Source organism: Ideonella paludis (assembly GCF_018069865.1).
GTDB lineage: Bacteria > Pseudomonadota > Gammaproteobacteria > Burkholderiales > Burkholderiaceae_C > Ideonella > Ideonella paludis.
The window spans coordinates 172,047-226,291 of record NZ_JAGQDG010000008.1 but is presented as its reverse complement, the minus strand read 5'-3'; the positions used below and the strand labels follow the sequence as shown (position 1 = coordinate 226,291).

Here is a 54,245-nt window from a genome sequence, read left to right as displayed (position 1 = left end):
TCACGCGGGCGCCCAAGCCCACGGCCATCTGGGTGGCATGGGTGCCCACCACACCGGCGCCAATGATCAGCACCTGGGCAGACTCCACCCCCGGCACGCCGCCCAAGAGCACCCCCATGCCGCCCTTGCTCTTTTCGAGGTGGGCCGCACCGGCCTGGATGCTCATGCGGCCCGCCACTTCACTCATCGGGGCCAGCAGGGGCAAACCGCCGCCGGGGCCGGTGATGGTTTCATAAGCGATGCAGATGGCACCCGACTTCACCAAGGCGGCCGTTTGCTCGGGGTCCGGGGCCAAGTGCAAGTAGGTGTAGAGGAGTTGCCCCGGCCGCAGCATGGCGCACTCTTGGGGCTGCGGCTCTTTGACCTTGACAATCATGTCGGCCCGCGCGAACACCTCTGCCGCATCGGCGACCATCTGGGCGCCTGCTGCTTGGTACTGCGCATCTTCCAGGCCAATCGCCGCACCGGCCCCAGCCTGTACCAGCACTTGGTGACCGTGGGCGCAAAACTCGCGCACGCTGGTGGGCGTCAAGCCCACCCGATATTCGTGATTCTTGATCTCTTTGGGGCAACCGATCAGCATGGTGTGTCTCCGGGTTGAGGTGCGTCATCGAGGGGTGAGCGCTGGGGTCGGATGTTCTGCTGGTGCTTCGTCGGCCGGCAAGGTGCATCGCAAAGTCTCCAGCTACATTAGCGGCACTGATGAATTGAGAAATTCCATCGAATGAATGCCTTAGATACCGCAGGCCTGGACTGCCTGGCTGCACTGGCTGAAGCGGGCAGCTTTGAGCGCGCGGCACAGTTGTTGTCCATCACCCAATCGGCGGTCTCGCAGCGCCTGCGCGCCCTGGAAACCCATGTGGGCCATTTGCTGGTGGTGCGCTCTCGCCCCTTGCGGCTGACCGAGCCCGGCAAGGTGCTGCTGCGCTATGCCCGCCAGATGCAGGCCCTGCGGGCGGACGCCGCGCGCGAGCTGGGCGCCACGCTGGCGCGAGATGAGCGGCTGCCGATTGCGGTGAATGCCGACAGCCTGGCCACCTGGGTGCTGCCAGCGCTGGACGAGCTGGTGCGGGCGGGGCAGCGCCACGGCTACGGCCTGGAGTTGATCGTGGATGACCAAGACTTCACCCACGATTGGCTGCGCCAGGGCGAGGTGCTGGGCTGCGTCAGCTCTGTCGCCCAAGCCCTGCGCGGCTGCCACTGCCAAGCTTTGGGGCAGATGCGCTACATCGCGGTGGCCGCCCCCCACTTCATGGAGCGCCACTTGCCGCAGGGCCTGAACCCGGCCAACTTTGCGCAAGTGCCCTTCATCGTCTTTAACCGCAAGGACGATATGCAAGCGCAGTGGGTCTCCAAGGCCTTTGGGGTGCGCGAGCCCCGCTTGAAAGAGCGATTCGTCCCCAGCAGCGAGGCCGGTGCCCGCGCCGCTGCCATGGGCTGGGGCGTGGCCGTGCTGCCCGAACTGCTGGCTGAAGGCCTGATCGCCAGCGGCGCGGTGCGGCCCGTGCGGCCCGACATCACCCTGGATGTGGCGCTCTACTGGCACCAATGGAGGCTCAGTGCAGATGAGCCCTCCGCCGCCCCCGCGCCCGGTGGGCGCATCGGCCTGATGGAGCAGATCGGCCAGGCGGTGATTGCCGGCGCACGCGCCACCTTGCGCCCGATGCCCGCAGCCTGAGGCCCCTGGCGGGCCGACCGATAATCGCCCCATGATTCGACTGATTGTGGGTCTGGGCAATCCTGGGCCGGAATACGAAGCGACGCGCCACAACGCCGGTTTCTGGTGGGTGGACGGCGCTGCGCGGCAGCTCAACACCTCGCTGCAGCCCGACAAGGCTTACTGGGGCTTGGTCGCCCGCTGCAACCCCGCCGGGGCTCCTGGGCCAGTGTGGCTCTTGCAGCCCATGACCTATATGAATGTGTCGGGCAAGTCAGTGAGCGCCTTGGCGCGCTTCTTCAAGATTGCACCGGCCGAGATCCTGGTGGTGCATGATGAGTTGGACTTGCCGCCGGGGCAGATGAAGCTCAAGCAAGGCGGCGGCAACGGCGGCCACAACGGGCTCAAAGACATCCAAGCGCAATTGGGCGACGGCAACTTCTGGCGCCTGCGCCTGGGCATTGGCCACCCCGGCGTCAAGGCCGAGGTCGCCGCCTATGTCTTGCGCAAGCCCCCGGCCGATGAGCGCGACGCGATAGAGCGCAATATCGAGGACTCGCTGAAAGTCTTGGGCACGTTTCTGAGCGGCCCCATGGACAAAGCGCTGACCCAGATCCGCGCCAAGCCGCCCCGGCCCAAGCCTCCGAAGCCCGCCGCGCTGCCACCCCCCCCTCCCCCGCCTTCCGCACCTTTGGGGGGCTGAGTTGGGCAGGAGCGGCGGGTAAGCTCAAGGCCGCTTGCTGGCCGCGTGTGGCAGCAGCTTCTCTTGCTGGAGGTGCGATGCTCACTCTTGCCCGATGCTCGGGCAGCCTCGTGCTGTGCTGCGGTCTGATGGCGGCAGCTATGCCAGTGCAGGCCAGCGACCAGGTCTATCGCTGCGGCCAGAGCTATCAGACCGAGCCTTGCCCCGGCGGCAAAGCCGTGGCGGTGGGCGATGCTCGCGACGACGCCGCACGTCGGGAAGCGCAGCGAGTCGCGCAGCGCGAGGCGCAGGCCGCCCAGCAGCTCCAAGCCGAGCGCCTGCAGCGTGAGCGTCTGGTGCCCCACAGCGCAACGCAGCCTGCCGTGGTGCGGCACCGGGCCGCAGAGGCGGCTGCCCAGGCGCCTGCTGAGGACGCGTCGCAGCTGCCACTGTGCACCCGGAAATCAGGCCTGCGCACCCAGGGCGTGGGCGGATGCCGAGACGAGATGGTCTACACGGCGCCGGGCACAGGCCGCAAGCCCAAGGCCGAGCCGAACACTCGACGGCGCCAAACCCTTTAAGCGGCGCTGGCCTTGGCCTTCATCAGGCCGGCGTATTTGAGCTGCAATTGATCGCGGCTCTCAATGTGGTCTGGGTTGACCGGAATGCACTCCACCGGGCAGACCTGCACGCACTGCGGCTCGTGGAAGTGGCCCACGCACTCCGTGCAGCGCCGAGGGTCGATGACGTAGAACTCCTCCCCCATCGAAATCGCATCGTTGGGGCATTCGGGCTCGCAGACATCACAGTTGATGCACTGGTCGGTGATCATCAAGGCCATGGTGGGTTCAGGCTTTCGAGGCGGCGGCCAATTTGGCCTGGAGACGCGAAAGCACCGAGGGTGCCACGAAGCGGGAAACATCACCGCCCAAAGTGGCAATCTCGCGCACAAAGGTGCCGCTCACATATTGGTGGGCGTCGCCCGGCAGCAAGAACAAGGTCTCGACCTCCGGCATCAGTTGGCGGTTCATGCCGGCCATCTGCACCTCGTAGTCAAAATCGGTCACACCGCGCACCCCGCGCACAATCACCCGGGCGCCTTGGGCCAGCGCAAAGTCGCGCAGCAAACCGGTGAAGGGCGTGGCCTGCACGTTGCCCAGCGGGGCGGCGAGCTCGCTGACCATCTCCAAGCGCTCCTCCACGGTGAACATCGTGCGCTTGTGGTGGCCTGCAGCCACACCCACGATGACGCGGTCAAAGAGGCCACTGGCCCGACACATCAGGTCTTGATGGCCGGCGGTCATGGGGTCGAAGGTGCCGGGGTAGACGGCAGTGATGGCGGGGCGTTGGCTCATGGCGCGCAGTGTACTGACTCACGCTGGAACAGCGCCGAATGAACCGCCCCTGCCCGCCCGCTGCGGTAGAGGCGCAGGCCTTCTGGCACAGCACCCGCAAAGGGCTCGCCCGTCTCCAGATACACAAAGCCACCGGGCACCACCAGACGAGCTGCGGCCGCCAACGCAGCCGCCCCCACACCCGCGGCAAAGGGCGGGTCCAAGAGCACCAACTCCAGCGCCTGGGCGGGCGCGGAGGCCATCCAAGCCAGGGCATCGGCCCGCTGCACGCGCAAGCTTTCGGCCTTCAGCCGGGTGCGTGAGGCCTGCAAGGACGAGACCAAGCCCGCGTCTTGTTCCAGCAGCAGCACCTGGGCCGCGCCGCGCGAGGCGGCCTCAAAGCCCAGAGCGCCGGAGCCCGCAAAGGCGTCCAGCACGCGCCAGCCTTGCAGGTCTTGGCCCAGCCAGTTGAAGAGGGTTTCGCGCACGCGGTCGGGCGTGGGGCGCAGGCCCGGTTTGTCAGCCACCGGCAGCACGCTCTTGCGCCACTGGCCACCGATGATGCGCACTTGGCGCGGTGCTTGCCGGGGCGCACCGGGCCCTCGCGCAGGCTTAGTGCTGGGCGAGGCGGCTTTGCCGCTCACAGGCTTTGCACTCACACGCGCACGGGCACACCGGCCTGGGCCATCAAGGCCTTGGCCTGGCCCACGGTGTATTCGCCGTAGTGGAAGATGCTGGCGGCGAGCACCGCATCGGCACCGCCTTGCTGGACGCCGTCCACCAAGTGCTGCAAGTTGCCCACGCCGCCGGAGGCGATCACCGGCACCGGGATGGCATCGCTCACAGCCCGAGTCAGGGCTAGATCAAAGCCCGACTTGGTGCCGTCACGGTCCATGCTGGTCAGCAAGATTTCGCCAGCGCCAAACTCGGCCATCTGCCGCGCCCATGCCACGGCATCCAAGCCGGTGTTTTTGCGCCCACCGTGGGTGTAAACATCCCAGCCTTCACCGCGTGCGGCCAGGTCCTCGCCCTGGCGGCGCTTGGCGTCGATGGCCACGACAATGCATTGCGCGCCGTACTTGTCAGAGGCGTCGCGGATGACCTGAGGGTTGGCGACCGCGGCCGAGTTGAAGCTGACCTTGTCGGCCCCGGCATTCAGCAAGCGACGCACATCGTCAACCACGCGCACACCACCGCCGACGGTGAGGGGAATGAAGACCTGCGAAGCCACGGCCTCAATGATGTGCAGGATCACATCGCGCCCATCGCTGGTGGCGGTGATGTCCAAAAAGGTGAGCTCATCGGCGCCTTGGTCGTTGTAGCGCGCGGCAATTTCCACCGGGTCGCCGGCATCGCGCAGCTCGACAAAGTTAACGCCTTTGACGACGCGACCACCGGTCACGTCCAGGCAGGGAATGATGCGTTTGGCAAGCATGGGCGGCACAGCGGCCGCTGCGATGCAGCCGTTCACTTCAAGGTCAAAAGATCAACAGGTCGACAAGCCCGCAGCAGCGCTGTGGGCTCAGTCACCCATCAGCTCGTCGGCACGCGCCTGGGCAGCCGCGAAATCCAGAGCGCCGGTGTAGATGGAGCGCCCGCAGATCACACCTTCAACGCCCTCGCCTTCGACGGCGCACAGGGCTTCGATGTCGGCCATATTGGAGAGGCCGCCCGAGGCGATGACCGGAATGCTCAAGGCCTGGGCCAGCTTGACCGTGGCCTCGATGTTGATGCCAGTGAGCATGCCGTCGCGGCCGATGTCGGTGTAGATGATGCCTTCGACACCATAGTCTTCGAACTTCTTGGCCAAGTCGACCACCTCGTGGCCGGTCAGCTTGCTCCAGCCATCCGTCGCCACTTTGCCGTCTTTGGCATCGAGGCCCACGATGATGTGGCCGCCGAAGGCCGTGCAGGCGTCACGCAAAAAGCCGGGGTTCTTCACCGCGGCGGTGCCGATGATGACGTAGGACAGGCCGTCATCGAGATAGCGCTCGATGGTGTCCAAGTCGCGAATACCGCCGCCCAACTGCACGGGGATCTCGTCGCCCACCTCACGCAAGATGGCCTTGATCGCGCCCTCATTCACCGGCTTGCCTGCAAAGGCCCCGTTCAGGTCGACCAAGTGCAAGCGGCGTGCGCCTGCCTCCAGCCAACGGCGGGCCATGGCGGCCGGGTCTTCACCAAAGGTGGTGGAGGCATTCATGTCACCTTGTTCAAGGCGGACACATTGACCATCTTTCAGGTCGATCGCAGGGATCAGCAGCATGGCTCAGGCAGAGCGAGTGGGGAAATGAGGAGACGGGACAGGACCGCATTGTGATGCAGTCGGCGAGTCTGTGGGCTCACGGTGTCCAGTGCAAAAAGTTGCGGTAGAGCGCCAAGCCCTGCTCGGCACTCTTTTCCGGGTGAAATTGGGTGGCGAAAATATTATCCCGGGCCACGGCGCAGGTAAAGCGCTGGCCATATTCAGTTTGGCCTGCGGTGTGGTTTACGTCCGACGGATCAGCAAAATAACTGTGCACGAAATAGAACCAAGCCCCGTCGGGCACGCCGGCCCACATCGGATGCACACCGCGGGCGCCAGCGCTTTGCCAGACTTGGTTCCAGCCCATTTGCGGCACTTTGTAGCGGCTGCCGTCGGGCTGGGTTTGCCCCTCCAGCGCAAAGCGCTTGACCCGCCCAGGGATCAACCCCAAGCCCGGCGTGTCTTGCTCTTCAGAGTGGTCGAGCAGCATTTGCATGCCCACACACACGCCCATCAAGGGCTTGCTGGCCGCGGCTTCGAGCACAGCTGCTTTCAGACCCGAATCGGCCAATTCGCGCATGCAATCCCGCATCGCGCCTTGGCCGGGCAGCACCACGCGCTCGGCGGCGCGCACATCCTCAGGGCGCTGGGTGACGATGACCTCCACGCCCTCACCGGCAGCGACATGCATCACCGCCTGCGAGACCGAGCGCAGATTGCCCATGCCGTAGTCCACCACGGCCACTGTCCGCTGAGCCATCAGAGTGAACCTTTAGTGGAGGGGATGACGCCGGCCGAGCGCGGGTCCAGGGTCAGCGCCATGCGCAAGGCCCGGCCAAAGGCCTTGAAGATGGTCTCGCACTGGTGGTGGGCGTTGTGGCCCTTGAGGTTGTCCACATGCAGGCTGACCAGGGCATGGTTCACAAAGCCTTGAAAGAATTCAAAAGCCAGTTGGGTGTCGAACGCACCGATGCTGCCTGCGGTGAACTTCACGTCCATGGCCAAGCCAGGGCGGCCGGAAAAGTCGACCACCACGCGCGACAAGGCTTCATCGAGCGGCACATAGCTGTGGCCGTAGCGGGTCAGGCCTTTCTTGTCACCCACAGCCTGGGCCACCGCCTGGCCCAGGGTGATGCCCACGTCCTCGACGGTGTGGTGGCCGTCGATGTGCAGGTCGCCTTGGGCCTCGATCTCCAGGTCGATCAGGCCGTGGCGGGCGATCTGGTCAAGCATGTGGTCAAAAAAGCCAATGCCGGTGGCCAACTTGGCCTGGCCCGTGCCGTCCAGATTCACGCGGACGCGGATCTTGGTTTCGTTGGTGTTGCGCTGCACTTCAGCAATGCGAGCGGTGGAGATAGAGCTCATGGGGCCAGGGCTTTCAGAGGTCTTGCAAGGCTGCCCGCAGCGCGGCCAGCATCTGGGTATTTTCTTCCGGGGTGCCCACGGTGATGCGCAGGCAGCGGGCCAGCAGCGGGTGCAGGCCCGAGACGTTTTTGATCAGCACGCCACGCGCCTTCATGCCGGCAAACACTTTGGCGGCATCGGGCACCCGCGCCAAGATCATATTGGCTTCGCTGGGGAAGGGCTCCACCCCGTCCAGCGCTTGCAGCTCGGCCATCAGGCGGGCGCGCTCGCTGCGAATCACCGCTGCCTGGGCTTCGTATTCCTCGACATGCTCCAGCGCAAACAGAGCGGCTTCGGCGTTCAGCACGCTGATGTTGAAGGGCGGGCGAAGTTTGTCCACCTCGGCAATCACCGCCTGGCGGCCGATCAGATAGCCAATGCGCACGCCGGCCAAGCCAAACTTGCTCATGGTGCGCATCAAGAGCACATGCTCATGGCGCTGCAGCCGAGCCAGCGAGTCGCGCGAGGCAAAGGGCTGATAGGCCTCGTCCATCACCACTAGGCCGGGGGCGGCCTCGATGATGGCGTCGATGATGTCGTCGTCCCACAGGTTGGCGGTGGGGTTGTTCGGGTAGGCGAGCCACACCAAAGCCGGTTGGTGCTCGCGCACCGCCGCCAACATGGCGGGGCCGTCCAGCTCAAAGCGGGGCGTGGTGGGCACGCCCACAAACTTCAGGCCCTGCAGGCGGGCGGAGAGTTCATACATCACAAAGCCCGGCAGCGGCGCCAGCACCACATTGCCAGGCACGTCACAGGCCAGGGTCAGCAGGCTGATCAACTCATCCGAGCCATTGCCCAGCATGATGTCGCAGCCCTCAGGCATTTGCGCATGACGGGCCAGCTCGGCCTTGAGCACATCGCCGCGCTCGGCCGGGTAGCGGTTCAGGGCCACTCGTCCCAAGCGCTCACCCAGGGCCTGCTGCAGTGCCGGGGGCAAGGAAAACGGGTTCTCCATGGTGTCCACCTTGACCATGCCGGCACTGGGCTGCACGGCATAGCCATGCAAGCCCATCACGTCGGCACGCAGGACTTTGGCAAGGCGTTGGGCGAGGGAGGCAGTCATGTCAAAGGCTCAGTTCACACGGCCGTGGCGGCGCTGTCAGGGGACAAGGACGGGCTCTCCAGCAGAGCAGGCCCCATCAGAAACGGGTTGATGATTTGCACGCTGTCGATCTGCTGGCCATGCGGCAGGCTGTCGCTCAACAGCCAGCGGCAGCCCTGGTGCTGGGCAGCGGCCACCACCAGTGCGTTCCACCACGTCAGGCCGAAGCGGCTCTCCACCGCCCAGGCGGTCTCCACCATCTGCTGGTCGGTGTGGAGCGGCTTCCAGTGCTGGTAGCGGCGCACCTCGGCGCGCGCGTCACCGGCCGGCATGGGCGGCTGAAGCTGCCGCGTGGCCTGCCCGTAAAACTCATTGAGCACTTGCGTGCAGGTGCGGCCACAACGGCGGCGCCACAACTGCCCCAGCCATTCGCGCGCTTGCTGCTGCTTGGCGGTATCTGCACTGTCTTCGGCGCACAAGAAGACGGCGGTATCGACGAACACCGTGAGGGTGCTCATGCCGCGTCCCGATCACGCTTTGGGTAGGGCGCACCGTTGGAGCGATAGCTGGGCTGGCGCTGAAACCAATCGTTCATGGCGCGCTCATAGGCATCGTCATGCCGCATTTTCTCGGCCAGCATTTCACCGATCAGGCGCGACACACTGGTGTTCAGGCGCGCGGCTTCCATACGGGCCCAATCGGCCACGCTGTCTTCCATGGTGACGGTGACGTTTTTCATCGCTTGACTCAGGGTTCAGCATAACACGAAGTTCGTGTAGCACGAACTTCGTGTGATTCATCCCTCCCGGCGCTCACCCCGAATGCGCAGCACCGCCCGCACGAAACCGTGGTCCGAGCGGGTGCGGTCGCGCCCCTCAAAGAGGTGGTCGTTGAAATAGTCCACCCGCCGCACATCGCCCAGGCCAAAGCGGCTCTCGGGGTGGAACTCTTCGCTCACCAGGATCTGGTCCAGCACTTCGGGGCTGCCTTGGTGGATGTGGCTGAAGGCCACATCCTTCTTCAAAGCGGCCTCGCCTTGGATCTCATAGGCATTGAACAAGGCCACATCGCGGGCCTGGCGGTCATAGGCCACTTCCGAAGTGGCCGCCACCAACTGCGTGGTGACGCTGTGCGGAGCGTCGTTGAAGTCCCCCATCACGATCAAGGGCTCGCGGCTGCGGTGCAGCACATCCACCACCCGATGCCGCAGCGCAGCGCACTCGGCGCCGCGCAAGATCAGCGAGCGCAGCGTGGCCAGTGCCGCCACCTTGGGATCGTCCCGGTCCTCGGTGGGGCGGCCTTGCTCGTCTTGCAAGAACTTGGGCCGCTTGGACTTGAGGTGCACCACCATCACCTGCACCCGCAAGCCCGCCTTGGTGCTCAGCACCACATGCAGCGGTGGGCGCTCAAAGCGCTGGTGCAGCCCCAGTCCCGGCACCTCGACCGCCAGTCCTTCGGGAAAAGCCGCCTCAGCCTGTGCGCTCTCCAGCTTCAGCCGCGTGGCCAGCCCTAAGCGCGGCGTGCCTTGAGCGCCGCCCTGCCCGGGGGGCGGGCCGGCGTTCTCGGCGCCCAGCGCCAGCACCGTGGGGTAGCGCAAGCCACTGGCCGCCACGGCCGTGCGCAGCGCCGCCTCGTCCCACACCTCCTGAAAGCCGATCACATCCGCATTCAAAGCCCGCAGCCGCTCGCCAATCCACTGCGTTTTGCGCTGGTACTCGGCGGCAGAGAACGGGTCTTGGTTGGCGTAGAACACCCGCCCCGGCAAAGCCAGGTTGAGCAGATTGCAAGTGGCCAGGGTCAGGGTGCTGGTCGGCGGCGGCACAGGGTTTGAATTCATGGCGGCAAGGCTGATGCAGACAAGGCGCAAGAGGCGCCTGCTTCGTCGCATCCTAGCGGCCCAGTGTCGCAACACCAATGGCTTAGCCCTTGAGCCGCATCTCCGCCGCCCTAGCATGCCCTTGCAGGCCTTCGCCATAGGCCAGCTCGGCAGCAATCACGCCCAAGGTCTGGGCTCCGGCTTCGCTCACTTCAATCAGGCTGCTGCGCTTCTGGAAATCGTAGGTGCCCAAAGGCGAGGAAAAGCGGGCGGTGCCGGAAGTGGGCAGCACGTGGTTGGGGCCGGCGCAGTAGTCGCCCAGGGACTCGCTGGTGAACGCGCCCAAGAAGATGGCGCCCGCGTGTTTGAGCAGGGGCTCCCAGCGGTGCGGATCGGCGCTGGAGACTTCCAGGTGCTCCGGTGCAATGCGGTTGCTGATGGCGCAGGCCTCGTCCATGGAGCGGGTGACAATGAGCGCACCGCGGCCTTCCAGGCTGGCGCGGATCACGGCCTCGCGCGGCATGCTGGGCAGCAGGCGGTCGATGGCTTCGCGCACCTGGGCCACGTAGGCGGCATCAGGGCACAGCAAGATGCTTTGTGCCAACTCGTCATGTTCGGCCTGGCTGAAGAGGTCCATGGCCACCCAGTCTGGCGGCGTGCTGCCATCGGCAATCACCAAAATCTCGCTGGGCCCGGCAATCATGTCGATGCCGACTTGGCCAAACACGCGGCGCTTGGCGCTGGCCACATAGGCGTTGCCGGGGCCGGTGATTTTGTCTACTGCCGGCACGGTAGCTGTGCCGTAGGCCAGTGCAGCCACGGCTTGTGCGCCGCCGATGGTGAAGGCACGGGTCACGCCCGCCACATAGGCGGCAGCCAGCACCAGGGCGTTCTTCTCCCCCTTGGGGGTGGGGACGACCATGATGATCTCGCCAACCCCGGCCACATGGGCGGGAATGGCGTTCATCAGCACGCTGCTGGGGTAGGCGGCCTTGCCACCGGGCACATAGATGCCCACGCGGTCCAACGGCGTGACCTTCTGGCCCAACAAGCTGCCGTCTTCGTCGCGGTAGCTCCAGCTCTGGCCGCTGGCCTGCAGTTGGCGCTCGTGGTAGCTGCGCACCCGCTGGGCAGCGGCTTGCAGCGCGTGGCGCTGGGCCGGGGTGATGGCCTCAAATGCTGCCTTCAGCTCTTCGCGGGTCAGCTCCAGCGCACCCATGCCGGCAGCCTGCACACCGTCAAAGCGAGCGGTGTAGTCCAGCACGGCGGCGTCGCCACGCTCTCGCACATCGGCCAGGATGTCGGCCACGCGCTGCTCAATGGCGGCGTCCTCTTCAGCCGACCAATGCCGCAGCCGCGCAAACTCGGCTTCGAAGTCGGCAGAGGTGGTGTCAAGCGTGCGCAGGTTCAGGGCAGACATGGGGCAGCAGTGCGGAAGATCAAGCAGGAATGGCGCTGGCGAAGGCGTCGATCAGGGGTTTGAGCTGGTCGCGCTTGAGCTTGAGCGCGGCTTGGTTGACCACCAAGCGGGACGAAATGTCCATGAAGTGTTCGACCTCGACCAGGTGGTTGGCCTTGAGGGTGGAGCCGGTCGAGACCAGGTCCACAATCGCGTCGGCCAATCCCGTCAGCGGTGCCAGCTCCATCGAGCCGTAGAGCTTGATCAAGTCCACGTGTACGCCCTTGTCGGCAAAGTGCTGGCGGGCGACCTCGGTGTATTTGGTGGCCACGCGAATGCGCGAGCCTTGCTTCACCGCAGCGGCGTAATCAAAATCTTTGCGCACCGCCACGCTCATGCGGCACTTGGCAATGTTCAGGTCCAACGGCTGGTAGAGGCCCTCGCCACCGTGCTCCAAGAGCACGTCTTTGCCGGCCACGCCCAGGTCGGCGCCGCCGTATTGCACATAGGTGGGCACATCGGTGGCGCGGACCAACACCACGCGCACATCGTCGCGGTTGGTGGGCAAGATCAGCTTGCGGCTTTTCTCGGGGTCTTCCAGCACCGTGATGCCGGCAGCAGCCAGCAAGGGCAAGGTTTCTTCAAAGATGCGGCCTTTGGAGAGCGCGAGGGTCAGCATGATGGAACCCTTCAGCTCACGCGTTGAATGTCAGCGCCAATGCCGCGCAGCTTGGCTTCCATGCGGTCGTAGCCGCGGTCCAGGTGGTAGATGCGGTCGACCGTGGTGTCGCCATCCGCCACCAAGCCCGCAATCACCAAGCTGGCCGAAGCCCGCAAGTCGGTGGCCATGACGATGGCGCTGGAGAGCCGCTCTACCCCCGTGACCACCGCCGTGTGGCCGTCGACTTCGATCTTGGCGCCCAAGCGGATCAGCTCGTTGACGTGCATGAAGCGGTTTTCAAAAATCGTCTCGCTGATCTTGGCAGCGCCTTCGGCGATGCAGTTCACGGCCATGAACTGGGCCTGCATGTCGGTGGGGAAAGCCGGGTACTCGCTGGTGCGAAAGCTCACCGCCTTGGGGCGGCCGCTGGCCTGCACGCGGATCCAGCCCTCGCCCGAGGTGATGGTCACACCGGCCTCGGTGAGCTTGTCGATCACGGCGTCCAGATGGTCGGCGCGGGCTTCACGCAGGGTCACGTCGCCGCCGGTGGCGGCCACGGCGCACAAGAAGGTGCCGGACTCAATGCGGTCCGGCACGATGCGGTGGCCCCCCACGGGCGCATGCAGGGACTCCACGCCCGTGATGCGGATGCGGTGTGTGCCATGGCCTTCAATCTTGGCGCCCATCTTGATGAGCATCTCGGCCAAATCCGGGATCTCGGGCTCTTGGGCGGCGTTTTCCAGCACGGTTTCGCCTTCGGCCAGCACGGCGGCCATCATCAGGTTTTCGGTGCCGGTGACGGTGACCATGTCGGTGGTGATGCGCGCCCCACGCAGGCGGCGCTGGCCTTGGGCGTTCAGCGGCGCACGGGCCTGGATGTAGCCGTGCTCGACCACGATCTCAGCACCCATGGCTTGCAGGCCCTTGATGTGCTGGTCCACCGGGCGGGAGCCAATGGCGCAGCCCCCGGGCAGAGACACCGTGGCTTCGCCAAAACGGGCTAGCAGCGGGCCCAGCACCAAGATGGACGCGCGCATGGTCTTGACCAGCTCGTAGGGCGCCACCGTGGTGTTGACTGAACCGGCGTTGATCACCACTTCGTCTTCTGGGGCCTCAGACCGCTCGGCCTTGGCGCCCATGTGGCGCAAGAGCTTGAGCGTGGTGGACACATCCTGCAGCTTGGGCACATTGCTGAGCGTGACCGTGTCGGGCGTCAGCAGGGCCGCGCACAACTCCGGCAGCGCCGCATTCTTGGCACCAGAGATCACGACCTCGCCATTCAGAGGGCGGCCACCACGGATGATGAGTTTGTCCATGAGAAAAATCCGAAAGAAAAGGGGGGCCCTGAGGGGGCGCAGCGGGCCAGGCGCTGGCCGCCCGGCGACAAACTCAGTGGCTGGCGTTGGGCGCAGCGCTGCCCGCCGCCCATTCTGCGGGCGTGAGGGTCTTCATCGAGAGCGCATGGATTTCTTCGCGCATGCGCTCGCCTAATGCGGCATAGACGCGTTGGTGGCGACGCACACGCGTGAGGCCTTCAAACTCTGCCGAGACAATGGTGGCAAAGAAATGCCGACCGTCGCCCTCGACTTCAAGGTGTTCGCAGGCGAGGCCAGCGGCCAGATAAGAGCGCACTTGCGCCGGATTGGGGTCTGCCATAGTGGGCGAATTATCGCCCATCAGGACGAACCCCGACCGAGGCATCCGGCGGTGTGTCAGCGCGCGGGCGTCAGCCAACTCTGGAAGAAGGGGATGACCCCGGTGAACAAGGCGGTGGCCGGAACCAGGTCGGTGGCTGTGCAGCGATCACCGATACCCAACTCAGCATAACGCTGGCACAGGGTCAGGCCGTAGTCCGCATGGTGCGCCTTCAGCTCCGACCGGGTCACCAATCTGCGGAAGAAGGCGCTGGGGTAGCGCATCATGACCGCCGGGTCATCGGCAGTGGCGCTGCCAACTGCGCTGCCGTAGAGCGGGTTCTCGGGGTTGCGCTTCAGATAGGCCGCACGCTCGTTTTCGTAGAGATAAAGGGCGTTCTCGGTGGACTTGTAAGTCGTCTGCCCTTCAATCGCAAAAATGGCATTCACGCGCGTTGATTGGCGCCGCACCAAGTCGCCATTCGGGTCGGCGCGATCATCCTGCAGGCCTGTCCAAATGCCCAGAGTGCCACGAGATCTTCCAGCCAGGAAAACATTGTGGGTATCCAGGCCCAACTCGGGGGCCATGCTGCGGATGTACTGAGTGGCATCCGCCAAGTCGGTGTGATAGATGGTGCCCAAATAGCTGTTGTTGACCGGATGGCGAAACTCCACCGACATCACGGCCATGCCTGCGGCCAAGGCCGGCACCACAATGCCTTTGTGGACGGAGTCCCTGGCCACAATGACATGGTCTTTGCCGGAGGCATGCGCCCAGATCACGATGGGCATGGGCGCAGCGGGCCGGTTGACAGGCAGCCACAGGTCAAACACCTGCGAGACTTCCCGCGCCAGGGGCGCCTCAAACCATTTGGCCTCGCCCCAGGGCACATTGCGGTAGCAATTGCAACTGGCCACCCAATAGGGCTGCATCTCTGCTTGCGTCCGCGGCGGTACGCCTTGGGCTTGAGCCACAGACAGCATGGCGACCAACATCCAAAGCCCTGCCAGGGATTGAAGCATTCGGGGAGCCCACTTCAAAGTCAGGATATGTCGCATGATGCTCAGCCCTTTAAGCCAAAGCGCTTTCCCGCTCGGCCGCCGTTTTGGCTGAGCCGTCGTCCTGCGCCAATAGGAAGTCACTGATTTCAGCGTCCAAGAAAGTGTTCTTGGCCTGCTCATCCAGCAAGTTGTGCTTGGTGGCTGAGCCATGCGCGAACAGACTCACACCCTTGAGCCCTTGAACGTGGAGCGCCCATTTAGTGTCCCAGTGCATGGCGCTGGGGTAATGAACGTGGACTTGGCCACCCGGGCCCAAGTCGGAAAGCGCCAAGCGCGCATCGAATAAATTGTTCTTGGGCAGCACCTTGGGCAGGCGCAACAGGCGCGTCTTGATGCGCTGAGAGTCGGGCGACGACAAGGGATCGCCTTCATAAAAGGCCGTGTTGAAGGACGTGATGGGCGACAAGGCCAACATCTTGCGCGCCTTCAAGGCCGAGCCGTACATCAGCGCCCCCGTCCCGCCAGCAGACGAGCCACAAGTCAGCACCGTGGTCGCCCCCAAGGCCTTGGCCAGCTTCCGGATCCACACAATATTGGCCGCAAAGTCGCTACCCAGCGAGTGCACGCCCGCGGTGTAAAAACGCCGGGAAAAATCTTCCAGCATCAAGACATGGGCCTCGCCATTGAACAGGCCACGCCAATGGTCTGAGTAGATGGTCCATTCTTTACGAATGGCGCGGCAGAATACGATCAGGGGCGCATCGGCCTTGGGCACGATGTGCAGCAAGGCCTCGGAGCGCGCGCCTTGCGCCTCTTCAGCGCCTGCCGACCGGTAGGGCCGGCCCGCCTGAATGTCGTAGAGAAAGCGATCACCGGTGAACAACTCCGGCATCCCAGGGCAGAGTTGTCGGAGGCTCTCTGACAAATGGAACCGTGACGGATCTGAATGTACGTGCTGTGACATTTCTACCTCTCCCAAGGAACTGTTGCGCTTTCAACCACACCGACCAGAGCCCCAAGGCGGCGCCAGGGCTTACTCAACGACATACATTTTCTTACCAGTGTCTCACTGGGGAGCCGCCCGGGACATCCCCAGCTTGCAGGACGGTCGATTGCATTTAAGCATCGATCCCACCCCCACACACAACGCAGGCTATTCTCAATGCCTGAGTTTGTAGCCCGTCTTCAACAAGCGCAGCGTCCAAGCCGCCACCACGGCGGTGAAGCCCAGGACGACGAGCAAGCTGAGCCAAGGCGAGGCGTCGCTGACGCCGAAGAAGCCGCGCCTGAAGCCATCGATCATGTAGAAGAAGGGATTCAGGTGGCTGGCCACTTGCCAAAACGGTGGCAGCGAGCTGACCGAGTAAAACACCCCCGCCAGCATGGTCAGCGGCATGACCAAGAAGTTCTGGAAGCCGGCCAGTTGATCGAACTTTTCAGCCCACAAGCCGGCCATCAGGCCCAGCGAGCCCATCAACACGGCTCCCAGCAAGCCAAACACCAAGATCCACTGCGGCTGGGCCGGCCACGACAAACCGAACCACGCGGTCACCACCAACACGCCAGTGCCCACCACCAAGCCACGCACCACCGAGGCGCCCACATAAGCCACGTACCAAGCCCAGTGCGACAGAGGGGTGACCAGCAAGAAGACGATGTTGCCGGTGATCTTGCTTTGAATCAGGCTGGACGAGCTGTTGGCAAAGGCGTTTTGCAGCACGCTCATCATCACTAATCCGGGGATCAAGAAGGCGGTGTAGCCCACCGAGCCGTAGACCTTGACGTGGTCTTCCAGCACATGGCCGAAGATCAGCAGGTACAGCACCGCCGTCAACACCGGCGCGGCCACCGTCTGAAAACTCACCTTCCAAAAGCGCAGCACCTCTTTGTAGAACAGGGTTCGAGCGCCATCCAGCGGGCCGTGGCTAGGCTTCGAGGCCGCGCTCATGCCAGCACCTCCTGCGCAGTGCCGGTGCGGGGGCTGCTCGGCGCTTGCATGATGGACAGAAACACCTCTTCCAAGTCGGCGCGGCCGATCTCCAAGTCTTCAATGCGCACATTCGCCTCTCGCAGCTTGGCCAGCATGGTCTCTACGGCTTGAGCGTCTTTGGTGCGGATCTGAACCATGCGGCCAGTGATGCGTGCGTGCTCAGCCAAGTGGGGCGGCAGGGCGTCGTCGGTCTTGAAACGCAGCACACTGCCACTGGCCGCCGCCAGCAGGTTGGCCGTGCGGTCCAGCGCCACCACCTTGCCAGCCTTGAGCATGGCAATCCGGCCGCACAGGGCCTCGGCCTCTTCCAAGTAATGCGTGGTCAGCAGCACCGTGCTGCCCTGCTTGTTGAGCTGGGCCACAAACTGCCACAGGGTTTGGCGCAACTCCACATCCACGCCGGCTGTGGGCTCATCCAGCACGATGACGGGTGGTTTGTGCACCAGGGCTTGGGCCACCAGCACCCGGCGCTTCATACCGCCGGAGAGCTGGCGCATATTGGCATGCGCTTTGTCGGCCAAACCCAGGCCTTGCAGCAACTCGTCGATCCAGGCCTCATTGCCGCGCACGCCGAAATAGCCACTTTGGATGCGCAGGGTCTCTCGCACCGAGAAAAACGGGTCAAACACCAATTCCTGGGGCACCAGGCCGAGCGCGCGCCGCGCCGCTGGGTAGTCGCTCACCACGTCGTGCCCCATCACCGTGACACAGCCCTCGGTGGCCCGGCCCAAGCCAGCCAGCACGCTGATCAGCGTGGTCTTGCCGGCACCATTGGGCCCCAGCAATCCAAAAAACTCGCCCTCGGCAATGTCAAACGACACCCCATCCAGCGCTCGAAGAGTGCCTCGGGCACCCTGGTAGGTCTTGGCGACCCCCTGAAAAGAAACAGCAGGCATCCGGGCATTGTAGGGAGAGCCACCAAGGGCACAGCGGGCGGATGGTGCTAGATTGCGCCTGAACACTGCGCCCCTCCATGACCACCAAAAAGCCCCGCCGTACCGCCGAGCGCATTCTTGAAGTGACGCTGGATCTGTTCAACCGCTTCGGTGAACCGAATGTCTCGACCACCCTGATCTCGGCCGAGTTGGGCATCAGCCCGGGCAACCTTTACTACCACTACCCGGCCAAGGACGAGCTGATCAACGCTCTTTTTGACCGCTACGAAAAGGCGCTCAACGAGCTGCTGCTGGCCGCCGAGGACGTGCGCAATGTGGAAGACGCCTGGCTCTTCTTCCACATGCTCTTTGAGCTGATTTGGGGCTACCGCTTTTTGTACCGCGACCTGAACGACCTGCTCAGCAAGAACCGGCGCTTGGAAACCCACTTCCAGTTCGTGCTCAAGCACAAGAGCCGTGCCGTGGAGAGCCTGCTCACCGGCCTGGCCCGCGGCAGTGCCATGCGCCTCGACAAGCTCGACGCCGCCGCCACGGCCACCGCCATGGTGGTGGTGCTGACCTATTGGCTGAGCTACGAATATGTGCGCGAGCCGCGCAAAGCCCTGGAGCCTGAACACGCCGCCGCCACCTTGGCCCGTGGTGCAGGCCATGTGCTGAGCCTGGTCAGCCCCTATCTGGAGCCCGCCGCCCGCGACCACCTGCAAAAACTCAGCAACGCTTACCGACAACAATGAGTGAAGAAGCCCACTGACTCGCAGTGGGGCGACCCTACAAAGAGACGGAGACAACACATGGCCAAATGGACCGCTTTTCCCTATGACGCCGCCGACTACACCTACAGCGCGGCCACGCTCAAGAAGCACTGGGCGCGCCTGCACATGGGCGATGCCGAGCCCTGGCCCAAAGACGAGGCTGTGCAGGCCGCCTGGGCGCTCTACCACTCGGGCCAATTCCAAAAGGCCGTTGAAGCCGGCTTGAAGGCCGGTGGTGCAGGCCTGAACGTGGCCAACCGCGCCCAAAGCATCTACGCCAACTATCTTGAAAAGAGCGAGAAGACCAAGCTCGCCCTGTTCGAAGAAGTGGCCGCCCGCGCCGAGGCCCAAGCCGCCGCCGAGCCCAAGAACGCCAATGCCTGGTACCAAATGGCCTATGCCCTGGGCCGCTACAGCCAAGGCATCAGTGTGGCCAAAGCCCTGGCCCAAGGCCTGGGCTCCAAGGTCAAGAACGCGCTGGAAACCACCATCAAGCTCGAGCCCAAGCATGCCGACGCCCACATCGCCCTGGGCGCCTTTCACGCCGAAGTGATCGACAAGGTCGGCAAGCTGCTGGGCAAAACCCAGGGCGCCGACGCCGCCACCGGCCTGAAGATGTACAAGCAGGCCCTCAAGCTCAACCCCGGCAGCGCCATCGCCATGGTCGAGTACGCCAATGGCTTGGTCATGCTCGAAGGCGACAAGAAAATGGCCGAAGCCGAGCAGCTCTATGCCGACGCCGCCGCTTGTGAAGCCATGGACGCGATGGAGCGCCTGGACATTGAAATGGCCAAGGCGGAGTTGGAAGACTGATGCATCCAAGCAAGGTCGACCGAGCGCGCCTGACACGGCTCACCGACCTGCCCAACATCGGCCCGGCTGGTGCCAAAGACCTGCAGATCTTGGGCATACAAACCCCGGCCGACCTGACCGGGAAAGATGCCTTCGAGCTTCACCAACGCCTCTGTGCGCTGACGGGTGTGCGACATGACCCGTGCGTGATTGACGTGTTCCTGTCCGTCACCTCGTTCATGGATGGCGGGCCACCGCTGCCATGGTGGAGCTTTACCGAGCAGCGGAAGCGTAAGCTAGAAGGCGCGACTGACGTCGAGATCGTGGACTGTCACTGACGGCCAGGAAGGATTCTCATGCGCACCGTTGCACCCGTTTCGCCGGGCGAAATGCTCGAAGAGGAGTTTTTGAAGCCGCTGGGCCTGACCAAGTACCGGCTTGCCAAGGACATCGGCGTCCCGCCTCAGCGTATCGGTGAGATTGTCTCGGGCAAGCGCTCCATCACCGCTGACACCGATCTTCGGCTTTGCCGCTACTTCGGCCTGAGTGATGGTTGGTGGCTGCGCGGGCAAGCCGCTTACGACACGGCCATCGCCAAAGAATCGCTGCACAAGGAACTGGCCGCCATTCAGCGGTGTGCGCTGCTGGCGGCATAGTGAGTATGGGCGGTGGATTTTGGTCCGAAGGAACTACCACTTGACGCCGATTCCGCAATTTCGAGTCCAGACCTACGCATGTTTCCAGAGCGATACCTGTTTCTTCTTCGGCAACAGCCAACAGGCAAAGCAAGCCTTGGCTACGGTGGAATTCAACTCCATTCCGAGACCGAACTACCAACGGCACAGATAGGGTACTCAGTTTCCCCAGGAGGAATCAGTCTTTGTACAGGCGTCCCTGGCGACTGGAGGCAGGAATGGCTGGTCATTGCCCACACCCTCTCGTCGGGCGAGCCCCTCATTCTCGACACCACTGCAGATAGCTTACCTATCCTGACAGATTTTCACGGCCAAGGTGTTTGGGAACCTTGGCGGATTGCTGATTCAGCAGAAGGCTTCTTCCAAGCCTTTTCGCTCGTGCTCGAACTTGGACTTGGGCGCGAACATCCCGTTGCCCTGTCCAAGAATCCGCTGCCTACCGCAATGCGCAAAAGTACCCTTGAGGCGATTTCCAAGAGCAATCCACATTCCGACATCACGTTTTGGGAAATGCTGCTCCCCACCGATGAATAGGCTCACCGAGCGGTCCTTTGGACACCTCGTGACGAACCAATCCAATTCGGTGAAATCAATCGTTGATCCACAAGCATGCCTTCCAACAACACCAACGAAGAACCAGGCTGGTGGGTACGCCATCTGGCCGCTGCACTTCTGGGATTCGTAGTCAGCGGATGGCTCTTTGCCCGTCTAGTCCGAAGCGGTGAACTGTTGGACCACCGCTTGCTGGTTGCGGCCGTGTGTGGGCTGGCTTGTGGCACTGCCTCGATTTTTTGGGGCGGTGGGTTCTGGTCGTTTGTTCGCCGCTGCTTTGGGCGAGATTGACGTAAGGATGGAAGCGCGCGCCCAACCCACAACCATGCAAAACCCGGATCATCCTCCGTGTTTTGCATGGAATAAGACTACCTCGTCAGAAGTGAATCCCCCGCATCATCTGCTGCAGTGCCATCGCTTCAGCAGAGAGCTTGGGCTTCTCGCCCTTGGCCTTGTCGCCCTTGGCGGCGTCGGAGTCGGGGAACATGCGGAAGCTGGTGTTCATGACGATCTGGGCCACGCGGGGCACGGTGGCGTGCAGCACCTGGCCGAAGATGCCCAAGCGGGTGGCGATGCGCACCGGCTTGTAGACGCAGGCCTCGGCAATCATGTCGGCGGCTTCTTCGGGTGAGAGCGTCGGCACGTTGTTGTAGATCTTGGTCGGCGCAATCATGGGCGTGCGCACCAAGGGCATGTTGATGGTGGTGAAGCTGATGCCCTGGTCGGCAAACTCGCTGCTGGCGCAGCGCGTCCATGCGTCGAGCGCGGCCTTTGAGGCCACATAGGCCGAGAAGCGCGGCGCGTTGGTCAGCACGCCAATGGAGCTGATGTTCACCACATGGCCTTTGCGCTTGGCCACCATGCCGGGCAGCAGGCCCATGGTGATGCGCAGGCAGCCAAAGTAGTTGAGCTGCATGGTGCGCTCAAAGTCGTGGAAGCGGTCGTAGCTGTTTTCAATCGCGCGGCGGATGGAGCGGCCCGCGTTGTTGATGAGGAAGTCGACACCACCGTGCACCTCTTCCAGCGTCTTCACAAAGGCGGCGCAGCCTGCCTCATCCGAGATGTCCACCGAGTAGCTGTGAACCTGAGCTTCTTTGCCGGCTTTGGCCTTGATCTCGGCCACGGCCTCTGCCAGCTTGTCTTCGCCCCGGGCGCAAATGATGGTGATGGCCCCGGCCTCGGCAAACTTGATGGCCGCCGCCAAGCCAATGCCGGACGAGCCGCCCGTCACCAGCACCACCTTGCCACCCACCGAGCCCTTGAGGCTGCGGTCGATGAAGAGGTCGGGGTCAAGGTTGCGCTCCCAGTAGTCCCACAAGCGCCACGCATAGTCATTGAGCTTGGGGCACTCGATGCCACTGCCCTTGAGCGCTGCGGCCGTCTGGCGGCAGTCGAAGCGCGTGGGGTAGTTGATGAAGGTGAACATGTCCTCGGGCAGGCCCAAGTCCTTCATCACGGCGTTATAGACACGGCGCACCGGCGCCAGCGCCATCAGGCCCTTCTTCACGCTCTTGGGGATGAAGCCCATCAAGGCCGCATTCACAAACAGGTTCATCTTGGGCGCATGTGCCGCCTTGGCAAAGATGTCCAGCACATCACCCACGCGATAGCCCACTGGGTCTACCAGGTGGAAGCACTGGCCCTTCAGCTCATGTTTGCTGTGCGAGATGTGGTCCAGCGCATTGACCACAAAGTCCACCGGCACGATGTTGATGCGCCCGCCTTCCAGGCCCACCGTGGGCATCCAGGGCGGCAGCAGTTGGCGCATGCGCTGGATCAGCTTGAAGAAGTAATACGGCCCATCGATCTTGTCCATCTCGCCGGTGGCCGAATCACCCACCACCAAGGCCGGGCGGTAGACCGTCCAAGGCAGCTTGCATTCGGTGCGCACGATCTTCTCGCTCTCGTGCTTGGTCATGAAGTACGGGTGGTCGAGGTTCTCGGCCTCGTCGAACATGTCCTCGCGGAACACGCCCTCATACAAACCCGCCGCAGCAATGGAAGACACATGGTGCACGTGGCCCGCATCCACGGCCTTGGCAAACTCCACCAGGTTTCGCGTGCCTTCGATATTGACCTGCACCTGGCTGTCTTCATCGGCGCCCAGGTCGTAGACGGCGGCGAGGTGGTAGACCGCGTCGATTTGCCCCTTCAGGCTCTTGATCACGTCAGGCGCAACGCCCAGCTTGCGGCTGGTCAAGTCGCCCATCACCGGAATGGCGCGCTGCTTGGAGACGCCCCAGAAGCTCAGCAGGTCGGGCACCTTGCCCTCGCTGCCCGGGCGCAGCAAGAAATGCACGGTCGCTCCTTTGCGCGCCAGCAGCTTCTTCACCAAGCGCTTGCCAATGAAACCCGTTGCCCCAGTCACGAAATAATGCATGCCAGTCTCCAAACCCAATGAATCAGTGGATGCAGCAGATTGTCAGCCTGCGCCCCGTGGCTTTTTGTGCGCGCTTACCCCAGATAGATGGCTCACTCTAGGGAATTAGGATGTAGTCCCCAGGCGCCCGCTCCTACACTGCATTCATCCGAGTTGCCATCAGGCATCTCCACCAGATCACCACTTGAGAGGAAAGTCATCATGGTCAAGAAGCTGAAGAAAATGGCCGAGCAAAAGGCCGCCGCTCCCGCAGGCATGCTGGATGGCGTGTTGGACGGGCTGGACAGCCGCTTGGCCGGCGCCGTCAAGGCTTCGGCCCAGCAGATCTGGCTGGCCGGCATGGGCGCCTTTGCCAAGGCCCAGGAAGAAGGCGGCAAGGTCTTTGAAGCCCTGGTCAAAGAGGGTGTGAACCTGCAGCGCAAGACCCAAAGCGTGGCCGAAGACCGCCTGGGCGAAGTCACCGGCAAGATGAGCGCGATGGCCGGTGAAGTCACGAACAAGGCCGGTGCCTCTTGGGACAGGCTGGAAGGCATCTTCGAGAGCCGCACCGCCAAGGCCATGTCCAAGTTGGGTGTGCCCACCCGCCAAGACCTGGATGAGCTGCATGCCAAGGTCGACGCCCTGAGCGCGGCCGTGGCCAAGCTGGGTGGCAAGGTCGACGCCCCCAAGAAGCCGGCTGCCAAGAAGGCCGCAGCGGCCAAGCCTGCTGCCAAGCCCGCCGCCAAACCCGTGAAGGCTGCCGCCCCCGCCAAGAAGGCCGTGAAGCCTGCCGCCAAAGCGGCTGCCAAGCCTGCGGCTAAACGTGCCCCGGCCAAGAAGGCTGCAAGCGCTACCCCTGCTGCTGCCGCCTGACGCTGAGGCACAGCCCCCCAACACAAAGGCCACCGCATGCGGTGGCCTTTTTGCTGGGCGGCTGGCGGCAATCAGCCCATGCTCAGCCCAGGTAGCGCGTCACCAAATGACGACGGAAGTGGGCCGGGTTCAGCGTCTCACCGCTGGCGCGCACGGCCAGCTCATCGGTAGTCCAGCGGCTGCCCTGCAGCCAGATGTTCTGACGCAACCAGTCGAACACCACGGTCAAATCGCCAGCCGCAATACGAGCGTCCAGGTCGGGGTGGGCCTGGCGAATGGCGGCAAACCACTGCGCCGCATACATGGCCCCCAGGGAATAGCAAGGGAAGTAGCCAAACATGCCCTCTGGCCAGTGCACATCTTGCATGGGGCCGTTGCGGAAGTCACCGCGGGTGTCCAGGCCCAGCAACTCCAGCATCAAGGCATCCCACATGGCGGGGATGTCCTCCACCTCGGCCTCGCCGCTGATCAAGGCTCGCTCAATCTCAAAGCGCAAGATCACATGCGCCGGGTAGGTGACTTCGTCGGCATCCACCCGAATCAAGCCCGGCTTGACCCGCGTCATCAAGCGGTGCAGGTTGCCCGCCTCAAACGCCGGCTGCTCGCCAAAGGCTTGAGCCACCAAGGGTGCCAACAAGCCCGCAAAGCCCGGATGGCTGCCCAACTGCATTTCAAAGGACAAGCTCTGGCTCTCGTGCAAAGCCATGGAGCGGGCCCAGGACACCGGCTGGCCCAACAGCTCACGCGGCAGGTTCTGCTCATAGCGGCCATGCCCCGTTTCGTGGATGGTGGCCATCAGGCTTTGCAGAAAATCATCCTCCTTGAAGCGCGTGGTCATGCGCACGTCTTCCGGCACCCCACCCGAGAAGGGGTGGGTGGAGACATCCAGGCGACCCGCCTCAAAGTTGAACTGCAGCAGGCGCATCACCTGCTGACACAAGCTTTTTTGTGCCGCAATGGGATAGGGCCCTTGCGCTTGAATCACCTTCTCCTGGGCCTGCCGGGCCATCACCTGTTGGATCAAGCCAGGCAACCACTGACGCACATCGCCAAACACGGCCTCCACCGTGCTGGCCCGCATGCCCGGCTCATACAGATCCATCAGCGCGTCATAGGGCGCCAAGCCGCTGCGCTCAGACAGCAATTGCGCCTCTTCGCGGGCCACGGCCAGCACGGCCTTGAGGTTGGGCGCAAACCCTGCCCAATCGTTGGCGGGGCGCTGGCTGCGCCACGCATGCTCACACCGCGCCGTGGCCAGCGAGCGCTGCTCGACCAAGCGCTCGGGCAGGCTGTTGCTCATGGTCCAGTCGCGACGGATCTCGCGCAAGTTGGCACGCTGGGCGTCGTCCAACGCTTCGGCCTGGGCCTGCGCGAGGTGCTGCGCCAAGGCGGGATCAGTGCGCAGCCGGTGCAGCAAGGTGGCCATCTCGCTCATGGCCGCCGCACGGGCGTCATTGCCTTGGGGCGGCATGTTCACGGCCGTGTCCCAAGAGACGATGCTTTGAAGGTGGGAGAAGTGATGGATCTGACGGTAGGTGCGCGTTAGCGCGTCATAGGCGGGGGTGTGGACGGACATCGACGACTTCTTGGTGAGCGGACAAGTGGGCGCGACTATAGCGGGATATCGCAGCCTATGGCATGTACTTGTGTCGTTAGCAGGGCGCTATCAGGCCACGGTCAACAAGCCGGGAAACCACCACAAGAGCACGGCGGTGTAGACGGTGAATCGAATGAACTTGCCAATCGCCATATAGAGCACGCAAGGCCAAAAATCCAGGCGAAGCCAGCCGGCCAACGCACACAGCGGGTCACCCACCACGGGCAGCCAACTCAGCAAACAGGCTTTCGGGCCAAAGCGCTTGAGCCAAGCAAGTGCGCGCAGCTCACTCGGCGAGCGATGGCGCACTTTCTCATAGGTGCGCTCGTAAAGCTCTTCGGCCCCGCGCCCCATCCACCAGCTGATGATGCCGCCCAGCGTGTTGCCCAGCGTGGCCACGGCGATGGTGGGCCAAAACAGGCTGGGGTCCAGCGAGACCAAGGCCATGACCGCAGGCTCTGAGCCCAGCGGCAACAGCGTCGCAGACAGCAGCGAGATCACAAACACCGCAGGCAATCCCACCGAGGGCAGTGCCAGGGTCTCCAGCAGAGGCGTCAACCATACTTCCATGGCCTCGATTGTGGCCCCCGGGCATCAGAGCTTGCGGCAGTGGGCCGGCTATACTTCTGCCTCCTTTTTCAGCAACTCTTCTGCCTCGCTACCATGCACATCGGCTCCTACGCACTGCCGAATCGGCTGTTCGTCGCCCCGATGGCCGGGGTGACAGACCGCCCGTTTCGGCAACTTTGCAAGCGTTTGGGCGCCGGTTATGCCGTCAGCGAGATGGTCACCTCGCGCAAAGACCTCTGGAATTCGCTGAAAACCTCGCGACGCGCCAACCACGAAGGGGAGCCCGGCCCCATTGCCGTGCAGATTGCCGGCACCGACGCCGCCATGATGGCCGAAGCGGCGGCCTACAATATCGACCGCGGCGCGCAGATCATCGACATCAATATGGGTTGCCCCGCCAAAAAGGTGTGCAACAAATGGGCGGGTTCGGCCCTGATGCGCGATGAGGCGGGGGCGCTGGCCATTGTGGAAGCCGTGGTGGCGGCCTGCGCGCCACACCAGGTGCCCGTCACGCTCAAGATGCGCACCGGCTGGTGCGCCAGCGAGCGCAATGCCCTGCGCATTGCCCGCGCGGCGGAGAGCGCCGGGGTGGCCATGGTCACCGTGCATGGCCGCACCCGCGAGCAAGGCTACAAAGGCCAGGCCGAGTACGACACCATCGCGGCCGTCAAAGCGGCGCTGCGCATCCCGGTGGTCGCCAATGGCGACATCGATTCGCCCGAGAAGGCCGCGCAAGTCTTGCAGGCCACGGGCGCCGACGCGGTGATGATTGGCCGTGCCGCCCAAGGCCAGCCCTGGATCTTTGGCGACATTGCCCACTATTTGGCCCACGGCAGCCTGCGCCCAGCACCTTTGACACGCGATGTGCATCACTGGCTGACCGAGCATTTGCTCGACCACTACAGCCTCTACGGCGAGGACGCCGGCGTGCGCAGCGCTCGCAAACACATTGGCTGGGCGGTCAAAGGCCTGCCCGGTGGCGAAGCCTTTCGGCAAACCATGAATCTTTTGGACGACAGCCAAAGCCAGTGGCAGGCCGTCAGCGACTACTTTGCACAGCTGGCCCAGCAACACCTGCGGCTGCCGGTGGCGCAGGCCGCCCCTCACGACGAACTTGAACTGCAAGCCTGAGCGCCCAAACGCCCGGCTTGCCGCCCCTGACAGACACCATGAGCAAGAAAAGCATTGAAGAGTGCGTCCGCGAGACGCTGGACCAGTATTTCGCCGACCTGCACGGCGCCGAGCCGCACTCGCTGCACGACATGGTGATCCTGACCGTGGAAAAGCCCCTGCTCGAAGTGGTGATGCGGCAAGCCGAAGGCAACCAAAGCAAGGCTGCCGAATGGCTGGGCATCAACCGCAACACCCTGCGCCGCAAGCTGCTGGACCACAAGCTCATCAAGTAATCCGTTTTTCAATCCAACTCTAGGCCCTCTCCATGGCTCAACTCACCGCCCTGATCTCGGTCTCTGACAAGACCGGCATCCTTGAATTTGCCCGCGAACTCCACGCCCTGAACGTGCGCCTGCTGTCCACTGGCGGCACTGCCAAGCTGCTGGCTGACGCCGGCCTGCCCGTCACCGAGGTGGCCGAGCACACCGGCTTCCCCGAGATGCTGGACGGCCGCGTCAAGACCCTGCACCCCACCATCCACGGTGGCCTGCTGGCCCGCCGCGACCTGCCCGAGCACATGGCCGCGATTGCCCAGCACGGCATTGCCACCATCGACATCCTGGCGGTCAACCTCTATCCCTTCGAAGCCACCGTCGCCAAGCCCGGCTGCACCCTGGAAGACGCCATCGAGAACATCGACATCGGCGGCCCGGCCATGGTGCGCTCGGCAGCCAAGAACTGGAAAGACGTCACCGTGCTGACCGACGCCGGCCAATACGCGGGCGTGCTGGCTGAGTTGAAGGCCCAGGGCCGCACCAGCGAGAAGACCCGCTTTGCCTGCAGCGTGGCCGCCTTCAACCGCATCGCCCAGTACGACGCGGCCATCAGCAACTACTTGTCGGCCCGCCAAGACGATGGCGCGCTGGCCGAGTACCCGGCCCAGATGAACAGCACTTTTGTGAAGGTGCAAGACCTGCGCTACGGCGAGAACAGCCACCAAACGGCCGCGCTCTACCGCGACCTCTTCCCCGCCCCCGGCTCGCTGGTCACCGGCAAGCAATTGCAGGGCAAAGAGCTGTCCTACAACAACATTGCCGACGCCGACGCCGCCTGGGAATGCGTCAAGAGCTTTGAGGCCCCGGCCTGCGTCATCATCAAGCACGCCAACCCCTGCGGCGTGGCTGTGGGCGTGGACGCCGCCGAGGCCTACAGCAAGGCCTTCAAGACCGACCCGACCAGCGCCTTTGGCGGCATCATCGCCTTCAACCGCCCGGTCGATGCGGCGGCCGCCCAGCTGGTGGCCAAACAGTTCGTCGAGGTGCTGATGGCCCCGGCCTTCACCGACGAAGCCCGCGCCATCTTCGCGCCCAAGGCCAATGTGCGCCTGATGGAAATCGCCCTGCCCCCCGGCGGCACCCGCCCCTGGGACCAAGGCCGCAATGCGCAGGATGTGAAGCGCGTGGGCTCAGGCATCCTGGTGCAAACCGCCGACAACCACTTCTTGAAGGCCTCCGACCTGAAGGTCGTCACCAAGCTGCAACCCACGGCGCAGCAGTTGCAAGACCTGATGTTTGCCTGGACCGTGGGCCAGTACGTCAAGAGCAATGCCATCGTCTTCTGCGCCGGGGGCATGACCTTGGGCGTGGGCGCAGGCCAGATGAGCCGCATCGACTCCGCCCGCATCGCCTCCATCAAGGCTGAGAACGCTGGCCTGACCCTGGTGAACTCGGCGGTGGCCAGCGACGCCTTCTTCCCCTTCCGCGACGGCCTGGATGTGGTCGTCGACGCCGGGGCCTCCTGCGTCATCCAGCCCGGTGGCTCCATGCGCGACGACGAGGTGATCGCCGCCGCCGACGAGCGCGGCATTGCCATGGTCTTCACGGGCGTGCGGCACTTCCGCCACTGAATACCCGCAGCCCCACGCGGGCATGCACACCTCACGGCGCCTGCGGGCGCCGTTTTTCATGCGCTGAACAAAGGCCGCTTCGCCCCGCTTAACCCCCCACCGCATCGCTGCATTTCCCTCTAGCCTAGAAGGGCTTCGACCCCTGTGCGCTTCAAGCTTGGCGCCGGCGGGCCGAAGACGACACAGGGGCTGGCGCATTTTGGGGCGCCAGCCGGGTCAAGACTGGGCAAAGGAATGATGAAACTCGATCGTGCGGGCTTGTGGGTGGTGGTGGCGACGCTGTGCGCCATGGCCGCCGTCGGCGTGGGCTCGGCCCAGGCTGAGCTGCAGGAGCGCGCCCAGGCTCAACGCTCTGAGGGCCTGCTGCTGTCGCGCTGCCTGGCCGCCCTGACACCTGACAAACTCAACGGCACCCAAGGCCGAAGCGCCTTTTTGGACAGCCTGCTCAGCGCCCAAGCCGAGGGCGACCTCGCCTATGTGCTGTGGGTCAGCCCGGACGGACAGACCCAGGCCAGCGCCACGCGCCCTGGCGTCAAGCCGCCGCCCTCGGCACTGGCCATCGAGCCGGCGCAATGGTTCTCCAGCCAGCAGAGGCATGACGAGTCTCACCACAGCGAATGGCTGGAGTTCCAAGCCCCGGTGCTGCGCCAAGAGGCACTGGCAGGCTTTGTCCGTTTGGGCTACGCACCGCCCACCCTGCGCTGGACGGCCTTGACCTCGGGCACCCGTCTGGCGCTCACTCTGCCCATTGCGCTGCTGATGGGCGTGGTCTTGCTCTGGACCCGCAAAGAGGCCAAGCCCCTGGTGCAGATGCAAACCGCCTTGCAGGCTTGGGCCGCAAGGCTGGACCTCAAAGGCCTGCCTGTGCCCACGGGCTGGCAAGGCGCTCAAGCCTTTGCCCAGCACTTTCAGCACAGCCTGCAAGTCTGCGAGCAGCACTTCAAGGGCTTGGAGGGCAAAAGCCTGGAGACCCTGGCCATGCACCGCTTGCTGGCCTACAAAAAGAACCGCGCCGAGGCGGTGATTCACCTCTTTCCGGATGGCGTCATCGTGCTCGATGGCGAAGGCTTGCCTGCGCTGGCCAATGCCAAGATCGAGCCGCTGCTGGGCGTCAAACCCAGCAGCATCTATGGCCACGCCCCGCACGAATGGTGTGAACAGCCCGAGGTGCTGGCCTTTATCCAAAGCCAGCGCCTGAGCCACAGCCGCCCGCAGATCCGGCCCGCCAAGGTGGAGGTAGAGGTCACGGGTGACACCGCCCGCAGCCTGGAGCTGGCCGGCACGCCCTTGGTGGCGCCCAACGATGCCAGCCAGGTCTATGGCACCTTGATCACCGTGCGCGACACCACCCGCCAGCGCATGGCCGTGGCGGCCGGTGCCGAGTTTGTGGCCAATGTCTCGCACGAGCTGAAGACCCCGCTCAACAGCCTCAAAGCCTATAGCGAGCTGCTGCTGGACTCTGGCGGCGACGATGAGGCCTTGCGCGTTGAAGCGGTGAACGTGATTGCCGCGGAAGTCGACCGCATGAGCAGCCTGATCAACAACCTGCTCAACATCTCCAAGCTGGAGACCGGCGCCATCAGCCTCAGCACGGCCCGGGTGAATGTGCATGACCTGCTGCACAGCTCCTTTGAGGCCCAACGCCAAAGCGCGCTCGGCCAAGGCCTGGGCTTCACCATCGACGCCCCCCTGAACCTGGGGCAGGCGTCACTGGACAAAGACCTGCTGCGGATCGCCCTGAACAACCTCTTGTCCAACGCCATCAAATACAACCGGCCTGGCGGCGAGGTGGTGCTCAGCGCGGTCGAAGTGGATGACGACACGCTGGAGATTCGCGTCCGCGACACCGGCATTGGCATGTCGGCCGAGCATCTGCCGCACATCTTTGACAAGCACTACCGCATCGTCGGCGACAGCAGCCGCAGCGGCCATGGCCTGGGTCTGTATCTGGCCCGCCAAATTGTGGAGCTGCATCACGGCACCATCAAGGTGCAAAGCCAGGCTGGCGTCGGCACGGAGTTCATCCTCCGCCTGCGCAAGATACCCGCGCTCTACCAAGAAGGAGCGAACGCATGAAGCACATACTCATCGTGGACGATGAGCCCCCGATCGCCAGGGTTCTCAAGCTCACGCTGGAGAAGGCGGGCTGGCAAGTGACCTGGGCACCCGACGGCCAGGTCGCCTTGGAGTGGCTGCGCAAGACCAGCGAGCCGCCCACCGCCTTGATCACCGACATCCAAATGCCCCGCCTCAATGGCCGCGAGCTGGTCAAAGCCATTGAAGCCGAGTGGCCGCACCGCGACTACCCGATTTATGTGATGACCTCCATGACCGAACGCGAAGAGCGCCATTGGGTGGGCGCACTGCACCGGGTGCACTTCTTGGAAAAGCCCATCAGCCCACGTCTGTTGGTCAACACCCTGACGCACGAAGCCGTCACTGGATTCGGAGATTTCCATGGCTGAACTCTCTTTACGGGATCTCGATCTGCCGCGCTATCACCGCTGGTGGAAGCGGGCCAGCCCCACGGCCACGGCCCTGGTGATCTGCGATGAACAAGGCCTGCCGGTGTGGTCGGCCGACGATGCCACCTCGACCCAGCTGGCTGCAGCCTTGCCCCAGCATCATGGCGGGGCGCTGCGCTGGCGCTTTGAGGGTGGTGGCCTGGGTGTGGATGCGCTGGCGGACGGGCAACGGCTGGCCTATCGGCCCGTGGATGCATCGGGGCGCTTTGTGGGGTGGTTGGTCATCCCGTGGAGCGACGCCGAGCACAGCACGGACATGGACGCCATGGCTGAAGCGCTGGACGACTTGGCCACAGCCATGGCCGATGAGCTGCAGCTCAAGGCCGACCTCAATGGCATGACCGCCGAGTTGGCCGAGCGCTATGACGAGTTGCACTTGGTCTATGGCGTGGACGAGCAAGTGCGCCGTCACGGCTCCCAAGAGGTGGTCATCCAAAGTCTGTTGAGCAGTTGCGCCAACCATCTGGACGTGGATGTGGTCGCCTTTGTGCGACCCAATAAAAACCAATGCATCTCGGCCATGGCGCTGAGCCAGCCCATCCACAACCTGGACTTGGTGCTGGTGGAGATGCGCGGCGACCTCTACCGCTTTGTGCAGGCCACGCGCGAGACCTTGGTGATGAATGACATGGCCGACGCGCGCCGGGCCTACATCTTCACCGACATGCCCTACAAGATCCTCGCCTGCCCCGTGCGCTGCGAGAACCATGTAGATGCCATGCTGGTGCTGCTGAACCACCGCCACAAGCCCGACTTCAGCAACAGCGACCGCCGCTTGGCCGATGTGTTGGCCAGCCAGCTCACCCGGCTGGTGCAAGCGATGTCCATGGTGCAGCAGCTCTCCGACTTCACCCGCCAAATGGCCGCCGCCTTGGTGGAGGCTGTGGAAGCCAAAGACCCTTACACCCGCGGCCACAGCGAGCGTGTGCATCACCTCTCCATGGAAATTGGCCGGGCCATGGACATCCGCGACAAAGACCTGGAGAACCTCTATTGGGGCTCGCTGCTGCATGACGTGGGCAAGATCGGCATCCCTGACGCCGTGCTGTGCAAGCCTGCCCGCCTGACGCCCGATGAGTACGCCTTCATCATGGTGCACCCCGAGCGCAGCTACGAGATCCTGCGCCACATCGACTATCTGGCTGATGCCGTGCCCGGCGCCCGTCACCACCAAGAAAAGTGGGATGGCACCGGCTACCCCCATGGCTTGAAGGGGGAGCGGATTCCGCTGCATGCCCGCATCATTGCGGTGGCCGACACCTACGACTCCATCACCAGCTCACGCGCCTACCGGGCCGGCCGGCCACATGAAGACGCGATGCGCGAAATCGACCGCGTCAGCGGCACCCAGCTCGACCCCAGTGTCGTGGCCGTCTTCCGACAGCTTTGCGACACCGACCCACCGCCCGAGTGGATGAGCCGCTTCAACATCCGCCGCGCCCCCACCACGCCCGCCCCCGCCTCCGCGCATGGATGACAGCATCGCCACCAGCCGCTTCGGCGCGATGACGTATTTGTCACCGCCGGGCTCGCTGATTCAAGACGCCGCGCTGCAAGCCCTGCAGTCGGCCTTGAGCGATTGCTTGGCCGCGCGCCACATCCAACTGGTGCTGGACCTCTCCCGCACCCAGGCCGTGGGCGGTCGGGCCTTGGAGATTCTTCTCGACACCAGTGCTCAAGTCAGCGCCTTCGGCGGCAAGCTGGAGCTGGTGAATGCCAACGACTTGGTCAAGCAGATCATTGGGCTGACCGGCTGCGCAGAGCAGCTCTCCTTGGCCGCGGCCGATAACCCCAGTGCCACCGCCCCACCGAGCCCAGCCACCTCGGCGCTGGGCCGCCTGGGCGACATCCTGCTGCGCCGCCAACTCCTGACCCCGGAGCGCATGGCGCTGGCCGTGCAAGCCCAGCAAGAAAGCGGTCGGCGGGTCGGTCAAATCCTGGTGGAAAAGGGCTGGATCAGCGAACAAGACCTGCTCAGCGCCCTGGGTGAGCAACTGGGCTTGCCCACCGTGAGCTTGCGCACCGGTTTGTATGAAAAGTCGGCCGCCGCCCTGCTGCCTGAAGCCACTGCGCGGCGCCTGCAAGTGCTGCCCCTGTTCAAGGTGCACCACACCCTCACGGTTGCCACGGCTGAGCCCCAGGCCATTCCGGTCTTCGACGAAATCACCGCCCTGACCGGCCTGAGCGTGCGGGTGGTGCTGACCCGGCGCGAGGACATCGTTCGCCACTTGGCCGAGGCTTTTGACGGCACCGACTTCACGCCGGAGCTGCTGGAGGCCCAGCAAGACGATCTGGAGCTGATCGAGAGCCAGATTCCCGACGACTACACCGAGATCGACCACCTGGCGGGCGGCAGCCCGGTGATCAACTTGGTCAATGGCCTGATCCAGCGCGCCATTCGCGACAAGGCCAGCGACATCCACATCGAAATCACGCGCGGCCGCTCGCGTGTGCGCTTCCGGGTCGATGGCGTGCTCTACCAAGTGATGACGCCACGTGCCGAGCTGCACCCGGCCATCGTCTCGCGCCTGAAGGTGATGGCCAACCTGGACATTGCCGAGCGCCGCCTGCCGCAAGACGGCCGCATCCAAGTGGCCACTCAAGGCCGCACGGTGGACCTGCGTTTCTCCTCGCTGCCCGGCATCCACGGCGAGAAAGTGGTGCTGCGCGTGTTGGACAAAAACCAGTCCATCCTCGATGTCGGCAAGCTGGGCATGAGCGTGGGCAACCTGGACACCTTCCGCCACCTGCTGACCCGCAGCCACGGCCTGATCCTGGCCACCGGGCCTACCGGCAGCGGCAAGACCACCACGCTCTATGCCGCCATCAACCACCTCAAAAGCATGGAGACGAACATCGTCACCATTGAAGACCCGGTGGAGTATCAGCTCGACATCATCAACCAGAACCAGGTCAACGAAGCCATTGGCCTGAACTTCGCCCGCATGCTCAAGCACGTGCTGCGCCAGGACCCGGACGTGGTGATGGTGGGCGAGATCCGCGACAAGCAAACCGCCGAAATCGCGGTGCAGGCGGCGCTTACCGGCCACTTGGTGTTGTCCACCTTGCACACCAACGATGCACTGGGCGCCGTGTCCCGTCTCACCGACATGGGCGTGGAGCCCTATTTGCTGGCCTCAGCCTTGGTCGGTGTGGTCGGCCAGCGTTTGGTGCGCCAGGTTTGCCCCAGTTGCAAGACCTCATTTTTGGCCACGCCAGAGATCGTCGCCCGGCATGGCTGGAGCACAGAGCAGCCCATCCGCCTGGCCCGCGGCCGCGGTTGTGGCGAGTGCTATGACTCGGGCTACAAAGGCCGGCTCGGTATTCATGAATTGCTGGTGATGGACGAGGTGCTGCAAACCGAGGTCGCCAAGGGTGCCTCGCGAGAGCGGCTGGGCCAGGTGATCAAAGCCCAAGGCCTGAAGACCTTGTACGACGACGGTGTGCAGCGCGCCCTGGAAGGGCGCACCACCTTGGAAGAAGTGGCACGTGTGATTCACGATGCCTGAGAGAGCACCCTGAGCCATGGCCATCGAACTTCATCAAGCCAGCGCCAGCAGCACGCGAGTGGAGTCCGTCGCCCCTCCACAAGCAGGTCTTCAAGGTCTGCGCTGGCGACAACTGGGCTTGACCGAGCGCCTGCTGTTCACTGAGAGGCTGCTGCTCTTGCAAGAGACCGGGGTCAGCCTCCATGAGGGCCTGCGTGAGCTGAGCGAACAAGAGCACGACCCCGACATGGCCGCCGTGCTGCAGCGCCTGCTCAGCGATGTCTTGGAAGGCCAGCCCTTGTCTCAGGCCATGGCCCAGCACCCCGGCTTCTTCCCGGCCACCTATGTGGCCTTGGTGGCGGCCGGCGAGCGTGGCGGCTTTTTGCCGCAGGTGCTGCGGCAATTGCTGGACCTGGACGAAAAGAGCGAGCGCCTGCGCAGCCTGCTCACCTCGGCCCTGTCCTATCCCGCCTTTCTGACGCTGTTTTCCACCGGCACCATCATCTTTGTGCTGGTGGGCGTCTTCCCCAAGTTTGCGGCGCTGTTCGAGCAAATCCACGACCAACTGCCCTGGAGCACGCGCTTCTTGATGCAGCTCTCAGAGCTGCTGCGCCATCACTGGCCTTGGCTGCTGGTCGGGGCGGCCACGCTGGGCTTGCTGGCGGTCTTGCTGTGGCGACAGGAAGACACCCGGCTGCGCATCGACCGCTTCAAGCTCAGCTTTCCGGGCCTGCGCCAGATCTACGTGCAGGTCTACCTCAGCCAAACCTTGCGGGTCTTGGGCATGTCGCTGAGCCACGGCGTGCCGCTGGTGGAAGCCCTGAAGGCGTGCCAAGACCTGGTCGGCAATCGCGTGTTTCGCGGCTTTCTGCTGGACTTGCGCCAGCAAGTCACCGAGGGCTCGGGCCTGGCCCAGGGCTTTGAGCGCAGCAGCTTTGTGCCGCCCATGGTGCAGCAGATGATCCACACCGGCGAGCGCACCGGCAGCCTGGCCACGGTGATGACGCGCATTGCCGAACACTATGAGCGTGAGTTGGCCAAACGTCTGGCCCTGGTGTCCCGCTTAGCCGAGCCAGTCATGCTCTTGGTGATGGGCGCCCTGATCGGCCTGATCGTGGCCTCTTTGATCCTGCCCATCTTCAAGCTCAGCCGGGCCATCCGCTAAAGCCATGAAGATGCTGCCATTTGCGACCTTTTGCATGGCCAAACCCTGTTTGCACTCAAGCCTTGCGCCCAGAGCGCCGATAGCCCCTCTGAGGCATCTTGCGCCCTTTGCCTCAAGAATTGCGGAGCCCTAGAAATGAGAAACACTGCCCTCCACGTGCTGCGACGTGGCTTTACCCTGGTGGAATTGCTGATCGTGGTCATCATCTTGGCCGTTTTGGCGGCCATCGTGATCCCGCAATTCAACAGTGCCACCAGCGACACCCAAGAGGCCGCTCTGGACGCCAACTTGGCGGCCATGCGCAATGCCATTGAGCTGTACAAGGCGCAGCACGGCAGCTACCCGGGCGATAAGGCCAGCAGTGGCGGGACTTGTGCGGCAGGCAACGCCGCCACCGGCGCCGCGGACAGCGCGCAGGCCTTTGTCGATCAGCTCACGCTCTACACCAATGCCGCAGGCCAAGCCTGCACACAAGGCGGCGGCGCCTTCAAGTACGGCCCCTATGTGCGCAGAGGCATTCCGGACGACCCCATCAACCAGCGCGGCAGCGAGGTCACCGAGATCAGGGTCACCTCGACGGGGGCACCTCTCACCGCGTCGGGCAGCGCGGGGGGTTGGGCCTATGACACGACGTCAGGCCAGTTTGTGATGGACAGCAACGCCACCGCCACCGACGGCCGCGCCTACTCGCTGCGCTGAGCCCTGAAGAGCCACCCGTCATGCGCACCCAGGGCTTCACCCTGGCCGAGTTGCTGGTGGTGATTGTGTTGATGGCCGCACTGGCGGCCTCCGCCATTCCGCAGCTCTCGTCGCAAGAGCCCCAGCGGCTGGACACCGCCACGGCTGAGGTACGCGCCGCCCTGCGCTTCGCGCGGCAAGAAGCCCTGCAGCGCGGCACCCCGGTGCTGGTCGACATGGAAACCCAAGCCAACACGGTCAAGCTGCTCCTGGGCACCTGCAAAGAGCCCAAAGACCCCTTGCTGGACCCGCGGACGGGACGCAACTTCGTGCTGGACTTGACGAGCCAGCAGCACACCCGCTCGGTGAGCTTGAACGCTCAGGTGCTGGTGGGCGGTAATCGAAGCTATCAAGGCCTGGTCTTTGATGCCAGTGGCGCCCTCAGCGAGGCCTGCGACGTGGCCAACAAAAAGGATAAGGGCACTCCCACGCTTGGCAGCCAGGTCGTGCTGAGTGTGGGCGAGCGGCAGCAGAGCCTGACGCTGTGGCCCGCCACAGGGCGGGTGAGTGGGCCATGAGGATGCGCAGCGACAAAGGATTGGCCTATGTCGAGGCCGTACTCGCCACCGTGATGGTCGCTGTGTTGCTGGCGCCCGCACTCAATGCCCTGAGCTCAGGCCTGATGGGCCAACAAGTGGCTGACACGCAGGCGGAGCAGGCGCTCGCGCTGCACAGCAAACTGGAGGAGGTCTTGGCCAAACCCTACAGCGTGCTGCTGGCCGAAACCTATACGCTGGGGGGCAACACCAAGACCTCGGTCAGCCTGGACTTGTCAGACCCTGTCGGCTCGCCCCGACGCGTCGTGACGATCTATCGCACCAACGGCAGTGATGTCGCTGTCACGGACACCGGCTTGCTGCGCATCCGCGTGGCCTGGGAAGGCGACGCCACCGGCAGCGGGCTGAGCGCCTTGCGCTCCAAGTGGCTATGACAACGCCTCGCCTCCCTCCGCCACAGCAGCGCGGTTTCACGCTGATCGAGCTGTGCTTGGCCACTGCGATGGGCGCCTTGTTGTTGGCGGCCCTGGTCCATGTGGCCCGCCTGGCCACCGAGAGCAAGGCCGAATTGAGCGGTGCCAGCGAACAGCGCACCGAGGCTGCGTTTGTGATGCAACGGCTGCGTGCGGCCGCAGACGCCGCCACCGTCAGCACCTTGTACCCCGCCGCCGATGGCGATACCGGCTTGTGGCTTGCGCCCACACGCTTTTGCATCAACCAGCTCAAAGCTCTGGTCGAGACCACCTCCGGCGACACCTCATGCAGCCAAGGCGAGGTCATTGCTGAGCGCGTCGAGCGCCTGACGGTCAGCCTGCCTGACACCCAAAGTGCGCTGGATGCGCCCATGGTGCTGATGAGCGTGTCCTTGAGCCGAGCCGATGGGGCCGACAGCATGGCGCTCACCCAGGCCATTCGCATGAAAGGCCTGCTGGAATGAAGCGGCGCGCCCATGGCTTCTTGTTGCTGCCGGTGCTGCTCTTGCTGTCGATGGTGGCGGGCGCTGCGTACCTGACGCTGCGCGAAAGCCACCTCAGCCTGGCAGGCGAGGCGCGGCACGCAGACTGGCACAAGGCCCGCGCGGCGGCGGAGGCCGGCCTGCACCGCGTGGTGCATGAAGCCCATGTCGCAGCTTGCAATGGCAACTATCCGGTGGCAGACAAGCCGATCACGGATACGAATTTCGACGGCGCCAGCTACAGCGCCTTTGCCTCCGAAAAAGACGGCAGCCCCTTGGACATCACCTCAGAGGGCCGCTTTGGGACTGCCCGTGTGGTGCTGAAACGCAAAAAGGTGGTCATGCATCGCGCCACGCCCCAAACCCTGGTGCTGCAGGCAGAGCCTGAGGGGCTGGATACCAGCCTGAAGCTTGGCGTCAACAGCCCCGAGCCGACCGCCCCCACCTTGAGCGTGCAGCCCGGCGCGCATGAGGCTCTGCTGGCCTTCGGCCTCCAAAGCATCCCCGCAGGCAGCCACATCAGCACCGCACTGCTGAGCGCGCGCATCACTGAGCTGCAAGGCAGCGGCTCGGTCAATGCGCATCGGATTCAAAGTGACTGGACCGAGCAAGCCACCGCCCGAAGCCGGGACGGCACCAACGCCTGGGTGCAAAGCGCAGGAGATGCCCACCCTGGCATCATTGTCTCGGCGCAAACCCTTGGCTTGGGTTGGATGAACTGGCCCCTGACGGAGCTGGTCGACGGCTGGGTCAAGGGGCGCTGGCCCAATCAAGGCGTGCTGTTGCGCGGCACCAAAATGCAGTCACTGAGCCTGGCCAGCCGCGACTACCCGACCCCAGCCCTGCGCCCCCGCTTGACGGTGAGCTTTCACCCGCCCTGCGGCTGGACCTTGCCGCAGCAGCAGCTAACCCTGGTGCCCGCGGCCGACGCGACCTTGTCGGAGGCCTCACCCACCTTGAATGATGGCGCCTCCAATACGCTCAGGGCGCTCAACAGCGCCAAGGAGCTGCGCCTGGTGATGTTGTTCGACACCAGCAGCATTGCCGCCAACAAGACCATCAAGTCCGCCACTTTGCGGCTGACCTTTGAGGGGCTGGCGGGCGACACCCCGACACCGCGTGCCGTGGATCTCTATGCGCGCCGCAATGAAAGCGCCTGGGAAGAAAGCGTCGTCACCTGGACGAAGCGAACTGCATCGGACAACTGGTTTTTCGCGGGGGCCGGCGTTTTCACGCCGCTTCAGCCAAGCACAAAGACGCTGCCCAAGGACTCCAAGGCAGGAACGGTGGTGGAGTTCGACGCCAAGGATTGGGTCAACGACTGGGTGGCAAACCCGAACATCAACTATGGCGTGCTGATTCGCGTGCCCAACACCGAGGCCAACACGCTGGTTTTCGGCAGCCGTGAATCCCTGACGGCACCGCCAGCGCTGACCATTGAGTATGAGTAGCGTCAAGTCTGCCGCTGAGCGGCCGAAATGACGGAGAGCGGCCCTGCAGGCGAGGTTTGGCCTTGCCCCGCCGCTGTGCTCACCCGCCACACGCTCGCATGAAACTTCCCTCCTTCACCCTTCCGTCCTGGGCGCAGGCCAAGCGTTGGCAAGCCGCGCCCATCGGCCTGGAGCTGGGCCAAGAAGGCCTGCGGCTGGTGCAGTTCGAGCAAGGACAGCAAGGCCCCCGCTTGGTGGCCGCGGCCCACCTGCCCTACCCCTGCAGCCGAGACGAGCTGCTGAGCCGCAAGGAGGCCTGGCGTGAGTGGCTGCAGGCGGGCCTGAACCAGCATGGTTTCAGCGGCCGGCAGGTGGTGAGTTGCCTGCCTGCTGACGAGGTGCGCATCTTTCCGGTGAGCGTCGGGCCCACCCCTGAAGACATGGATGCCGCCGTCGCTCAAGCGGTGCTGTCACGGCTGCAAGGTGAGGCCGCACAGATGGTGATGGACTACGTGCCCATCCGCAGCCATGCGGCTGACAGCCAGCGGGAAGCTCTGGTCGCAGTGGCCAAGCCGGAGTCCGTGGATGCCCACCTGGCCCACCTGGAAGCGGCCGATCTGGAGCCCGTGGCCCTGGAGGTCGGCCCGGTCGCCCTGGCCCGCTTGACAGGCTATTCCAACCAAGGGAGCAGCCCTGACCATTACCCCCATGCCCTGCTGATCAACTTTGGGCGCCTGCGCAGCCACGTCAGTGTGATCTGGGGCCGGCGCCTGGTCCTGGACCGCGAGATCGCCTTTGCAGAGTCCGTGCTGCTGGCCCGCCTGACCCGTGCGCTGGAACTGGACCCCGACACCGCCCAGCGCCTGCTGCTGAAGATGGGCTTGCTCGAGGACCAAGCCAATGACGACGAATTCACGCAAGCCCTGATCGAAGTGCTGCAGCCCGAGCTGGGCTTGTTGGTCAGTGAGATCAACCGGACCTTGGTCTACACCGCCTCGCGCAGCCGCGGGCAGGGGATCGACCAGGTGTACTTGTGCGGCAGCGTCAGCCGCTATCCCGGCGTAGACCAATTGCTGCAAAAGCGCCTGTCCTTGCCGGTCAAGGTGATGGACCCCTTCACCACATTTGAGTCGGCGCTGAGCCCGTTGGAGCGGGAGGCTTTAGAACCGATTGCCAGCGTGGCCGTGGCCACGGGCTTGGCCTTGCGCGGGTGGAGCAGCCATGCATGAGATGGATCTGATCCCTGCGGCCTATCGGCAGCGGCGCGTTCAGCAACAGCGCCGCCGCCTGTGGTGGCTGGGTATCGGCCTGCTCGTCTTTGCGACCGTGGGCGCCCGGCTCTGGATAGAGCGCGGCTTGGCCCAGGAGCGCGCCTGGAAGGCGCAATGGCAGCCCCAGCAAGACAAAGCCCGCGCTCAGCGCAATGAGCTGACACAGCTACAGACCTTGATCGCGCAAGCGCGCGCCCTCGAAGGCCCTGCTGCTGACGCCCACAACTCCGCGCCGCTGGCACTGCTGCCCGGCGTGTTGGCCGCGCTGCCCGAGGCCGGCTTGCGCCTCTCCAGCGCCAGCTTGGAGCCCACCGCCGACACCACCGCACGCTTGACGCTGCAGGGCCAGGCGGCCGACGAGGCCACGCTGGGGCGCACCGTCACCCTCTTGCAAGGCCACGCGCCAGTCAGCCAGGTGCAACTCTTGAGCGTCAAGCCCGAAGTCCATGGCGAGCAACGCTTCGAGCTGCTGCTGCGCGTCAGCGCCTCCCCCGCTTCGGCGGCATCAGCAGCGTCCGCAGCCTCGGCCGCATTGCCAGGAGAGCGGCCATGATGCAGCAGTTCAGCCAGCGCTGGGCCAGCCTGGACAGCAAAGCACGCTGGGCCTTGCTGAGTGCCCTGCTGCTGTTTGTGCTGCTGGAGATCTGGCTGCTGGGCCTGCGCGGCCCGTGGCAACAATGGCGCAAAGCCCAAGCCGAACGCCAAAGCCAAGCCCAGATGGTGGCACCCGACCTGAGTGCGGACCTTGCCGACGCCCGTCGCAGCTTGGCCGAGCTGAAGGCCCAGGCTGACGCCATGAAGACTGCGCACCAGCCCGAACGCCTGGGCGCCTGGCGCAGCGCCTTGCAGCGCACGGCCCAGCAACACCATGTCAGCGTGGAGGCCTTGACCGCCACCGAGGTCAGTGGCGGCCTGCCTCGCATCAGCCTGGCGCTGAAGGGCCGCTATGCCGATGTGCTGGCGGTCCAGCACAGCCTGGCCAGCTTGGACATGCCCTTGCGGCCGATACGCTGGGCGGCCCAGGTGCAGCCTGACGGAGGCTTGAGCGTGCGCCTGGACGCCGTGCCCAGCCCTAACGCTCCAGCCAGCGCGCCGCTGCCTGCCCCACCCCGCCATGACCCCTTCGGCAGCAGCCGCACCTCAGGGCCCCTCAGCGACGCGGTGGTGGACACGCCACCCAAGCTGCGCGCCTTGGTGGCCGCTGGTCCGCGCTCCATGGTGGTGGTCGGCGACCAAGTGGTCGAAATAGGCGGTCTGATCCAGGGATATCGACTGATAGCGGTGCGTGAAGACCGGGCACTCTTCGTCAAGCAAGGCCGTCATGTCACGGCCGTGTTGGACACGCCCGCCTCACCATGATCTTCACGCGCACTTCCGAGCCCCGACTGCACCTCGCCTGGCGATGGGCGATGGCCGCCGTGCTGTTATTGGCCCTGGCTTGGCCCCATGCACAGGCCCGCAGCAAGGCGCGCGGCAAAGCGGCGGCCGAGAGCCCCACCACGCCCCAGACCGGCAAGGTCACGCTCAAGCTGCAAGACATGGCGCTGCGCGAAGTCTTCGACATGCTGTCCCGCCAAGAGCGGCTCAACATCGTGTTGAGCAAAGGCGTCGAAGGCCAAGTCTCTATCAACCTCTATGACATGGCCATACCCCAGGCCATTCAGTCGGTGGCCGAGGCCGCCGGCTATGCGGCCGAGTACCGCAACGGCACCTATTTCATCGTTGACCGCAAAGACCTGGGCGCCAACTCGGTGGCCGGCGGCACGGTGGTGCGCTCCTTCAAGGTGCAGTACTCCAACCCCAAGCAGGTGGCCGAGCTGCTGGCCAAGCACCTCTCGCGCAACGGCAAGATCACCCCGCTGATCGAGCGCAACCTGTTGCTGGTGGAAGACCAGCCCGAGTTCATGGGCCGGGTCGAGGCCCTGCTCAAAGAGTTGGACGCAGAGCCCAAGCAAATCCTGATTGAAGCGCGGATCTTGGAGATCACGCTGGACAAGAACGAGACTTTCGGCGTCGACTGGTCGCGTGTCTTTGGCAGCGGCGGCACATCGAAGCTGGGCACGCAGGGCTTGGCCAACAAGGCCTCCGCCGGCTTGTTCTTCAACCTGGTCAATGACAACCTGAACGTCTATTTGTCGGCCTTGTCGGCCAACGGCCGCGTGCAAACCTTGTCCACGCCCAGGCTCTTGGCGCTGGAGAACCAGCAAGCCTCGGCCGTCATTGGCGATCGCATCGGCTACAAGGTGACCACCACCACCAACCAGGTCACCAGCGAAAGCATTCAGTTCCTGGACACCGGGGTGATCCTCAAGGTCACGCCCTCCGTCGACCAACAAGGCCGGGTGTTGATGCAAATTCACCCAGAGGTCAGCTCGGCGACCATCACGCTGGGCATTCCGTCAAAGAAGAGCACCGAGGTGACCACCCAACTGCTGTGTGAAGACGGCCAGAGCATCTTCATTGGCGGGCTGATCAAGCGCAATGTGACCCGCCGCAACAGCGGTGTGCCGCTGCTGCGTGAGGTGCCGGGCGTGGGCAAGTTCTTCTCGTCCAGCGAGGACGTGGCCAGCGTGACCGAGACCGTGGTCATCATCAGCCCGCGCATTGTGCGCAATGCCGCCGACGCCTTGGCGGCTGCGCCGGCGGAGACCCTGGAGCCCGATGCGCCCTTGATGCAGCCCGGCGGGCTGCGCATGGACTTAACGGCCAAGTAAGCGATCCGGTCAGCCCAGATGCTGGCCGAGGAAGCGCAGCGTGCGGTCCCACGCCACTTGCGCCCACGCGGCGTCGTACTGGGTTTGCGGCAACCTTGACGCGCCTTGCGCCGTTTCGTTGGCAAACGCATGGTGCGCCAGGTAGTGGTGAAACTGGTGCGTCACCCCTGCTTCTTGAAAGGCCTGTCCGAGCGCCTTGACACCCTCTGGTGCAAAGAAGGCGTCTTGCTCCGCCCAGTGCGCCAGCACCGGCGCTTTGATGGCACCAGCATTCACAAACTCCAGCGGCGGATAGCCATACCAAACCACGCCCGCATCGGCCTCGGGCGTGGCGCCCAGCGCCAGCACGGTGAGCGCACCGCCCATGCAAAAGCCGGTGATGCCGACCTTGGCTGAGGCTTGCTTCAAGAACTGCACCGCACCGCGGATGTCTTGGCTGGCCGCGTCGCCAAAGTTCAGGCCGTTCATCAGATGGTGGGCTTCTTCAGCCTCCACGGTGGCTTGGCCCCGGTACAGGTCCGGCACCAGGGCGCGCAAGCCCGCCTGCGCCAGCCTATCCGCCACGCCACGGATCTGTGCATTCAAACCCCACCACTCTTGGATGACGACGATGGCGGGCGCACCAGCGGCTTGCGCCGGCTCGGCCAAATACCCTGACACGGTCTGGCCGTCGGGGCGCTTGAATTGAACGGTCTGTCCCATGGGATCTCCTGACTGTTGATCCCGCAAGCATAGCCTTAGGCCACGACCCCGGCGCGCATCAGGTCTTGCAGCTCACCATCGCTGTAACCCAGGCCGTTCAGCACTTCCGCCGTGTGCTGGCCCAGCGCTGGTGGGTTCAGCCGCAGCGGTGGGCGCTGGCCGTCCAGGGTCAGGGGCAAGAGGGGCGTGCGGGTTTCCTGGCCGCCCGGCAAGGTGATCGGGGCCAGCCCGCCAGAGGCCAGCAGGTGCGGGTCGTCCAGCAGTTCATGCGGTTTGGTGATGGGCGCATAGGGCAAGCCCTCGCGCTCGAAGACTTGAGCCAGGTGCTGCGCCGGAATGTCTCGCAAGCGCTCCCGCAGCAGCGGCATCAGCCAGTCGCGCGCCTGCACCCGCAGGTTGTTGCTGGCGAGGCGCGTATCCGCCTTCAAGTCCGCCAAGTCGAAGGCGTCACAGAACAGCGCCCATTGCTTGTCACTGACCACGGCCAGAAAAATTTGCTCGCCATCTTTGACGGTGAACACGTCATAGACCGCCCAGGCGCTGATGCGCGCCGGCATGGGGTTGGCGGCCTGGCCAGTCACCGCGAACTGCATCATGTGCTGGGCCACCAGCAGCACATTGTTCTCAAACAAGGCGCTTTGCACCAACTGGCCAAGGCCCGTGGCCTCGCGGCTCTTGAGCGCGGCCATCGCGCCCATGGCGCCAAAAATGCCGCCCATGATGTCGTTCACACTGCTGCCCGCCCGCAGGGGCTGGCCCACCGGGCCGGTCATGTAGGCCAGGCCCCCCATCATCTGCACCACCTCGTCCAGCGCCGTGCGGTGCTCATAGGGCCCCGGCAAAAAACCCTTGTGGGTGACGTAAATGAGGCGCGGGTTCAAGGCCTTCAGCGCCTCATAGCCCAGCCCCAGCTTGTCCATGGTGCCAGCGCGAAAGTTCTCGCTGAAAACATCCGCCGTGGCAGCCAGCTTGCGCACCACCTCGAGGCCCCGCGGGTCTTTGACATTGACCGACAAGCTCTTTTTGTTGCGGTTGAACATGGCAAAAAAGCCCGCGCCCGAGCCCAGCAGCTCCCGCGTGCTGTCGCCCTCCAGCGGCTCGACCTTGATGACCTCGGCCCCCAAGTCGCCCAGCACCATGCCGCAAGCCGGGCCCATGACCATGTGGGTGAACTCCACCACCCTGATATCGCTGTAAGGCATGTCAGCCATGTGTAGCCCCTTTGGTGTCTGTGAATCCTTTGGGCAGGCCGGCGTCGGCCACCATGCCGTAAAGCGGCTCCTCGGGGAGTCCCGCGCGCAGAGCCTCGCGGGCGGCCAGCAGCCGGGGGAGGTCAATGCCTGTGCTGACACCCATGGCCTCGAACATGAAGACCAAGTCTTCGGTCACCACATTGCCCGAGGCACCTGGCGCATAGGGGCAGCCGCCCAAGCCGCCCTGGCTGGCATCAAAGGTGCGCACACCGGCCTCATAGGCGGCCAGGCAGTTGGCCAGGCCCAAACCTCGGGTGTTGTGCAAGTGGGCTGCGCCCGCGCGCTCACCCAAAGCCTGGCGCAAGCGGGTGAACAAGCGCCGCACCTGCGCCGGGTTGGCCATGCCCGAGGTGTCCGACAGGCCCACCTCATCCACACCGGCGGCCACGAGCTGCTCGGCCAAGGCAATGACCTCGTCCTCAGGAACAGCGCCTTGCAAGGTGCAGCCAAACGCCGTGGACATGCCCACCTCCAGCCCCATGTGCGGCGCGTGCTCCGCCCGCCACGCCGCGAGGCTGCGCACTTCCTCCAGCATTTGCGCACGCGTCTTGCGCACATTGGCCAGGGAGTGGGCCTCGCTGGCCGACACCGGCACGCTGACCTTGTGCGCACCCGCCTGCGCCGCGGCCTGCGCCCCGCGCAGATTGGGCACCAGCGCCAACACGCGTAAGCCGGCATGGCGGCGGGCATGCGCCACCACATCGGCCACATCGGCCATTTGCGGCAGCAAGCGGGCCGGCACAAAAGAGCCGACCTCCACTTCGCTGACCCCCGCGGCCACCAGCGCGTCCACCCAGGCGAGCTTGTGCGCCGTGGGCATGATGGCCTTCACGCTCTGCAAGCCATCGCGCGGCCCGACTTCACTGATCTGTACCTGGCTCATCTTGGTATGCATCCATAACATGTTCTATCTAATGGAACTGCGTTCTATCTTTTGATATTATCGTGGCAACACCCACACTCCGTCAAACCGCCATGCCTCGCCCATCCTCAGCCCCCTCTTTGGCCGACCAGCACGCCGCACCCGGCGGCGTGGCCGCCGTGGACCGCGCACTCACGCTGCTGCTGGCCTTTGAGCAAGGCGAGTCGGAACTGAGCTTGACGACCCTGGCCCAGCGCACGGGCCTCTACAAAAGCACCGCCCTGCGGCTGATCGCTTCACTGGAGCATGCAGGCCTGCTGAGCAAAGGCAACCAGGGCTATCGCTTGGGGGCCGCCGTGGCGCGCTTGCACCGCCACTACACCGCCAGCTTTTCGCTGCAAGACCAGGTCATGCCCGTACTGAACGACCTGGTCGCCCGCACCCAAGAGAGCGCCGCCTTCCATGTGCGCCAAGGCGAGCAGCGCCTGTGCCTCTACCGCGTGGATTCCCCCCACCCGCTGCGCGACCATGTCCGCGCTGGCGACCTGCTGCCCCTGAACCAAGGCGCAGGCGGCCGCGTGCTGCTGGCTTTCTCGGGCCAGCGCGGCAAGCTTTATGCCGACATCCGTGCTGCGGGGGTCGCCACGCTGCATGGGGACCGCATCGACGGCCTGAGCGGCATTTCTGCGCCCGTCTTTGGTCCAGCGGGCGAATTGCTGGGCGCCTTGACCTTGACGCTGCCCAGCACCCGCTGGGGGCCGGGCTTGGAAGCTGCCACCTTGGCCGCCGCTCAAGGTCTGTCGCACAGCCTGGGTGGTGGCGAGTGGGGTCATCCACCCAATTCAGCCTGACCCCGAACTCTGTCTTTATCTCAGCGTTATGCTGTCAGACACGCCCACAACGCCGCTATCTATGCGCGGCAAGGGATCGGGCTTCTGTTCTTTAGAAGAGTCTCGCCACTATGAACATCTTGCTCTTTGTCGCGGGCCTGGTGGGCCTGATTGTTGGGGCCAATCTGCTGGTCCGCGGCGCCTCCAAGCTCGCTCTCAGCTTTGGCATTTCGCCCCTGGTGGTGGGGTTGACCATCGTCGCCTTTGGCACCAGCGCGCCCGAGATGGCGGTCTCCGTGGGCGCGGTCTTGGACGGCAAGACCGACCTGGCCATTGGCAATGTGGTGGGCAGCAACATCTTCAACGTGTTGTTCATCCTGGGCGTCAGTGCACTCATCGTGCCCCTGGTCGTCAATGTGCAGTTGATCCGCCAAGAGGTGCCCATCATGATCGGCGCCAGTGTGCTGCTCTTGGCCCTGTCGCTCGATGGCCGGGTGTCCTTTGCCGAGGGCGCTCTGTTGTTTGGCTCGCTGCTGGCCTACACCGTGTTCTTGGTGCGCCAATCCCGCCAAGAGGGCCAGGCCGCCCAAGCGGAGTTTGAGCAAGAGCTGGCCCCGGCCGCGCCTGGGGCCTGGGACAGCAAGCTGCCAGCGCAGATGCTGCTGATCGTGCTGGGGCTGGCCGCCTTGGTGCTGGGCTCGCAGTGGCTGGTGACGGCGTCGGTGGCGTTTGCCAAAGCCATGGGCGTCAGCGACTTGGTGATTGGCTTGACCATCGTTGCAGCGGGCACCTCGATGCCCGAGGTGGCGGCGTCCCTGACCGCCGCTTTCAAGGGCGAGCGTGACATTGCCGTGGGCAATGTCGTGGGCAGCAACACCTTCAACATCCTGGGCTGCGTGGGCTTGTCGGCATTGGCGTCTGGCGACGCAGGCTTGGTGGTGTCGTCGGCGCTGTTGAACTTTGACTACTGGGTGATGCTCGCCGTGGCGCTGGCCTGCTTGCCCATCTTCATGACAGGCCGGGAGATTGCCCGCTGGGAAGGCGGCCTGTTTGTGTTGTATTACGTGGCCTATGCCACCTACTTGATCTTGTCAGCACAGCAGCACGCCGCGCTGGGTCAGTTCTCGGCCGTGATGATGAGCTTTGTGGTGCCGTTGACCGTGATCACCCTCATCGTGGCCTTTATCCGCAAGCCGCATTGAGCGGCCGTGGGCGGCCTACAGCCGCTGCCTCGCCGCGTCAAAAGCCCGCCAAAAGCTGGCGTCTTGGCAGGTCGCGAAGTTGATGCGCATCAGCGTGCTGGGCTGGCGGCTGGACATGAAGAGATGGCCCGGTGCCAGCAGCCAGCCGTCGTCCACCATGAGCTGAGCCAGGGCGTCGGTATCGCAGTGGGTGTCGAGCCAGCCGAACAGGCCTTGGGGCGGGGTGACAAAGTCGCAGCCATGGGCCTGCGCCAGCCGCACAGTGCGCTGGCGGGCGGCGTCAAGGCGGGCGGTCACGCGCTCGGCATGGCGGCGCAGGCTGCCTTGGGTCAGGCACAGGGCAATGGCTTGCTCCAGCACGGCCGGGGTGGTGAGGGTGGACAGCAGCTTCACATCCACCAAGCGCTCCACCAGGTGCAGCGGGGCCGCCACAAAGCCGACGCGCCAACTGGGGGTCAAGATCTTGGAGAAGCCCGACACATAGAGCGTGCGCTGCAGGCCATCCAGCGCGGCCATGCGCGGCAGGTGGGCGGGGGCCAGATGGGCATAGGTGTCGTCTTCAACGATGTAGAAATCATGCTGTTGCGCCAGGGTCAAGATCTGGTGCGCGGCACGTGGCGTCAGCGAGTTGCCGGTGGGGTTGTGCAGCACTGGCACCGTCACATAAAAGCGCGGCTGGTGTTCGCGGGCCAGGGTGGCCATCACGTCCAGGTCCGGCCCTTCAGCCCCGCGTGGCACGGGCAGCAGGCGAATACCCAGTTGAGTCAGGCGCGCGTATTCCACCGCCCAGGCGGGCTCGTCCACCAGCACCGCGTCACCCGGGCGCAGCAAGGTGCGCGAGATGATGTCCAGCGCATGCGTGGCGCCGGTGGCGGTGACGATCTGCTGCGGCGAGGCGCGCACGCCAAAGTCTTGCAGGCGCTGGGCCAGGGCCTCGCGCAGCCGGGTGTCGCCCGAGGGGTGGCCGTATTGCAAGACGATGTCCGGGTCGCCCTGGGCCAGCACTTTGCGTAAGGCACTGTTGAGCAGAGGCAGGTCCAGCCAATCGGGCGGCAAGGTGCCCAAGCCCGGCGCGGGCTTGCCGCCCATGCCATGGAACATGCCGCGGATCAGCGCGGTGGCATCCAACGGCGCGGCCAGGGTCACCGCGGTGTGATGGCGGCCTTCAGCCACCGGCGCGGCCAGTTCACGCACAAAAAAGCCGCGCTTCAGGCGCGCCTCGATCAGCCCCTGAGCCAGCAGTTGGTCATAGGCGGCCACCACGGTGTGCGGGCTCACGCCATGGCGTTTGGCGCACTCACGCACCGAGGGCAGGCGCGTGCCCGGCGCCATCAAGCGCTGGCGAATGCGCTGAGTGAAGCGCTGGGCCAACTGCTCGGTCAGGGTGGCGGCGCTGCTGCGTGACAGGGCCGGAGCGGCCTCCAGGGGCTCGACCCAAAGCGGGCTGTCGATCTCGCGCGCGGCCATGAGGCCTCCGTTCTGTGCTGATGGGGTGAGCAATACAGATGCCGCATTTGCGCGGTCAATCTGTATTGCCACTGTACCGGCACGCTGCCTACACTGTCCAGATGTTCCCCTTCATGCCTTTGTCCGACCTGCTGGCGCTTTTGGCGCTGGCCACGGCCATTGCCTTCACCCCGGGGCCCAACACCACCCTGTCGGCCGCCTTGGCCGCCAACCGGGGCCTGAAAGCTGCGCTGCCCTTTTGCATGGCGGTGCCGCTGGGCTGGGTGATGCTGGTGCTGGCCTGCAGTGCGGGCGTGGGCACGCTCTTGCAGGCCGCCCCCGCCTGGCGCACGGGGCTGACGGGGGCCGGCGTGGCCTATCTGTTGTGGATGGCCTGGAAGCTGGGGCACACCGCCACCTTGAGCGAGGTGCAGGCCGATCGCCTGAACGTGGGCTTTGCCCAAGGCGTGGCGTTGCAGTTCGTGAACATCAAGGCCTGGATGGCCGCGCTGCTGGTGGTGCAGGGCTGGGTCACGCCGGGGCCGGTGGCCGAGCGCCTGGCCATGGTGCTGCCATTGATGGCGGCCTATGCCTTTGCCAGCAATTTCAGCTATGCGCTGCTGGGCGCGGCGCTGCGGCCTTGGCTGCAACACGGACAGCGGCTGATGTGGTTCAACCGATGCATGGCCCTGGTACTGGCGGCGACTGCGGTGTGGATGGTGCTGCGATGAAGGACGGGCACCCGACTGAGCATCAAGCCCGCGGCCTGTGGCTGGGCACCTTGGGCGTGCTGATCTTTGCATTGACCCTGCCCATGACTCGGCTGGCCGTCGGCCCCGTGGAGGCCCCGCAACTGCCGCCGCTCTTCGTCACGGCAGGCCGGGCGGCGGGTGCGGGGCTGTTGAGCTTGGCCTATCTGTGGCTCACCCACGCGCGCCGACCGCAGCCGTCCGAGTGGCCGCTGTTTGGCATCAGCGCCCTGGGCACGGTGCTGGGCTTTCCGCTGTTCTTGGCCTTGGCCTTGCGTGAGGTGCCCTCCATGCACGCCGCCGTGGTCACGGGCATCTTGCCGCTGGGCACGGCCGCTGTGGCGGCGTGGGCTTTAGGCCAGCGCGCCAGCCTGGGCTTTTGGGCCTGCGCGGTGCTGGGCTGCGGGCTGGTGATGGCTTTTGCACTGCACGAGGGCGGTGGCCAGATGGTGCAGGCCGATGGCTGGCTGCTGCTGGCCATCTTGAGTGCGTCCATCGGCTATGTGGCAGGCGCCAAGCTCTCCGCCACCTGGCCGGCCGAGCATGTGATCTGCTGGGTGCTGGTGCTGAGCTTGCCGCTGACGCTGCCCGCCGCGCTGTGGACTTGGCCCACCGCCCCTGCGTCCGCCGCGGCCTGGGGCGGCTTTGCCTATGTCACCGTGTTCTCGATGTGGCTGGGCTTTTTTGCCTGGTACCGGGGCTTGGCCTTGGGCGGCACGCTGCGCGTCAGCCAGGTGCAATTGATCCAGCCGTTTGCGGCCCTGCTCCTGGCCGTGCCGGTGCTCGGTGAGCCGCTGCAGGCCAGCACGGTGGCGTTCTCGCTGGCCATCATTGGCGTGGTGCTGGTGGGCAAGCGCATGCCGGTGGGTGCGCCCTCCGCTGCAAGGAAAGACTCATGAAGCGGCTGGGCGTGCTGGGCGGCATGAGCTGGGAGTCCACCTGCGTCTACTACCGCTTGATCAACCAAGGCGTGGCGCAACGCGAAGGCGGGCTGGCCAGTGCGCCGCTGCAGCTGCACAGCGTCAACTTTGCTGAGGTGGCCGAGCTTCAGCGCGAAGCCCGCTGGGAGGATGCCGGCAAATTGCTGGGACAGGCTGCGGCAGGGCTGGAGCGCGCCGGAGCCCAGGGCTTGCTGATCGCCACCAACACCATGCACAAGGTGGCCCCGATCATCCAGCAGTACAGCCACCTGCCACTGCTGCACATTGGCGATGCCACAGGCCGGGCCTTGCACGCGGCCGGACGGCGACGGGTGGGGCTGCTGGGCACGCGCTTCACCATGGAAGACGCCTTCTTGCGCCAGCACCTGGAGCAGCACTTTGAGCTGCGCTGCGAGGTGCCCGACGCGGCAGACCGCGACGAGGTCCACCGCATTATTTTTGAAGAACTTTGCCAAGGCCGCTTGGTGGACGCCTCGCGTCAGCGCTATCGTCAGGTCATCAGCCAGTTGGCAGACCGAGGCTGTGACGCGGTCGTGCTGGCCTGCACCGAGATTTCCTTGCTCATTGACCCGGCAGCAGGCGCTTGGCCTGTGCCCTTGTTTGACACCACCGCCTTACACGCCCAGGCTGCGGTGGACTGGATTACTGGAGACACCCCATGAAGACAAGCACCCCGCTGTGGACCCAAGCGCACCGTGCGGCGCGCATGAACCCGTCCATCATCCGCGAGATCCTGAAGGTGACCGAGCAGCCGGGCATCCGCTCGCTGGCCGGCGGCCTGCCCTCGCCCGACACCTTTCCCATCGAAGCCATGCGTGAAGCCACCGCCAAGGTGCTCACCGACACCCCGCGCGAGGCCCTGCAATATGCCGCCAGCGAGGGCTTTGGCCCGCTGCGCGAGTGGGTGGCCGCCATGCTGCGCGGCCAAGGCCAAACGGTGGACGCCAACCAGGTGCTGATCACCACCGGCTCGCAACAAGGCCTGGATTTGGTGGGCAAGCTGCTGATTGACGGAAGCAGCCCCGTGGCCGTGGAGGCCCCCACCTATCTCGGGGCGCTGCAAGCCTTCGCCCCTTACGAGCCGCATTTTGTGAGCGTGGACAGCGACGCCCAAGGCCCGCGCCCTGAGGCCATTGAAGCCCTGCCCCGCGTGGCGCCCGGCACCCGCTTTTTGTATGTGCTGCCCAATTTCCAAAACCCCAGCAGCCGGGTGATGCCCGAGGCTCGCCGCCAGGCCGTGGTGGCTGCCGCCCAGGCTGCCAATGTGCCGCTGCTGGAAGACAACCCTTATGGCGACCTGTGGTTTGACCAGCCGCCGCCCGCCTCGCTGGCCTCACGCTGGCCCGAAGGCACCATCTACCTGGGCTCTTTCTCCAAGGTGCTGGCACCGGGCTTGCGCCTGGGCTTTGTGGTAGCACCGCCCGCGCTGTGCCCCAAGCTGCTGCAAGCCAAGCAAGCGGCCGATTTGCACACACCGGGCTTCAACCAGCGCGTGGTCTATGAGGTCATCCGCAATGGCTTCTTGGACCAGCATGTGCCCACCGTGCGCGCACGCTACAAGGCCCAGCGCGACGCCATGGCCGCCGCGCTGAAGGTCCATCTGCCTGAAGGCAGCGAATGGGTGGCACCCGAGGGCGGCATGTTCTTCTGGATCCGCCTGCCCGCCGGCTGCCATGCCTACCATTTGCTGCCCGAGGCGGTGAAGGCCGGTGTGGCCTATGTGCCGGGCGAGGCCTTCTATGCCGACCATGCCGACACCCGCACCCTGCGCCTGTCGTTTGTGACCTTGCCCCCGGCCGAGATCGAGGCCGCTGTGGCGCTGCTGGGCGGGGTGCTCAAGCGCCACTTGAACGAAACCCCCAGCCCCACCACGCCCTGAACCGGAGGCCCCAGATGTTGCGCCGCTTCAGCCAGTTGGATGTCTTCACCTCCACCCCGACCCTGGGCAATGCCTTGGCGGTTGTGCATGACGCCGACGGCCTGAGCGAGGCCGAGATGGCCGCCTTTGCGCGCTGGACCAACCTCAGCGAAACCACCTTCTTGCTGCAGCCCACCGACGAGCAAGCGGACTACCGGGTGCGCATCTTTACCCCCGGCGGCGAGCTGCCTTTTGCCGGCCACCCCACCCTGGGCAGTTGCTATGCCTGGTTGGCGGCCGGCGGCTTGGCCAAGAAGCCGGGCCAAGTGGTGCAGCAGTGCGGGGTGGGCTTGGTGCGCGTCAAGCGCGATGGCACGCGCCTGGCCTTTGCGGCCCCGCCCCTGCGGCGCAGCGGCCCGGCAGACGCGAGCCTGCGCCCGCAAGTGTGTACCGTGCTGGGTGTGGCAGATGCCGATCTGCTGGCCCTGGAATGGGTGGACAACGGCCCGGGCTGGCTGGCGGCCAAGCTGGCCTCGGCCCAGGCGGTGTTGGCACTCAAACCCAATTTCGCAGCACTGCAGGGGCTCAACTTGGGCGTTGTCGGCGCTTACCCAGAGGGGTCTGACTGCCAGTTTGAGGTTCGGGCCT

General features: G+C 64.7%; 60 protein-coding genes (2 of these 60 cut by a window edge). 33 read left to right on the top strand and 27 right to left on the bottom strand.

Going from position 1 to position 54,245, the window contains the following annotated elements:
- Window positions 1-583, bottom strand: the 5' portion of a protein-coding gene (gene ald, locus KAK11_RS19555) for an alanine dehydrogenase (protein ID WP_210811109.1). It extends 533 nt beyond the left edge of the window; the window shows 583 of its 1,116 coding nt (coding positions 1-583); the start codon lies at window positions 581-583; its stop codon lies off the left edge, out of view.
- Between the two features lie 141 nt (window positions 584-724).
- Between ald and KAK11_RS19550 the strand changes: the two genes are divergently transcribed.
- The 3 genes from KAK11_RS19550 to KAK11_RS19540 all read left to right on the top strand — a co-directional run bounded on the left by KAK11_RS19550 (window position 725) and on the right by KAK11_RS19540 (window position 2,920).
- Window positions 725-1,678 carry a LysR family transcriptional regulator ArgP gene (locus tag KAK11_RS19550; RefSeq protein WP_210811107.1) on the top strand — a complete coding sequence of 318 codons (954 nt, stop codon included), beginning with the start codon at window positions 725-727 and terminating at the stop codon, window positions 1,676-1,678.
- Between the two features lie 31 nt (window positions 1,679-1,709).
- Complete coding sequence (gene pth, locus KAK11_RS19545) at window positions 1,710-2,360, top strand: aminoacyl-tRNA hydrolase (RefSeq protein WP_210811104.1); 651 nt, start codon at window positions 1,710-1,712, stop codon at window positions 2,358-2,360.
- A gap of 77 nt (window positions 2,361-2,437) precedes the next feature.
- A complete protein-coding gene (locus tag KAK11_RS19540) occupies window positions 2,438-2,920 on the top strand; it encodes a hypothetical protein (protein WP_210811103.1) in 483 nt (160 codons plus the stop codon).
- Here the strand turns inward: KAK11_RS19540 and KAK11_RS19535 are convergent.
- The 19 genes from KAK11_RS19535 to KAK11_RS19445 all read right to left on the bottom strand — a co-directional run bounded on the left by KAK11_RS19535 (window position 2,917) and on the right by KAK11_RS19445 (window position 17,762).
- The gene (locus KAK11_RS19535) at window positions 2,917-3,180 is read right to left on the bottom strand and encodes a YfhL family 4Fe-4S dicluster ferredoxin (RefSeq protein WP_210811102.1); all 264 of its coding nucleotides are present in this window, start codon (window positions 3,178-3,180) and stop codon (window positions 2,917-2,919) included. The two genes, KAK11_RS19540 and KAK11_RS19535, sit on opposite strands and share 4 nt — an antisense overlap.
- 7 nt (window positions 3,181-3,187) lie before the next feature.
- The gene (gene coaD / locus KAK11_RS19530; RefSeq protein ID WP_210811101.1) at window positions 3,188-3,694 is read right to left on the bottom strand and encodes a pantetheine-phosphate adenylyltransferase; all 507 of its coding nucleotides are present in this window, start codon (window positions 3,692-3,694) and stop codon (window positions 3,188-3,190) included.
- Window positions 3,691-4,317 (bottom strand): 16S rRNA (guanine(966)-N(2))-methyltransferase RsmD, encoded by a 627-nt coding sequence (gene rsmD, locus KAK11_RS19525; RefSeq protein WP_210811099.1) that lies wholly within the window; start codon window positions 4,315-4,317, stop codon window positions 3,691-3,693. Before rsmD ends, coaD begins: the two co-directional genes overlap by 4 nt.
- Window positions 4,318-4,328: 11 nt before the next feature.
- Complete coding sequence (hisF, locus tag KAK11_RS19520; RefSeq protein ID WP_210811096.1) at window positions 4,329-5,108, bottom strand: imidazole glycerol phosphate synthase subunit HisF; 780 nt, start codon at window positions 5,106-5,108, stop codon at window positions 4,329-4,331.
- Window positions 5,109-5,195: 87 nt separating this feature from the next.
- Complete coding sequence (gene hisA / locus KAK11_RS19515; RefSeq protein WP_210811095.1) at window positions 5,196-5,939, bottom strand: 1-(5-phosphoribosyl)-5-[(5-phosphoribosylamino)methylideneamino]imidazole-4-carboxamide isomerase; 744 nt, start codon at window positions 5,937-5,939, stop codon at window positions 5,196-5,198.
- A gap of 76 nt (window positions 5,940-6,015) precedes the next feature.
- A complete protein-coding gene (gene hisH, locus KAK11_RS19510) occupies window positions 6,016-6,678 on the bottom strand; it encodes an imidazole glycerol phosphate synthase subunit HisH (protein WP_210811094.1) in 663 nt (220 codons plus the stop codon).
- Window positions 6,678-7,283, bottom strand: a complete 606-nt coding sequence (hisB, locus tag KAK11_RS19505) for an imidazoleglycerol-phosphate dehydratase HisB (RefSeq protein WP_210811092.1) — start codon at window positions 7,281-7,283, stop codon at window positions 6,678-6,680. Before hisB ends, hisH begins: the two co-directional genes overlap by 1 nt.
- Window positions 7,284-7,296: 13 nt before the next feature.
- Entirely contained in the window at window positions 7,297-8,385 is a 1,089-nt protein-coding gene (gene hisC, locus KAK11_RS19500) for a histidinol-phosphate transaminase (RefSeq protein ID WP_210811091.1), read from the bottom strand.
- A 14-nt stretch (window positions 8,386-8,399) separates the two neighbouring features.
- A complete protein-coding gene (locus KAK11_RS19495) occupies window positions 8,400-8,882 on the bottom strand; it encodes a PIN domain-containing protein (RefSeq protein WP_210811090.1) in 483 nt (160 codons plus the stop codon).
- Window positions 8,879-9,103 carry a CopG family transcriptional regulator gene (locus KAK11_RS19490; protein WP_210811089.1) on the bottom strand — a complete coding sequence of 75 codons (225 nt, stop codon included), beginning with the start codon at window positions 9,101-9,103 and terminating at the stop codon, window positions 8,879-8,881. The genes KAK11_RS19495 and KAK11_RS19490 overlap by 4 nt, the downstream gene beginning before the upstream one ends.
- A gap of 57 nt (window positions 9,104-9,160) precedes the next feature.
- Window positions 9,161-10,201 (bottom strand): endonuclease/exonuclease/phosphatase family protein, encoded by a 1,041-nt coding sequence (locus KAK11_RS19485; RefSeq protein ID WP_210811087.1) that lies wholly within the window; start codon window positions 10,199-10,201, stop codon window positions 9,161-9,163.
- Window positions 10,202-10,283: 82 nt separating this feature from the next.
- Entirely contained in the window at window positions 10,284-11,600 is a 1,317-nt protein-coding gene (gene hisD, locus KAK11_RS19480) for a histidinol dehydrogenase (protein WP_210811086.1), read from the bottom strand.
- Window positions 11,601-11,619: 19 nt separating this feature from the next.
- Window positions 11,620-12,258, bottom strand: a complete 639-nt coding sequence (gene hisG / locus KAK11_RS19475) for an ATP phosphoribosyltransferase (RefSeq protein WP_210811084.1) — start codon at window positions 12,256-12,258, stop codon at window positions 11,620-11,622.
- Window positions 12,259-12,269: 11 nt separating this feature from the next.
- Window positions 12,270-13,556 carry a UDP-N-acetylglucosamine 1-carboxyvinyltransferase gene (gene murA / locus KAK11_RS19470; protein ID WP_210811083.1) on the bottom strand — a complete coding sequence of 429 codons (1,287 nt, stop codon included), beginning with the start codon at window positions 13,554-13,556 and terminating at the stop codon, window positions 12,270-12,272.
- Window positions 13,557-13,629: 73 nt separating this feature from the next.
- The gene (locus KAK11_RS19465) at window positions 13,630-13,896 is read right to left on the bottom strand and encodes a BolA family protein (protein WP_210811081.1); all 267 of its coding nucleotides are present in this window, start codon (window positions 13,894-13,896) and stop codon (window positions 13,630-13,632) included.
- A gap of 56 nt (window positions 13,897-13,952) precedes the next feature.
- On the bottom strand, window positions 13,953-14,897 hold the full coding sequence (locus KAK11_RS19460) for an alpha/beta hydrolase family protein (RefSeq protein WP_210811080.1): 945 nt from the start codon (window positions 14,895-14,897) through the stop codon (window positions 13,953-13,955).
- A 49-nt stretch (window positions 14,898-14,946) separates the two neighbouring features.
- Window positions 14,947-15,768: a hypothetical protein gene (locus KAK11_RS19455; RefSeq protein WP_210811079.1), complete on the bottom strand. Its 822-nt coding sequence runs from the start codon at window positions 15,766-15,768 to the stop codon at window positions 14,947-14,949.
- Between the two features lie 267 nt (window positions 15,769-16,035).
- Window positions 16,036-16,824 (bottom strand): ABC transporter permease, encoded by a 789-nt coding sequence (locus KAK11_RS19450; RefSeq protein WP_210811077.1) that lies wholly within the window; start codon window positions 16,822-16,824, stop codon window positions 16,036-16,038.
- Entirely contained in the window at window positions 16,821-17,762 is a 942-nt protein-coding gene (locus KAK11_RS19445) for an ABC transporter ATP-binding protein (RefSeq protein WP_210811076.1), read from the bottom strand. Before KAK11_RS19445 ends, KAK11_RS19450 begins: the two co-directional genes overlap by 4 nt.
- Before the next feature lie 77 nt (window positions 17,763-17,839).
- Here KAK11_RS19445 and KAK11_RS19440 point away from each other — a divergent pair, with 77 nt between their 5' ends.
- From KAK11_RS19440 to KAK11_RS19420, 5 genes are all read left to right on the top strand, one after another.
- Window positions 17,840-18,496, top strand: a complete 657-nt coding sequence (locus KAK11_RS19440) for a TetR/AcrR family transcriptional regulator (protein WP_210811075.1) — start codon at window positions 17,840-17,842, stop codon at window positions 18,494-18,496.
- Window positions 18,497-18,553: 57 nt separating this feature from the next.
- Entirely contained in the window at window positions 18,554-19,327 is a 774-nt protein-coding gene (locus tag KAK11_RS19435) for a tetratricopeptide repeat protein (protein ID WP_210811073.1), read from the top strand.
- Window positions 19,327-19,644, top strand: coding sequence for a helix-hairpin-helix domain-containing protein (locus KAK11_RS19430; protein ID WP_210811072.1), 318 nt, complete (start codon window positions 19,327-19,329; stop codon window positions 19,642-19,644). Before KAK11_RS19435 ends, KAK11_RS19430 begins: the two co-directional genes overlap by 1 nt.
- An 18-nt stretch (window positions 19,645-19,662) precedes the next feature.
- A complete protein-coding gene (locus KAK11_RS19425) occupies window positions 19,663-19,962 on the top strand; it encodes a HigA family addiction module antitoxin (protein ID WP_210811071.1) in 300 nt (99 codons plus the stop codon).
- A 78-nt stretch (window positions 19,963-20,040) separates the two neighbouring features.
- Window positions 20,041-20,535 carry a hypothetical protein gene (locus KAK11_RS19420; RefSeq protein ID WP_210811067.1) on the top strand — a complete coding sequence of 165 codons (495 nt, stop codon included), beginning with the start codon at window positions 20,041-20,043 and terminating at the stop codon, window positions 20,533-20,535.
- Between the two features lie 394 nt (window positions 20,536-20,929).
- Here KAK11_RS19420 and KAK11_RS19415 read toward each other — a convergent pair whose 3' ends face one another.
- Entirely contained in the window at window positions 20,930-22,933 is a 2,004-nt protein-coding gene (locus KAK11_RS19415; protein WP_210811066.1) for an SDR family oxidoreductase, read from the bottom strand.
- 201 nt (window positions 22,934-23,134) lie between these two features.
- Here KAK11_RS19415 and KAK11_RS19410 point away from each other — a divergent pair, with 201 nt between their 5' ends.
- Window positions 23,135-23,785 (top strand): phasin family protein, encoded by a 651-nt coding sequence (locus KAK11_RS19410; RefSeq protein WP_210811064.1) that lies wholly within the window; start codon window positions 23,135-23,137, stop codon window positions 23,783-23,785.
- 82 nt (window positions 23,786-23,867) lie between these two features.
- Here the strand turns inward: KAK11_RS19410 and KAK11_RS19405 are convergent, their stop codons facing one another.
- Complete coding sequence (locus KAK11_RS19405; protein WP_210811063.1) at window positions 23,868-25,361, bottom strand: carboxypeptidase M32; 1,494 nt, start codon at window positions 25,359-25,361, stop codon at window positions 23,868-23,870.
- 90 nt (window positions 25,362-25,451) lie between these two features.
- Window positions 25,452-25,952 (bottom strand): YqaA family protein, encoded by a 501-nt coding sequence (locus tag KAK11_RS19400; protein ID WP_210811062.1) that lies wholly within the window; start codon window positions 25,950-25,952, stop codon window positions 25,452-25,454.
- Window positions 25,953-26,045: 93 nt separating this feature from the next.
- Between KAK11_RS19400 and dusB the strand changes: the two genes are divergently transcribed.
- From dusB to KAK11_RS19315, 17 genes are all read left to right on the top strand, one after another.
- Window positions 26,046-27,083 (top strand): tRNA dihydrouridine synthase DusB, encoded by a 1,038-nt coding sequence (gene dusB / locus KAK11_RS19395; RefSeq protein WP_210811060.1) that lies wholly within the window; start codon window positions 26,046-26,048, stop codon window positions 27,081-27,083.
- A gap of 38 nt (window positions 27,084-27,121) precedes the next feature.
- Window positions 27,122-27,358: a Fis family transcriptional regulator gene (locus tag KAK11_RS19390; RefSeq protein WP_210811059.1), complete on the top strand. Its 237-nt coding sequence runs from the start codon at window positions 27,122-27,124 to the stop codon at window positions 27,356-27,358.
- 32 nt (window positions 27,359-27,390) lie between these two features.
- Window positions 27,391-28,971, top strand: a complete 1,581-nt coding sequence (gene purH, locus KAK11_RS19385; protein ID WP_210811058.1) for a bifunctional phosphoribosylaminoimidazolecarboxamide formyltransferase/IMP cyclohydrolase — start codon at window positions 27,391-27,393, stop codon at window positions 28,969-28,971.
- Window positions 28,972-29,205: 234 nt separating this feature from the next.
- Complete coding sequence (locus KAK11_RS19380) at window positions 29,206-31,047, top strand: sensor histidine kinase (protein ID WP_210811056.1); 1,842 nt, start codon at window positions 29,206-29,208, stop codon at window positions 31,045-31,047.
- Complete coding sequence (locus tag KAK11_RS19375) at window positions 31,044-31,436, top strand: response regulator (RefSeq protein ID WP_210811055.1); 393 nt, start codon at window positions 31,044-31,046, stop codon at window positions 31,434-31,436. Before KAK11_RS19380 ends, KAK11_RS19375 begins: the two co-directional genes overlap by 4 nt.
- Window positions 31,429-32,973 (top strand): HD domain-containing phosphohydrolase, encoded by a 1,545-nt coding sequence (locus tag KAK11_RS19370; RefSeq protein WP_210811053.1) that lies wholly within the window; start codon window positions 31,429-31,431, stop codon window positions 32,971-32,973. The genes KAK11_RS19375 and KAK11_RS19370 overlap by 8 nt, the downstream gene beginning before the upstream one ends.
- Window positions 32,966-35,005, top strand: coding sequence for an ATPase, T2SS/T4P/T4SS family (locus KAK11_RS19365; RefSeq protein ID WP_210811052.1), 2,040 nt, complete (start codon window positions 32,966-32,968; stop codon window positions 35,003-35,005). The genes KAK11_RS19370 and KAK11_RS19365 overlap by 8 nt, the downstream gene beginning before the upstream one ends.
- Window positions 35,006-35,021: 16 nt before the next feature.
- Complete coding sequence (locus KAK11_RS19360) at window positions 35,022-36,149, top strand: type II secretion system F family protein (RefSeq protein WP_210811049.1); 1,128 nt, start codon at window positions 35,022-35,024, stop codon at window positions 36,147-36,149.
- 135 nt (window positions 36,150-36,284) lie between these two features.
- Complete coding sequence (locus KAK11_RS19355) at window positions 36,285-36,848, top strand: type II secretion system protein (protein WP_210811048.1); 564 nt, start codon at window positions 36,285-36,287, stop codon at window positions 36,846-36,848.
- Window positions 36,849-36,868: 20 nt separating this feature from the next.
- Complete coding sequence (locus tag KAK11_RS19350; protein ID WP_210811173.1) at window positions 36,869-37,405, top strand: pilus assembly FimT family protein; 537 nt, start codon at window positions 36,869-36,871, stop codon at window positions 37,403-37,405.
- Window positions 37,402-37,818 carry a hypothetical protein gene (locus KAK11_RS19345; RefSeq protein WP_210811047.1) on the top strand — a complete coding sequence of 139 codons (417 nt, stop codon included), beginning with the start codon at window positions 37,402-37,404 and terminating at the stop codon, window positions 37,816-37,818. The genes KAK11_RS19350 and KAK11_RS19345 overlap by 4 nt, the downstream gene beginning before the upstream one ends.
- Window positions 37,815-38,321 carry a prepilin-type N-terminal cleavage/methylation domain-containing protein gene (locus KAK11_RS19340; protein ID WP_210811045.1) on the top strand — a complete coding sequence of 169 codons (507 nt, stop codon included), beginning with the start codon at window positions 37,815-37,817 and terminating at the stop codon, window positions 38,319-38,321. Before KAK11_RS19345 ends, KAK11_RS19340 begins: the two co-directional genes overlap by 4 nt.
- A complete protein-coding gene (locus KAK11_RS19335) occupies window positions 38,318-39,790 on the top strand; it encodes a DNRLRE domain-containing protein (RefSeq protein WP_210811044.1) in 1,473 nt (490 codons plus the stop codon). The genes KAK11_RS19340 and KAK11_RS19335 overlap by 4 nt, the downstream gene beginning before the upstream one ends.
- A 98-nt stretch (window positions 39,791-39,888) precedes the next feature.
- A complete protein-coding gene (gene pilM, locus KAK11_RS19330; protein ID WP_210811042.1) occupies window positions 39,889-40,998 on the top strand; it encodes a pilus assembly protein PilM in 1,110 nt (369 codons plus the stop codon).
- Window positions 40,991-41,593 (top strand): PilN family protein, encoded by a 603-nt coding sequence (locus KAK11_RS19325; protein ID WP_210811041.1) that lies wholly within the window; start codon window positions 40,991-40,993, stop codon window positions 41,591-41,593. Before pilM ends, KAK11_RS19325 begins: the two co-directional genes overlap by 8 nt.
- On the top strand, window positions 41,590-42,399 hold the full coding sequence (locus tag KAK11_RS19320) for a hypothetical protein (protein ID WP_210811040.1): 810 nt from the start codon (window positions 41,590-41,592) through the stop codon (window positions 42,397-42,399). The genes KAK11_RS19325 and KAK11_RS19320 overlap by 4 nt, the downstream gene beginning before the upstream one ends.
- The gene (locus tag KAK11_RS19315) at window positions 42,396-43,754 is read left to right on the top strand and encodes a type II secretion system protein GspD (protein WP_210811039.1); all 1,359 of its coding nucleotides are present in this window, start codon (window positions 42,396-42,398) and stop codon (window positions 43,752-43,754) included. The genes KAK11_RS19320 and KAK11_RS19315 overlap by 4 nt, the downstream gene beginning before the upstream one ends.
- A gap of 9 nt (window positions 43,755-43,763) precedes the next feature.
- On the opposite strand, the gene KAK11_RS19310 is transcribed toward KAK11_RS19315, so the two are convergent.
- The 3 genes from KAK11_RS19310 to KAK11_RS19300 are packed head-to-tail and all read right to left on the bottom strand — an operon-like array spanning window position 43,764 to window position 46,592.
- A complete protein-coding gene (locus tag KAK11_RS19310; RefSeq protein WP_210811038.1) occupies window positions 43,764-44,456 on the bottom strand; it encodes a dienelactone hydrolase family protein in 693 nt (230 codons plus the stop codon).
- Between the two features lie 35 nt (window positions 44,457-44,491).
- Window positions 44,492-45,667: a CaiB/BaiF CoA transferase family protein gene (locus KAK11_RS19305; RefSeq protein ID WP_210811037.1), complete on the bottom strand. Its 1,176-nt coding sequence runs from the start codon at window positions 45,665-45,667 to the stop codon at window positions 44,492-44,494.
- Entirely contained in the window at window positions 45,660-46,592 is a 933-nt protein-coding gene (locus KAK11_RS19300) for a hydroxymethylglutaryl-CoA lyase (protein ID WP_246499161.1), read from the bottom strand. Before KAK11_RS19300 ends, KAK11_RS19305 begins: the two co-directional genes overlap by 8 nt.
- Before the next feature lie 92 nt (window positions 46,593-46,684).
- Between KAK11_RS19300 and KAK11_RS19295 the strand changes: the two genes are divergently transcribed.
- A complete protein-coding gene (locus tag KAK11_RS19295; protein ID WP_210811035.1) occupies window positions 46,685-47,422 on the top strand; it encodes an IclR family transcriptional regulator in 738 nt (245 codons plus the stop codon).
- A 110-nt stretch (window positions 47,423-47,532) separates the two neighbouring features.
- Window positions 47,533-48,603, top strand: coding sequence for a calcium/sodium antiporter (locus tag KAK11_RS19290; protein WP_210811034.1), 1,071 nt, complete (start codon window positions 47,533-47,535; stop codon window positions 48,601-48,603).
- A 15-nt stretch (window positions 48,604-48,618) separates the two neighbouring features.
- Here KAK11_RS19290 and KAK11_RS19285 read toward each other — a convergent pair whose 3' ends face one another.
- Window positions 48,619-50,070, bottom strand: coding sequence for an aminotransferase-like domain-containing protein (locus KAK11_RS19285; RefSeq protein WP_210811032.1), 1,452 nt, complete (start codon window positions 50,068-50,070; stop codon window positions 48,619-48,621).
- Window positions 50,071-50,183: 113 nt separating this feature from the next.
- On the opposite strand from KAK11_RS19285, the gene KAK11_RS19280 reads away from it, so the two are divergent.
- The 5 genes in view from KAK11_RS19280 to KAK11_RS19260 are tightly spaced (at most 14 nt apart) and all read left to right on the top strand, a layout consistent with a single transcriptional unit that may run on beyond the window.
- On the top strand, window positions 50,184-50,780 hold the full coding sequence (locus KAK11_RS19280; protein ID WP_210811031.1) for a LysE family translocator: 597 nt from the start codon (window positions 50,184-50,186) through the stop codon (window positions 50,778-50,780).
- Window positions 50,777-51,697 (top strand): DMT family transporter, encoded by a 921-nt coding sequence (locus KAK11_RS19275; RefSeq protein ID WP_210811030.1) that lies wholly within the window; start codon window positions 50,777-50,779, stop codon window positions 51,695-51,697. The genes KAK11_RS19280 and KAK11_RS19275 overlap by 4 nt, the downstream gene beginning before the upstream one ends.
- Window positions 51,694-52,401, top strand: coding sequence for an aspartate/glutamate racemase family protein (locus KAK11_RS19270; RefSeq protein ID WP_210811028.1), 708 nt, complete (start codon window positions 51,694-51,696; stop codon window positions 52,399-52,401). Before KAK11_RS19275 ends, KAK11_RS19270 begins: the two co-directional genes overlap by 4 nt.
- Window positions 52,398-53,618, top strand: coding sequence for an aminotransferase-like domain-containing protein (locus tag KAK11_RS19265; RefSeq protein WP_210811027.1), 1,221 nt, complete (start codon window positions 52,398-52,400; stop codon window positions 53,616-53,618). Before KAK11_RS19270 ends, KAK11_RS19265 begins: the two co-directional genes overlap by 4 nt.
- Window positions 53,619-53,632: 14 nt before the next feature.
- On the top strand, window positions 53,633-54,245 hold the 5' portion of the coding sequence (locus tag KAK11_RS19260) for a PhzF family protein (protein ID WP_210811026.1). 230 nt of this gene lie beyond the right edge of the window; only the first 613 of its 843 coding nucleotides appear in the window; its start codon is at window positions 53,633-53,635; the stop codon falls past the right edge of the window.

Coding starts and splice junctions, on each gene's coding strand:
- KAK11_RS19270 (WP_210811028.1), top strand. CDS start 51,694: ATGAAGCGGCTGGGCGTGCTGGGCGGCATGAGCTGGGAGTCCACCTGC.
- KAK11_RS19275 (WP_210811030.1), top strand. CDS start 50,777: ATGAAGGACGGGCACCCGACTGAGCATCAAGCCCGCGGCCTGTGGCTG.
- KAK11_RS19455 (WP_210811079.1), bottom strand. CDS start 15,768: ATGCCGGAGTTGTTCACCGGTGATCGCTTTCTCTACGACATTCAGGCG.
- hisF (WP_210811096.1), bottom strand. CDS start 5,108: ATGCTTGCCAAACGCATCATTCCCTGCCTGGACGTGACCGGTGGTCGC.
- KAK11_RS19415 (WP_210811066.1), bottom strand. CDS start 22,933: ATGCATTATTTCGTGACTGGGGCAACGGGTTTCATTGGCAAGCGCTTG.
- KAK11_RS19495 (WP_210811090.1), bottom strand. CDS start 8,882: ATGAGCACCCTCACGGTGTTCGTCGATACCGCCGTCTTCTTGTGCGCC.
- KAK11_RS19290 (WP_210811034.1), top strand. CDS start 47,533: ATGAACATCTTGCTCTTTGTCGCGGGCCTGGTGGGCCTGATTGTTGGG.
- dusB (WP_210811060.1), top strand. CDS start 26,046: ATGCACATCGGCTCCTACGCACTGCCGAATCGGCTGTTCGTCGCCCCG.
- KAK11_RS19360 (WP_210811049.1), top strand. CDS start 35,022: ATGGCCATCGAACTTCATCAAGCCAGCGCCAGCAGCACGCGAGTGGAG.
- KAK11_RS19535 (WP_210811102.1), bottom strand. CDS start 3,180: ATGGCCTTGATGATCACCGACCAGTGCATCAACTGTGATGTCTGCGAG.
- KAK11_RS19435 (WP_210811073.1), top strand. CDS start 18,554: ATGGCCAAATGGACCGCTTTTCCCTATGACGCCGCCGACTACACCTAC.
- hisD (WP_210811086.1), bottom strand. CDS start 11,600: ATGTCTGCCCTGAACCTGCGCACGCTTGACACCACCTCTGCCGACTTC.
- pilM (WP_210811042.1), top strand. CDS start 39,889: ATGAAACTTCCCTCCTTCACCCTTCCGTCCTGGGCGCAGGCCAAGCGT.
- KAK11_RS19410 (WP_210811064.1), top strand. CDS start 23,135: ATGGTCAAGAAGCTGAAGAAAATGGCCGAGCAAAAGGCCGCCGCTCCC.
- hisB (WP_210811092.1), bottom strand. CDS start 7,283: ATGAGCTCTATCTCCACCGCTCGCATTGCTGAAGTGCAGCGCAACACC.
- KAK11_RS19440 (WP_210811075.1), top strand. CDS start 17,840: ATGACCACCAAAAAGCCCCGCCGTACCGCCGAGCGCATTCTTGAAGTG.
- KAK11_RS19485 (WP_210811087.1), bottom strand. CDS start 10,201: ATGAATTCAAACCCTGTGCCGCCGCCGACCAGCACCCTGACCCTGGCC.
- KAK11_RS19375 (WP_210811055.1), top strand. CDS start 31,044: ATGAAGCACATACTCATCGTGGACGATGAGCCCCCGATCGCCAGGGTT.
- KAK11_RS19300 (WP_246499161.1), bottom strand. CDS start 46,592: ATGAGCCAGGTACAGATCAGTGAAGTCGGGCCGCGCGATGGCTTGCAG.
- KAK11_RS19405 (WP_210811063.1), bottom strand. CDS start 25,361: ATGTCCGTCCACACCCCCGCCTATGACGCGCTAACGCGCACCTACCGT.
- KAK11_RS19400 (WP_210811062.1), bottom strand. CDS start 25,952: ATGGAAGTATGGTTGACGCCTCTGCTGGAGACCCTGGCACTGCCCTCG.
- KAK11_RS19315 (WP_210811039.1), top strand. CDS start 42,396: ATGATCTTCACGCGCACTTCCGAGCCCCGACTGCACCTCGCCTGGCGA.
- KAK11_RS19460 (WP_210811080.1), bottom strand. CDS start 14,897: ATGCTTCAATCCCTGGCAGGGCTTTGGATGTTGGTCGCCATGCTGTCT.
- KAK11_RS19335 (WP_210811044.1), top strand. CDS start 38,318: ATGAAGCGGCGCGCCCATGGCTTCTTGTTGCTGCCGGTGCTGCTCTTG.
- KAK11_RS19310 (WP_210811038.1), bottom strand. CDS start 44,456: ATGGGACAGACCGTTCAATTCAAGCGCCCCGACGGCCAGACCGTGTCA.
- KAK11_RS19380 (WP_210811056.1), top strand. CDS start 29,206: ATGATGAAACTCGATCGTGCGGGCTTGTGGGTGGTGGTGGCGACGCTG.
- KAK11_RS19355 (WP_210811048.1), top strand. CDS start 36,285: ATGAGAAACACTGCCCTCCACGTGCTGCGACGTGGCTTTACCCTGGTG.
- hisH (WP_210811094.1), bottom strand. CDS start 6,678: ATGGCTCAGCGGACAGTGGCCGTGGTGGACTACGGCATGGGCAATCTG.
- KAK11_RS19550 (WP_210811107.1), top strand. CDS start 725: ATGAATGCCTTAGATACCGCAGGCCTGGACTGCCTGGCTGCACTGGCT.
- KAK11_RS19465 (WP_210811081.1), bottom strand. CDS start 13,896: ATGGCAGACCCCAATCCGGCGCAAGTGCGCTCTTATCTGGCCGCTGGC.
- KAK11_RS19420 (WP_210811067.1), top strand. CDS start 20,041: ATGTTTCCAGAGCGATACCTGTTTCTTCTTCGGCAACAGCCAACAGGC.
- KAK11_RS19350 (WP_210811173.1), top strand. CDS start 36,869: ATGCGCACCCAGGGCTTCACCCTGGCCGAGTTGCTGGTGGTGATTGTG.
- purH (WP_210811058.1), top strand. CDS start 27,391: ATGGCTCAACTCACCGCCCTGATCTCGGTCTCTGACAAGACCGGCATC.
- KAK11_RS19320 (WP_210811040.1), top strand. CDS start 41,590: ATGATGCAGCAGTTCAGCCAGCGCTGGGCCAGCCTGGACAGCAAAGCA.
- KAK11_RS19370 (WP_210811053.1), top strand. CDS start 31,429: ATGGCTGAACTCTCTTTACGGGATCTCGATCTGCCGCGCTATCACCGC.
- murA (WP_210811083.1), bottom strand. CDS start 13,556: ATGGACAAACTCATCATCCGTGGTGGCCGCCCTCTGAATGGCGAGGTC.
- KAK11_RS19425 (WP_210811071.1), top strand. CDS start 19,663: ATGCGCACCGTTGCACCCGTTTCGCCGGGCGAAATGCTCGAAGAGGAG.
- KAK11_RS19280 (WP_210811031.1), top strand. CDS start 50,184: ATGCCTTTGTCCGACCTGCTGGCGCTTTTGGCGCTGGCCACGGCCATT.
- hisG (WP_210811084.1), bottom strand. CDS start 12,258: ATGCTGACCCTCGCGCTCTCCAAAGGCCGCATCTTTGAAGAAACCTTG.
- KAK11_RS19445 (WP_210811076.1), bottom strand. CDS start 17,762: ATGCCTGCTGTTTCTTTTCAGGGGGTCGCCAAGACCTACCAGGGTGCC.
- KAK11_RS19390 (WP_210811059.1), top strand. CDS start 27,122: ATGAGCAAGAAAAGCATTGAAGAGTGCGTCCGCGAGACGCTGGACCAG.
- KAK11_RS19490 (WP_210811089.1), bottom strand. CDS start 9,103: ATGAAAAACGTCACCGTCACCATGGAAGACAGCGTGGCCGATTGGGCC.
- coaD (WP_210811101.1), bottom strand. CDS start 3,694: ATGAGCCAACGCCCCGCCATCACTGCCGTCTACCCCGGCACCTTCGAC.
- pth (WP_210811104.1), top strand. CDS start 1,710: ATGATTCGACTGATTGTGGGTCTGGGCAATCCTGGGCCGGAATACGAA.
- KAK11_RS19265 (WP_210811027.1), top strand. CDS start 52,398: ATGAAGACAAGCACCCCGCTGTGGACCCAAGCGCACCGTGCGGCGCGC.
- KAK11_RS19305 (WP_210811037.1), bottom strand. CDS start 45,667: ATGGCTGACATGCCTTACAGCGATATCAGGGTGGTGGAGTTCACCCAC.
- KAK11_RS19540 (WP_210811103.1), top strand. CDS start 2,438: ATGCTCACTCTTGCCCGATGCTCGGGCAGCCTCGTGCTGTGCTGCGGT.
- hisC (WP_210811091.1), bottom strand. CDS start 8,385: ATGACTGCCTCCCTCGCCCAACGCCTTGCCAAAGTCCTGCGTGCCGAC.
- KAK11_RS19295 (WP_210811035.1), top strand. CDS start 46,685: ATGCCTCGCCCATCCTCAGCCCCCTCTTTGGCCGACCAGCACGCCGCA.
- hisA (WP_210811095.1), bottom strand. CDS start 5,939: ATGCTGCTGATCCCTGCGATCGACCTGAAAGATGGTCAATGTGTCCGC.
- KAK11_RS19340 (WP_210811045.1), top strand. CDS start 37,815: ATGACAACGCCTCGCCTCCCTCCGCCACAGCAGCGCGGTTTCACGCTG.
- KAK11_RS19285 (WP_210811032.1), bottom strand. CDS start 50,070: ATGGCCGCGCGCGAGATCGACAGCCCGCTTTGGGTCGAGCCCCTGGAG.
- KAK11_RS19430 (WP_210811072.1), top strand. CDS start 19,327: ATGCATCCAAGCAAGGTCGACCGAGCGCGCCTGACACGGCTCACCGAC.
- KAK11_RS19325 (WP_210811041.1), top strand. CDS start 40,991: ATGCATGAGATGGATCTGATCCCTGCGGCCTATCGGCAGCGGCGCGTT.
- KAK11_RS19365 (WP_210811052.1), top strand. CDS start 32,966: ATGGATGACAGCATCGCCACCAGCCGCTTCGGCGCGATGACGTATTTG.
- KAK11_RS19450 (WP_210811077.1), bottom strand. CDS start 16,824: ATGAGCGCGGCCTCGAAGCCTAGCCACGGCCCGCTGGATGGCGCTCGA.
- KAK11_RS19345 (WP_210811047.1), top strand. CDS start 37,402: ATGAGGATGCGCAGCGACAAAGGATTGGCCTATGTCGAGGCCGTACTC.